At 57.9% G+C, this 57157-nt stretch carries 52 protein-coding genes and 1 pseudogene (2 of these 53 cut by a window edge); 11 read left to right on the top strand and 42 right to left on the bottom strand.

Going from position 1 to position 57157, the window contains the following annotated elements; all coding sequences use genetic code 11:
• The 3 genes from AC6I6H_RS03545 to yicI all read right to left on the bottom strand — a co-directional run.
• On the bottom strand, window positions 1–109 hold the 5' portion of the coding sequence (locus AC6I6H_RS03545) for a MerR family transcriptional regulator (RefSeq protein ID WP_497951476.1). 791 nt of this gene lie to the left of the window's left edge; 109 of the gene's 900 nt are visible here — the first part of the coding sequence; the start codon lies at window positions 107–109; its stop codon lies off the left edge, out of view.
• Between the two features lie 39 nt (window positions 110–148).
• On the bottom strand, window positions 149–877 hold the full coding sequence (locus AC6I6H_RS03540) for a hypothetical protein (protein ID WP_497951369.1): 729 nt from the start codon (window positions 875–877) through the stop codon (window positions 149–151).
• Between the two features lie 793 nt (window positions 878–1670).
• The gene (gene yicI / locus AC6I6H_RS03535) at window positions 1671–3995 is read right to left on the bottom strand and encodes an alpha-xylosidase (RefSeq protein WP_497951366.1); all 2325 of its coding nucleotides are present in this window, start codon (window positions 3993–3995) and stop codon (window positions 1671–1673) included.
• A gap of 143 nt (window positions 3996–4138) precedes the next feature.
• Here yicI and AC6I6H_RS03530 point away from each other — a divergent pair, with 143 nt between their 5' ends.
• Window positions 4139–5035 carry a helix-turn-helix transcriptional regulator gene (locus tag AC6I6H_RS03530; protein ID WP_497951362.1) on the top strand — a complete coding sequence of 299 codons (897 nt, stop codon included), beginning with the start codon at window positions 4139–4141 and terminating at the stop codon, window positions 5033–5035.
• Between the two features lie 297 nt (window positions 5036–5332).
• Here AC6I6H_RS03530 and AC6I6H_RS03525 read toward each other — a convergent pair whose 3' ends face one another.
• From AC6I6H_RS03525 to AC6I6H_RS03480, 10 genes are all read right to left on the bottom strand, one after another.
• Window positions 5333–6190, bottom strand: coding sequence for an acetoacetate decarboxylase family protein (locus AC6I6H_RS03525; protein ID WP_497951360.1), 858 nt, complete (start codon window positions 6188–6190; stop codon window positions 5333–5335).
• A 28-nt stretch (window positions 6191–6218) separates the two neighbouring features.
• Complete coding sequence (locus AC6I6H_RS03520) at window positions 6219–6425, bottom strand: hypothetical protein (RefSeq protein ID WP_497951356.1); 207 nt, start codon at window positions 6423–6425, stop codon at window positions 6219–6221.
• Window positions 6426–7117: 692 nt separating this feature from the next.
• A complete protein-coding gene (locus tag AC6I6H_RS03515; RefSeq protein ID WP_497951352.1) occupies window positions 7118–8155 on the bottom strand; it encodes a CapA family protein in 1038 nt (345 codons plus the stop codon).
• Window positions 8156–8158: 3 nt separating this feature from the next.
• Entirely contained in the window at window positions 8159–9553 is a 1395-nt protein-coding gene (locus tag AC6I6H_RS03510) for a YheC/YheD family protein (RefSeq protein WP_497951350.1), read from the bottom strand.
• 631 nt (window positions 9554–10184) lie between these two features.
• Entirely contained in the window at window positions 10185–10856 is a 672-nt protein-coding gene (locus AC6I6H_RS03505; RefSeq protein ID WP_497951348.1) for a PDDEXK family nuclease, read from the bottom strand.
• A gap of 253 nt (window positions 10857–11109) precedes the next feature.
• Window positions 11110–11568, bottom strand: coding sequence for a GNAT family N-acetyltransferase (locus AC6I6H_RS03500; protein WP_497951346.1), 459 nt, complete (start codon window positions 11566–11568; stop codon window positions 11110–11112).
• 57 nt (window positions 11569–11625) lie between these two features.
• Entirely contained in the window at window positions 11626–12084 is a 459-nt protein-coding gene (locus AC6I6H_RS03495) for a macro domain-containing protein (protein ID WP_497951344.1), read from the bottom strand.
• 38 nt (window positions 12085–12122) lie between these two features.
• Complete coding sequence (locus AC6I6H_RS03490; RefSeq protein WP_497951342.1) at window positions 12123–12803, bottom strand: HAD family hydrolase; 681 nt, start codon at window positions 12801–12803, stop codon at window positions 12123–12125.
• 183 nt (window positions 12804–12986) lie between these two features.
• Window positions 12987–13361: a hypothetical protein gene (locus AC6I6H_RS03485; RefSeq protein ID WP_497951340.1), complete on the bottom strand. Its 375-nt coding sequence runs from the start codon at window positions 13359–13361 to the stop codon at window positions 12987–12989.
• Complete coding sequence (locus tag AC6I6H_RS03480) at window positions 13358–13807, bottom strand: hypothetical protein (RefSeq protein ID WP_497951338.1); 450 nt, start codon at window positions 13805–13807, stop codon at window positions 13358–13360. Before AC6I6H_RS03480 ends, AC6I6H_RS03485 begins: the two co-directional genes overlap by 4 nt.
• A 407-nt stretch (window positions 13808–14214) precedes the next feature.
• Here AC6I6H_RS03480 and AC6I6H_RS03475 point away from each other — a divergent pair, with 407 nt between their 5' ends.
• From AC6I6H_RS03475 to AC6I6H_RS03465, 3 genes are read left to right on the top strand one after another with little or no spacing between them, the layout of a single operon-like run.
• The gene (locus tag AC6I6H_RS03475; RefSeq protein ID WP_497951336.1) at window positions 14215–15033 is read left to right on the top strand and encodes a sugar phosphate isomerase/epimerase family protein; all 819 of its coding nucleotides are present in this window, start codon (window positions 14215–14217) and stop codon (window positions 15031–15033) included.
• A gap of 21 nt (window positions 15034–15054) precedes the next feature.
• A complete protein-coding gene (locus tag AC6I6H_RS03470; protein ID WP_497951334.1) occupies window positions 15055–16629 on the top strand; it encodes an FAD-dependent oxidoreductase in 1575 nt (524 codons plus the stop codon).
• A gap of 57 nt (window positions 16630–16686) precedes the next feature.
• Window positions 16687–17751: a Gfo/Idh/MocA family protein gene (locus AC6I6H_RS03465; RefSeq protein WP_497951332.1), complete on the top strand. Its 1065-nt coding sequence runs from the start codon at window positions 16687–16689 to the stop codon at window positions 17749–17751.
• Here AC6I6H_RS03465 and AC6I6H_RS03460 read toward each other — a convergent pair.
• Window positions 17739–18296 (bottom strand): hypothetical protein, encoded by a 558-nt coding sequence (locus AC6I6H_RS03460; RefSeq protein ID WP_497951330.1) that lies wholly within the window; start codon window positions 18294–18296, stop codon window positions 17739–17741. The genes AC6I6H_RS03465 and AC6I6H_RS03460 overlap by 13 nt on opposite strands.
• 318 nt (window positions 18297–18614) lie before the next feature.
• Between AC6I6H_RS03460 and AC6I6H_RS03455 the strand changes: the two genes are divergently transcribed.
• A complete protein-coding gene (locus AC6I6H_RS03455; RefSeq protein WP_497951328.1) occupies window positions 18615–18866 on the top strand; it encodes a hypothetical protein in 252 nt (83 codons plus the stop codon).
• A gap of 60 nt (window positions 18867–18926) precedes the next feature.
• Here the strand turns inward: AC6I6H_RS03455 and AC6I6H_RS03450 are convergent, their stop codons facing one another.
• The 9 genes from AC6I6H_RS03450 to AC6I6H_RS03410 form a co-directional block, all read right to left on the bottom strand.
• Complete coding sequence (locus AC6I6H_RS03450) at window positions 18927–20855, bottom strand: family 10 glycosylhydrolase (protein WP_497951326.1); 1929 nt, start codon at window positions 20853–20855, stop codon at window positions 18927–18929.
• Window positions 20856–21012: 157 nt separating this feature from the next.
• The gene (locus tag AC6I6H_RS03445; RefSeq protein WP_497951323.1) at window positions 21013–22524 is read right to left on the bottom strand and encodes an extracellular solute-binding protein; all 1512 of its coding nucleotides are present in this window, start codon (window positions 22522–22524) and stop codon (window positions 21013–21015) included.
• A gap of 109 nt (window positions 22525–22633) precedes the next feature.
• On the bottom strand, window positions 22634–23506 hold the full coding sequence (locus AC6I6H_RS03440; RefSeq protein ID WP_497951316.1) for a carbohydrate ABC transporter permease: 873 nt from the start codon (window positions 23504–23506) through the stop codon (window positions 22634–22636).
• A gap of 17 nt (window positions 23507–23523) precedes the next feature.
• Complete coding sequence (locus tag AC6I6H_RS03435; protein ID WP_497951473.1) at window positions 23524–24429, bottom strand: ABC transporter permease; 906 nt, start codon at window positions 24427–24429, stop codon at window positions 23524–23526.
• A 246-nt stretch (window positions 24430–24675) separates the two neighbouring features.
• Window positions 24676–26283: a response regulator gene (locus tag AC6I6H_RS03430; protein ID WP_497951314.1), complete on the bottom strand. Its 1608-nt coding sequence runs from the start codon at window positions 26281–26283 to the stop codon at window positions 24676–24678.
• Entirely contained in the window at window positions 26258–28135 is a 1878-nt protein-coding gene (locus tag AC6I6H_RS03425) for a histidine kinase (protein ID WP_497951312.1), read from the bottom strand. The genes AC6I6H_RS03430 and AC6I6H_RS03425 overlap by 26 nt, the downstream gene beginning before the upstream one ends.
• Window positions 28132–29637, bottom strand: a complete 1506-nt coding sequence (locus tag AC6I6H_RS03420) for an extracellular solute-binding protein (protein WP_497951310.1) — start codon at window positions 29635–29637, stop codon at window positions 28132–28134. The genes AC6I6H_RS03425 and AC6I6H_RS03420 overlap by 4 nt, the downstream gene beginning before the upstream one ends.
• Before the next feature lie 44 nt (window positions 29638–29681).
• On the bottom strand, window positions 29682–30785 hold the full coding sequence (locus tag AC6I6H_RS03415) for an SGNH/GDSL hydrolase family protein (protein ID WP_497951308.1): 1104 nt from the start codon (window positions 30783–30785) through the stop codon (window positions 29682–29684).
• 339 nt (window positions 30786–31124) lie between these two features.
• Complete coding sequence (locus AC6I6H_RS03410) at window positions 31125–32006, bottom strand: YitT family protein (RefSeq protein WP_497951471.1); 882 nt, start codon at window positions 32004–32006, stop codon at window positions 31125–31127.
• 272 nt (window positions 32007–32278) lie between these two features.
• Between AC6I6H_RS03410 and AC6I6H_RS03405 the strand changes: the two genes are divergently transcribed.
• From AC6I6H_RS03405 to nagA, 3 genes are read left to right on the top strand one after another with little or no spacing between them, the layout of a single operon-like run.
• Window positions 32279–33139, top strand: a complete 861-nt coding sequence (locus tag AC6I6H_RS03405) for a MurR/RpiR family transcriptional regulator (protein WP_497951306.1) — start codon at window positions 32279–32281, stop codon at window positions 33137–33139.
• Window positions 33140–33142: 3 nt separating this feature from the next.
• On the top strand, window positions 33143–33874 hold the full coding sequence (gene nagB / locus AC6I6H_RS03400) for a glucosamine-6-phosphate deaminase (RefSeq protein WP_497951304.1): 732 nt from the start codon (window positions 33143–33145) through the stop codon (window positions 33872–33874).
• Window positions 33871–35079: an N-acetylglucosamine-6-phosphate deacetylase gene (gene nagA / locus AC6I6H_RS03395; protein WP_497951302.1), complete on the top strand. Its 1209-nt coding sequence runs from the start codon at window positions 33871–33873 to the stop codon at window positions 35077–35079. The genes nagB and nagA overlap by 4 nt, the downstream gene beginning before the upstream one ends.
• A gap of 623 nt (window positions 35080–35702) precedes the next feature.
• On the opposite strand, the gene AC6I6H_RS03390 is transcribed toward nagA, so the two are convergent.
• The 4 genes and pseudogenes from AC6I6H_RS03390 to AC6I6H_RS03375 form a co-directional block, all read right to left on the bottom strand.
• Complete coding sequence (locus AC6I6H_RS03390; protein WP_497951299.1) at window positions 35703–35945, bottom strand: hypothetical protein; 243 nt, start codon at window positions 35943–35945, stop codon at window positions 35703–35705.
• A gap of 55 nt (window positions 35946–36000) precedes the next feature.
• Window positions 36001–36186: pseudogene (locus AC6I6H_RS03385) on the bottom strand (YwbE family protein); the annotation flags it as partial.
• A 19-nt stretch (window positions 36187–36205) separates the two neighbouring features.
• A complete protein-coding gene (locus AC6I6H_RS03380) occupies window positions 36206–37585 on the bottom strand; it encodes a DEAD/DEAH box helicase (protein WP_497951297.1) in 1380 nt (459 codons plus the stop codon).
• A gap of 66 nt (window positions 37586–37651) precedes the next feature.
• Window positions 37652–38050 (bottom strand): TIGR02328 family protein, encoded by a 399-nt coding sequence (locus tag AC6I6H_RS03375; protein WP_497951295.1) that lies wholly within the window; start codon window positions 38048–38050, stop codon window positions 37652–37654.
• 354 nt (window positions 38051–38404) lie between these two features.
• Between AC6I6H_RS03375 and AC6I6H_RS03370 the strand changes: the two genes are divergently transcribed.
• The 3 genes from AC6I6H_RS03370 (at window position 38405) to AC6I6H_RS03360 (ending at window position 40169) form a co-directional block, all read left to right on the top strand.
• Complete coding sequence (locus tag AC6I6H_RS03370; RefSeq protein WP_497951293.1) at window positions 38405–39070, top strand: 3'-5' exonuclease; 666 nt, start codon at window positions 38405–38407, stop codon at window positions 39068–39070.
• A gap of 96 nt (window positions 39071–39166) precedes the next feature.
• On the top strand, window positions 39167–39808 hold the full coding sequence (locus AC6I6H_RS03365) for a phosphatase PAP2 family protein (RefSeq protein WP_497951291.1): 642 nt from the start codon (window positions 39167–39169) through the stop codon (window positions 39806–39808).
• A 163-nt stretch (window positions 39809–39971) separates the two neighbouring features.
• Window positions 39972–40169, top strand: a complete 198-nt coding sequence (locus tag AC6I6H_RS03360) for a hypothetical protein (protein WP_497951287.1) — start codon at window positions 39972–39974, stop codon at window positions 40167–40169.
• A gap of 970 nt (window positions 40170–41139) precedes the next feature.
• Here the strand turns inward: AC6I6H_RS03360 and AC6I6H_RS03355 are convergent.
• From AC6I6H_RS03355 to AC6I6H_RS03285, 15 genes are all read right to left on the bottom strand, one after another.
• On the bottom strand, window positions 41140–41637 hold the full coding sequence (locus AC6I6H_RS03355; protein WP_497951282.1) for a PaaI family thioesterase: 498 nt from the start codon (window positions 41635–41637) through the stop codon (window positions 41140–41142).
• 13 nt (window positions 41638–41650) lie between these two features.
• The gene (gene lplA / locus AC6I6H_RS03350) at window positions 41651–42640 is read right to left on the bottom strand and encodes a lipoate--protein ligase (RefSeq protein ID WP_497951278.1); all 990 of its coding nucleotides are present in this window, start codon (window positions 42638–42640) and stop codon (window positions 41651–41653) included.
• Window positions 42641–42987: 347 nt separating this feature from the next.
• Window positions 42988–43113: an RCKP-type rubredoxin-like domain-containing protein gene (locus tag AC6I6H_RS03345; RefSeq protein WP_497951275.1), complete on the bottom strand. Its 126-nt coding sequence runs from the start codon at window positions 43111–43113 to the stop codon at window positions 42988–42990.
• Between the two features lie 107 nt (window positions 43114–43220).
• On the bottom strand, window positions 43221–43640 hold the full coding sequence (locus AC6I6H_RS03340; RefSeq protein ID WP_497951270.1) for a DUF2500 domain-containing protein: 420 nt from the start codon (window positions 43638–43640) through the stop codon (window positions 43221–43223).
• 16 nt (window positions 43641–43656) lie between these two features.
• Complete coding sequence (locus AC6I6H_RS03335) at window positions 43657–44151, bottom strand: cysteine hydrolase family protein (protein WP_497951266.1); 495 nt, start codon at window positions 44149–44151, stop codon at window positions 43657–43659.
• A gap of 305 nt (window positions 44152–44456) precedes the next feature.
• A complete protein-coding gene (locus AC6I6H_RS03330) occupies window positions 44457–47093 on the bottom strand; it encodes a discoidin domain-containing protein (protein ID WP_497951260.1) in 2637 nt (878 codons plus the stop codon).
• 164 nt (window positions 47094–47257) lie between these two features.
• Window positions 47258–48634 (bottom strand): sugar phosphate nucleotidyltransferase, encoded by a 1377-nt coding sequence (locus AC6I6H_RS03325; protein ID WP_497951256.1) that lies wholly within the window; start codon window positions 48632–48634, stop codon window positions 47258–47260.
• A gap of 115 nt (window positions 48635–48749) precedes the next feature.
• Window positions 48750–48968, bottom strand: coding sequence for a hypothetical protein (locus AC6I6H_RS03320; protein WP_497951253.1), 219 nt, complete (start codon window positions 48966–48968; stop codon window positions 48750–48752).
• An 85-nt stretch (window positions 48969–49053) separates the two neighbouring features.
• Window positions 49054–50394: a UDP-glucose dehydrogenase family protein gene (locus tag AC6I6H_RS03315; protein WP_497951250.1), complete on the bottom strand. Its 1341-nt coding sequence runs from the start codon at window positions 50392–50394 to the stop codon at window positions 49054–49056.
• Window positions 50395–50399: 5 nt separating this feature from the next.
• Complete coding sequence (locus tag AC6I6H_RS03310) at window positions 50400–51500, bottom strand: glycosyltransferase (protein ID WP_497951245.1); 1101 nt, start codon at window positions 51498–51500, stop codon at window positions 50400–50402.
• A gap of 46 nt (window positions 51501–51546) precedes the next feature.
• Window positions 51547–52689 carry a glycosyltransferase family 4 protein gene (locus tag AC6I6H_RS03305; RefSeq protein WP_497951241.1) on the bottom strand — a complete coding sequence of 381 codons (1143 nt, stop codon included), beginning with the start codon at window positions 52687–52689 and terminating at the stop codon, window positions 51547–51549.
• Window positions 52683–53873, bottom strand: coding sequence for a glycosyltransferase family 4 protein (locus tag AC6I6H_RS03300; RefSeq protein WP_497951236.1), 1191 nt, complete (start codon window positions 53871–53873; stop codon window positions 52683–52685). The genes AC6I6H_RS03305 and AC6I6H_RS03300 overlap by 7 nt, the downstream gene beginning before the upstream one ends.
• On the bottom strand, window positions 53860–54705 hold the full coding sequence (locus tag AC6I6H_RS03295) for a glycosyltransferase family 2 protein (RefSeq protein ID WP_497951231.1): 846 nt from the start codon (window positions 54703–54705) through the stop codon (window positions 53860–53862). The genes AC6I6H_RS03300 and AC6I6H_RS03295 overlap by 14 nt, the downstream gene beginning before the upstream one ends.
• Before the next feature lie 47 nt (window positions 54706–54752).
• A complete protein-coding gene (locus AC6I6H_RS03290) occupies window positions 54753–56132 on the bottom strand; it encodes a lipopolysaccharide biosynthesis protein (RefSeq protein ID WP_497951229.1) in 1380 nt (459 codons plus the stop codon).
• Window positions 56098–57157, bottom strand: the 3' portion of a protein-coding gene (locus AC6I6H_RS03285) for an O-antigen ligase family protein (RefSeq protein WP_497951226.1). It continues 437 nt past the right edge of the window; only the last 1060 of its 1497 coding nucleotides appear in the window; the start codon falls outside the window, past its right edge — the gene reads right to left on this strand; the stop codon is at window positions 56098–56100. Before AC6I6H_RS03285 ends, AC6I6H_RS03290 begins: the two co-directional genes overlap by 35 nt.

Raw genomic sequence — 57157 nt, 5'->3', positions numbered from 1 at the left:
CGGTCATCGGGTCGGTCTGCGCGGGCTTCAGCAAGCCCGACTCATCGTAGTACCGCAGCATGCGGATCGACACCTGCGTCAGCCGGGAAAACTCTCCGATTCTAAACATGGGCAAGCTTGGAACAAACCATGGCTCCATCCTCCAACGCTAGTCATAAATCCTTTGAAAAACCGTTTTTTCCTCCGCACGCGCGGAGAGTTCCTTGACGCCTATCTCTTCCAATCCCTGCCCGATCGCAACGCTGGCGAAAAACGTCTGCCCGTCCATGACCGGGGTCTCAACGGCCGTACCTTCAGCGTACGCAAGCTGAATCCAGGAAACCGCGGGGGCGTTCACCACGCCCAACACGACGCGGACCGGTTTCATCTGGCCGTGCACCTCCAGCTCATTGATCACGTTGAGCACGTTGACCGGTTCTCCGTTGTCAACTCCGTCCCATTTGTAAAACACGCCGGTTTCCACATCCCGAAGCGTTTCCCGCAAGGAGATGATGCCGTAATGCTTGCGGTCATTTTGCACATACGCATAGGGCAGAAACGTCCAGCCCCCCAGCTCCTGGGCATCCAGAATCTGAATGTCGGGGGCCGGCACCGCCAGCTGCTCTCGCAGCGCCTCCTCAAAAAGCGGCTTGACCGCCGGCCCCGGCGCTTCGCTGTTCGGGTAGGCGTAGGCGGCGGACCAGCGGATTAGTGCCGGGTCGGGGTGGTTGGCGGACCCAAGGCCTGGAGCCCGGGCGGGTTCACCGGCTGACCAGAGGTCCGAAGCTTGGGCGAATGGGCCGGCAGACCACAGGCCTGGGGGCGGATCCGTTTGGCGGGCGGTGAGCAGCAGGAAGGGGAGCAAGAAGGACAGCAAAAAGCCAAACAATCGTTTCATGAGCATCCTCTCTTTCAAGCCAACACGCTTTCTTATGAGGGTGCGGCTCTGTGGATCATTCTCGGGAGGCGCATTCTATGAAGGAGGACATCATACCATATTGTTCCATTCCCCGCTATGAAAAAAGGCGCAAAAAAGACAGCCTTCGGTAAAATCCGAAAAGGCCTTGTGAATGGCGCAAACCGTTCGACTAGCTGCTTCACGATCAAAGGAATAACGTATTCTTTAGGCAAACTTTGAACAAAACAAGTAAGAAAGGAGAGAAAAAGTTTGCGAGTGGCAGGTGGCGGGTGGCGGGTGGCGGGTGGCGGGTGGCGGGTGGCAGGTGGCGGGTGGCGGGTGGCGAGTGGCGGGTTGCGAGTGGCAGGTAGCGGGTGGCAGGTGAAGTAAAATGACAGGGGGTAAAATGAAACGCCGCTCTTTATGAGAAAACGTCCCGCCGCAGCTAAGAAAAATATAATTGCAAAAGCGAACTTATTTTGAGCCAAAAAGCGGGAGGGAACCCAAATAAGTGCATTCGTACACTTAATAAATCGTTTTTGGCTGGTTTTCGTCAAATCGGCCGAAAATAGTTGCGCGTATGCAATTATTTTCTTTTTTGGGGCGGCGGGGAGGAAAATAAGTGCGCTTTTGCAATTATACTACCAATCCACCCTTCACCCGAACAAAAATAAACAAGAAAAACCGGAGCAGGCAAGGACAACCTCCAAGCCCGGTCCGGTTTTCATCTTTTTGCATTCCGTTTTCGCAACCCTGTATTCAAACAAACTCTTCTGGTCGCCTATCCGCTCGCTTATCCCAGCGTAATCGTAACGGTGGTGTTATTCTCGCCGGCCGGAACTTCGACGGTTTGGCCGTTCAGCTTGGCGCCTGCGCCTTCGACCGAAACCGCTTCGCCGATGCCGTGCAGCGACACCTTAAACGGCTTGCCGCTTCCTTCGACGCTGACGGTCACTTTGCCGCCTTCGCGGACCGCTTTGGCGGTCAGCTCAACCGCGCCTTTGCTGTCGCGGACCGTAGCCGCCGCCGTTGCGCCGTCCGCCAGCGCGTAAACGCCAAGCTCTACGCCGTCGGCGAAGTCGTAATCCGGACGGGCTTCCACCGCGCCTGTCGGCAGGATGGAGTTTTCGCGAACGAACAGCGGCAGGCTGAAGAAGTCGTATTTTTCCTTGCGCCAGCTTCCGCCTTGTACTGTTTCGCCGGACAGCAGATGCGTCCAGGTTCCTTGCGGGAGGTAATACGTCACGTTGCCCGCTTCCTCAAAGACCGGCGCGACCAGCAAGCGGTCGCCGTACATGTACTGGCGGTCGAGGAAGTCGGCCGTCGGGTCTTCCGGGAATTCCAGGAACATGGCGCGCATGGACGGAATGCCTTTCTCATGGGCTTCACCGGCCACGTCGAACAAGTACGGCATCAGGCGGGCTTTCAGCTTCGTGAAGAAGCGCGTTACATCCACCGCTTCCTCATCAAAGTTCCACGGCACCCGGTACGAGGAGCTGCCGTGCAGGCGGCTGTGGCTTGACAGCAGACCGAACGCCAGCCAGCGCTTGAACACATGCGCCGGAGCCGTGTTCTCGAAGCCGCCGATGTCGTGGCTCCAGAAGCCGAAGCCGGTGAGGCCGAGCGACAGGCCGCCGCGCAGGCTTTCCGCCATCGACTCGTAGTTGGCGTAGCAGTCGCCGCCCCAGTGAACGGGGAACTTCTGGCCGCCGACGGTCGCGGAACGCGCGAATACCGCCGCTTCGCCTTCGCCCAGCTTTTCCTTCAGAACGTTGAACACCACTTCGTTGTAGAGGTAGGTGTAGTAGTTGTGCATTTTATACGGGTCGGAGCCGTCATGGTAAACGACTTCCGTCGGGATGCGCTCGCCGAAGTCCGTTTTGAAGCTGTCGACGCCCATGTCCACCAGATCGCGCAGATAGCCCGCAAACCATTCGCAAGCATCCGGGTTCGTGAAGTCCACGAGGCCCATGCCCGCCTGCCACAAATCCCACTGCCACACGTCGCCGTTCGGGCGTTTGACGAGATAGCCTTTTTCCTTGCCTTCGTTGAAAAGACGGGACCGCTGGGCGATGTACGGGTTGATCCAGACGCACACCTTGAGCCCTTTTTGCTTGATGCGGGTCAGCATTCCTTTCGGGTCCGGGAACACCTCGGAATCCCACTCAAAGTCCGTCCAGTGGTAGCCCTTCATCCAGAAGCAGTCAAAATGGAACGTATGCAGCGGCAGGTCCCGTTCCGCCATTCCGTCGATAAACGACATGACCGTCGCTTCGTCGTAGTTGGTGGTGAACGAGGTGGTCAGCCACAGCCCGAAGGTCCACGAAGGCGGCAGCGCCGGTTTGCCGGTCAGGTCGGTGTACTTGACCAGCACGTCCTTGACGGTCGGTCCGTCGAAGATGAAATATTCCAGAGATTCGCCGGTGACGCTGAACTGCACCTTTTTGACCTTTTCGGTGGCGACTTCAAACGATACCAGCTCCGGGTGATTTACCAGCACGCCGTAGCCTTTGTTGGAAACGTAAAACGGAATGTTTTTGTATGCCTGCTCGGAGCTTGTGCCTCCGTCTTCGTTCCAGATGTCGACCGTCTGGCCATTTTTCACAAAAGGACCGAAGCGTTCGCCGAGGCCGTAAACCCATTCGCCTACGCCGAGATCCAGTTCTTCGCGGACATACGTTTCTTTTTTCTCTTCTTGAATGTAGGCCATCGCCTTGAAGCCGCTGCCCGTGATCCGTTCGCCGTCGCGGTAAAAGCCGACGGACCATTCCGGTCCTTTGCGGATGCGCACGCTGAGGGAGCCGGTGGCCAGCACCGCTTCTTCCTCCGTTTCGGTAATGACGGCGTGATCGCCGGAGGCCGGGGTCAGCTGGAACACCGGACCGCGTTCCACGACGCCCGTGTGGTGGGCGATTTTGACGCCGATAACGCCGGGGGCCGGGGAATGGAACTGCACGGTCAAAAGCGCCGAGTTCAGCGTGTCGCCGCGGCTGGTGATCGCACGCGGGGAAGCGTAGGCCGTCAAAACGCCGTTCTTTTGCGCAAAGTCGACCGCTTGTACCGCCCCTTGCACGGTAAAGCCTTCGCGAATCATCCAAAAGCCATTGTTAAATCGCATGTATGGGCCGCCTCTCTCACTTGTTTAAAAGTAGATGAAAACGTCTTCACTTTGCATTATACTGATTGATATAAGGGAAAACTAACAGTTTACTGCCGATTTGTAGCACGATTTTGATCTTTTGTCCCCAAGGAGGGTTCGAGATGGACTTGACCGCAAAACGATCGCTCAAGGAGGACCGGCTGCACGGCACCGACAGCTTTCCAGTGGCCGTTTATTCGATCGAGGTGCCGCCGGGGCAAACCGTTCTGGAATGCCATTGGCACGACGAAGCCGAGTTCTTTTATGTATTGGAAGGCGAGATGCTGTATCAGGCGGACACGGATTATTTTCCGGTGCGGGCGGGCGAAGCGGTGTTCACGGACGGCGGCGACATCCATGCGGGCCATCCGCTCGGGGACGCCGGCTGCACGTTTATCGCCATCGTGCTGGATCTGCGGCTGCTCGCCAGCGCCGGCTACGACCGCGTGCAGGAGCAGTACGTCGCGCCGCTCCTGGACAAAACGCGCACCTTTCCCCGCTTGATCCGCCCGGACACGGACTGGGAGCGCGAACTGCTCGGGTACCTGCGTGCCATGCACGACGCGGTGTGGAACGAACGGCCCGGCCATGAAGCGCTGCTGAAGGGGTACTTGTATCTAGCGCTGAACACGATCGCCGCCGAAGGCCGGGCATGCGACCGGAGCGCCGCGGGCACGGGCGATTCGGCGGTCAAGATCGAGCGGCTGAAGATTATTCTGGAGTACATCCAGAACCATTTTCGCCGGCCGATCCGCCTTGGCGAGCTGGCGGAGCTGCTGCCGATGAGCGAAGGCCAGTTCTGCCGCTTCTTCAAGGCGATGACCCGGCAGACGCCGGTGGAGTACATCAACGCCTACCGCATCCGCCACGCCGCCGAGCTGCTTCGGCAGACCGACCGCAAGGTCTCGGACATCGCGCTGGACGCGGGTTTTGACAACCTGAGCTACTTCATCAAGCAGTTCCGCCGCACGATGGGCCACTCGCCGTCGGGCTACCGCAAGGGCGTCCGGGCGGGGTGAGAGGCGGCGCGTGGGCGGGCACGGTGGTGAGCGAGGGTGCACACGACGACAAGCGCGGGCAGGCACGACGACAAGCGCGGGCAGGCACGACGACAAGCGCGAACAGGCACGACGGCAAGCGCGAACAGGCACGACGGCAAGCGCGAACAGGCACGACGGCAAGCGCGGGCAGGCACGACGACAAGCGCGAACAGGCACGACGGCAAGCGCGGGCAGGCTGTTGCACCATGCGCGGGCGCGGAGCGCTGGCTGCCTGGATCGGCCCGGAGGTCGGGCGTCTGGCGGCGCGGCGACGACTTACCGGAGCACCTTCGCCACCGGAAACGTCAGACGAAAGCCGCTTACCTTTACGGCGGCGAGCAATCGTTCCCCGCTACTATCCGGGAAAAACGCCGGGTCTACACGCAGCCGCTCCACTTTCACAAACCGGGCTTTTCCTTTGCCGGACAAAGCGGTCTCTAGCAAATCGCCGTCCCGCTCTTGAAGCAGCTTGGGCCGGAGCAATGCCGAGTTGAGGGGAAACACGGGGCCCACCTCACGGAAGGCCGCTTCGAGAATTGGCGTGCTCCCCATCTCGCTCTCCCGGGCCGCTCCGTTCTCATTGGGCCGCTCGTTCGTCCTGTAATCGCCGGACTGCCATATCGAAGACTCGGCCCCTGCCCGCTCGGGCTCCGCCGATGCGGACTTCCCCGCCATTCCCGCCGCCGTTCGCCGCTCTTCTTCCGCCGGTGCAGACTTCGCCGCCATTCCCGGCACCGCTTGCCGTCCTTCTCCTGCCATCACCCGCACGGTTTCACGCCCCTGGCCGTCCGGGACAAACGAGAACGCCGCCCGCCGTTTCGGAATCCCCCAGTTCTCCCAGCCGTTCGCCACGCTGATTTCCGTCGACACGTAAATGCTCGGGATCGTGTAGCCGCTTCGCCCCGCGTCCCTGACTTTGCCCGGGATAAACAGCAGCTCGCCGTACGGCCCCGCGTCCGAGGAGGTATAGTTGACCAGCATCACGGCGCCGAAGCCGCCCGCAAACCGGTCTTGTCCATATGCTCCGTACGGAAACCCCGCTTTTTGAATAAACGCCCGGCTGAACCGGTAAAGCAAAATATACCCGTCCCCGGTCAACTGCCAGGGAGCCGGAACGCGGCGGATGACGTCCATTTGACTCATCCCCTCCTTCCTCGCAAAATTAGCTGGTCTCCGGTACCCAGGCAATCTCGTGATACCACTCGTTAAAAGCGCTCGCGATTTCATACTCGTGCGTCCGGCGCGCCGTTTCCATGATGGCTTCCATCAACCCTTTGAATGACTGTGTTGTTGATGAAAGGTGCATTATTAAGGAAAACGGAAGCGCCTCCAAATGGCCAGCCGGCTGCCTGTCCAGCTCGATTTTCACGATGGGAAGCATTCCTTGCAGCATCTCTATTCACTCAAGTTGACTTTACTATACCAAAAACAGGATTGAACCGCATGCAGGTCCGCAAGGCAGCCCTCAATGCTCTCTGATCACTTCCCTGGAAGGAATCACGCCAACATCCCGCATTCGCTGCGGAAAACCTGACGGGACCACCTTGTTTGCTTGCCGGAACAAACGTGAAAACCAGCATGTGAATCCAAGGGATTCGCGTGCTGGTTTCGTTTTTGCTTCTTTCCCAAAAACAAACCCGCAAAGCCGCGCCTTACAGCCACTTCCCGAGCATCCGGCCGATAGGCCTGCCGATCCGCCGCATCAGCTCACGGTCCTTTTTCGATTGCTCCTGCACTCCCTTCACAAAGCATTTCGGAAACGAGAATTGGTTTTTTTCTTAAAAGTGGCATAATTTAACTTACGCTCCATCAAAACTGTGAGGTGACCATAATGCAGTTTTTCATAATACTCGTACTAACATTGATCAACTTAGGACTTTTGGTAAATATTAATTTTCATCTTCCAAAACGAAACCTCTTAAAAGAAGCATTGGAGAGAGACGAAAAGAGAAGAAAAGATTTGGCGGAATAATGCCGGTATAAAAGCCGTCACGATTCTTTTATGGTTCCGGAATTCACTCCTTTTTATGCTTGAATTGAATTTATCCGCAAAGCTGCGCCTTACAGCCCTTTCCCGAACATCCGGCCGGCATGTCTGCCGATCCTCCGCATCAGCTCGCGGTCCATCTCCGACTGCCCCGGCACCCGCTTCGCGAGGCTCTCCCGGAGCGGCAGGATCGTGTAACCGGCGCGGCCCGACGGCCGGCGAATTCGGGTCGTCCAGGTCGGGGTAAACCCGATATGCGGAAAAGTGATCCGTCCCTCGCTGTCCTGGCGCACGGTCATCCGCAGAATGCCGCCCAGGTTGGTGTACGGGTTGTGATGCAGCCGGGTGGAGATGAAATTGCCCAAGGAATGAATCACAAACCGGTCCTTACGCGGAAGCTCCATCTGTTGAAGCACATGCGGATGCGAACCCAGGACAATGTTGGCCCCGCTGTTCAGTACCTCGCGCACGAGCTGGCGCTGCGCGGCGGGCGGCGTCAGCCGGTATTCGACGCCGGTATGCAGCGCGACGATGAGTACATCGACCTGGTGGCGGATTCGGCGGATGTGCGCCAGCAGCTTGGCATGGGAGTCCGGAGCGGCGAGATTCACCATCCACGGTTTGCCTGCGGGAAGCGGGACTTTGTTGGTGCTTTTGGAATAACTGAGCAGTCCGACGCGGATGCCGTTGATCTCCCGAATCCAGTGATTGGCCGCTCCCGGATTGGCTGTAAAAGCGCCAGTGTGCTCCAGGCCGTTTTCGTCCAGCAGCCGCAGCGTGCGCGCAAGCCCCGCCTCTCCCCGGTCCAGGCAATGGTTGTTGGCCGTGGTCAGTACGTCGAACCCGGCTTTTTTGAGCGCGGGCGCCAGTTCATCCGGGCAGTTGAAACGGGTGAACCCGGTCCGCTTGTCTTTTTGCGTGTAATGGGCTTCTTTCCCGGCAAGCGGCGTTTCCAGGTTTCCAATCAGCAGGTCGCTGCCCTGCAGGTACGGAAGGATGGGCTCAAAAACGGGATCAAAGTCGTACCGGTCCCCCTGCGGCAAACGCGCAAGACGAAGCAACGGACCGATCATCAGGATGTCGCCGACAGCGGCGAGCTTGAACTCGGCCATCGGTTACCCTTCCTGGCCCGCTCGACGGCGGGCGGTGCAGCTTCGGCTCTTTCCGGCGAGCCGGTTAGAAATGGCTGCGGCCTGCTGCGCAGCGGCGCGGGATAGAGCGCCTTTTCGGGCAGCGCCGACAGAAAGGCGGCTCGATAAATGCACGGTACGGGCGGAGGTTAAAGGCTTGGAAACCTGCACCGTGCGGTCAGCGGTTGAACGCTTGGAAACCTGCACCGTGCGGTCAGCGGTTGAACGCTTGAAAACGTGAACAGTACGACGGGCGGGGCTACGGTTTGAAATGTACGCGGTACGCCTAACAGGAGCATAGCTGGAGATATGTGTGCCGGTGCTGTCGGACGGGCGCTTGGAGAGGCGTGCTGCACGGCCTGCGGAAACCGGTTTGCTCTGCTTTTTCTTCGTAGGCACTGGGGGGGAGGCTGTATGCCGGAGATGCGCTTGGGCGCTCTTTTGTTCATTCAGGCGAACCGGTTTGACGCTGGCTTGCTTGATGCGCGCCGTTTTGCCGCTCACCTGCTTGGTGCGGGCGGATTGGCCGCTCGTTTGCTTCACTCGCACCGTTTTCGTTACCGGCTGCCCGGAGCGAACCGGCTTGCCTTTGGCTTTTCGGGCGGCTGCGGAGCGGGGGGCCGTCTTTTTGTGAAGCAGCAGGTAGCGTTTCATTTTACGGATTTTGTAGTAGTTGGATTTGTCAGGGAGCCGTTTAAAGGAGTTGCCGGAGTGGTCGGGCAGGTCAAAGTTAACCTCGATGATCCACGTTTTGCCGTCCCGGTCGAGGCCGTAGTCGATGCCAATTTGTGTTGTGGTGGCTTTGTATTCGTTGAATTTTTGCGCGATGTGATGGCTCAGCTCCAGCAGTTCCTTTTTCTTTGCTTCGATTTGCTCGCTTTGCCAGCCGAGCGACTCGCGTATGGCTTTTTCGATGGGGATGACATATCCCTTGGAGCGGCAGACGTTGGTGATCACGCTCGACGGCCCGCCCACCTTGGCGAAAAAGCCGTAAAACCGCCATTTGCCGCCCGGCTTCCGCATCATCATGGAACGGATGTCGCAAGCGCGGTCTTTGACGGGGGCGAGCGGAATCGCCTGCTGGACAATGTAGCGCTTCACCAGTGCGCCGGCCTGAATGTCCCGGTAGAGCTCGGCGGAATTCGCGGCCGTCCGTTCCTTCCCTTTTTCCCGAATGTACGCGTATCCCCGTTCCGAGCGGCGGATGCGGATGACGTCTTTTCCCCCATGCAGGGTGTCCGGTTTGACAATGACCTCCGGGTAACGGTCCAAAAACAAAGCGAGCGACTCTTCGCTAAGCAAGGCGGTATCCGGCAAAAAAGGTCGGACCCGTGCATCCTTGACGTAAAATTTGTGCAAGTACCATTTTGAGCTGGCCAACTTCCCATCACGCTCCAAGGCTTTTGGTCTATCTTATTAGGCGAAAGCGTTCGAGGTGCGCGGGATCGGCGGCGGTATGAAAAAGGCGTGCGGGTTACCGTCATCATGAGATGCGAAACCGCGTGGCGGAGGCTGCGTCTCATACAAAAAGTGTGTTAAAAGGCGGCAGAGGGACGTTTGGTAAGGTAGGGCGCGGTCCGGCGAAGGCCCTCTTACGGCAAATGCGATAGGGTAAATGCGCTGCGGCTCTCCCACACCCTTCCTCCCCCTTCCCTCCCCGGTTCATCAGTATGGCAAGTCTCTTTTCAAAATAGTTCCGATAATGCACCTAATGGGCGTCCCGCACGCATTGAAAAAGCAAATAGCTCCGTATGAGCAACTAATTCTTCCTTCCCTTATCCAAAACAGTCATTTTCCGTCATTTAGTTGCGCCTCTGCAACTATTCGCAGAATTCGCCCCTTTTCCTCACAAATTAAGTGCTCTTACGCACTTATTACACTTTTTGCTGCTCAGGAACACCTTCGGCACTCCTTACTTCTACGCTCGTCCTCGCCTTCGGCGTACCTCAAACGCTCGTCCGTGCTCAACGCGCCGCGCACAAAAAGCTTCATCCCCGCCCGCCCCGGTCGCTCACAACTGGACCGAAGCCTGCGGGTTTAACCGGTACCGGACGGTGCGCTTTCCGGCGGTCCCGGTTTCGGGAAGCAGAATCTTTTTCTCGCAAAGCGACTGTAAGGCCCGAAAAGCAGCGCGATAGTTGAGGCCCAAGTGGGCTTTGACATCCTTCATCCGCAACGGGTCCGCGCTCGAATAGGCCAGCTTCAGCACTTCCCTCTCCTCCACTCCTCGTAACGCGACCGGCCCATGCTCGGTAAGAAAACGGCTCAGCACCATCCGCAGCAGCGTCCGGCAAAGCTCGGGACGGAACGCCACATCATCATAGGAAAACGAAATGACCTGGTACCCCATCGCCGTCAGAAACGTTTCCCGATTGAGCTCGCTGCAGTATTTTTGCCGGTCCATTTCCCGGACATGAGGGCCAAAGCCCTTGATTTCAATAACCAATTGAACGGCGGCGGACCGCCACACAAAATCGCAAAAAAACGACCGTCCCCTCCAGTCCACCACCTCGTATTCCGGGTGAAGGCCGGCGAACGTTTTTCGAAGCGGCCACCAAACCAGTTCGCAAAAAAGCCGTTCCGCTTCGCCATGCCCCCGTTCCAGTCTTCCTTTTCGTTCCCCGGTTCTTTTGCCCAGATGGTGCCGGATAAACGCCTCGTGTGCCTTTTGAAAATCCGCCATAGATCTTTCATTCCTCCGCTATTAAGAAAATAAAAGCCATAAAAAAAGAACGCCCGGCATTCGGAACCGAATGCTCGGACGTTCTTCGTCTCAAAGGTAAGAATACATGAAAACCGGCCGGAAAGCGATACGCCATCAAACTTTTCTGCCTGGAAATAAAGCGAGCCTCCAAGTTCCACTCCCGGTGATGTCCGCGATGAAATGGACGGTTAGCGGGAGGAAACGTCATCCCTCACGCACCGCCCCGCTCCGCTTACACAGTTTGCGAATAATGCAAAAATCCTTCGTCCCGGATATAGCCGTTCGCTTCGTAAACCCGCTGCGCCTTGAAATTGTCGGGCCTTGTGACGAGCTCCAGGGCTTTCGCGCGTGTGGCGCGGGCGAAGCGTTTGGCTTCCTCCAGCATCTGCCGTCCGATGTTCCGGTTCCGGCTGCCTTCGGATACGTACAGATCATTTAATACCCACACCCGCTGCATCGACAAGGAGGAAAAGGTCGGGTACAGCTGCATGAACGCCAGCGCTTCGCCCGTTTCCGCCGAACGGCCGAGAAAGATCACCGACTCCCGGTGCTCCAACCGGTCAAACAAAAAGTCCCTCGCCCCCGCGATGTCCGATGGCAGTTCATTAAACATCCGGTACTTGTCGAACAGCCCGGCGGCATCCTCCAGGTCGTCCAGCGTTGCCTGCCGGATGACAATAGATTCACTCATGTGTCTGCTCCACCTTTCGAGTCCTCTGCGGGATCGTTTTGACGGGCATGCCCTTTTTTACAGCTTATACAGGGTTATCGGATAATCGGAAAATGCGTCCTCGATGATTTGTTCCACTATGGCCCAATCTCCATTTGCCAGCCCGCATCCGATCTGGTACGGAAGCGCGACGGAGGCGCCTTTTGCCCTCGCATAGGCCTTTAGCTGCCCGAACGCGCGGCGCAGCGCTTCATAGTCCGTATACACCACCGACTTGTCCCGCCCGTAGCGAAGCTGTCCGAACAGATTGGCTACGGTTTTGCCTCTGGGCGTTTCGACGATTTGGCATTCGCCCAGCAGGGCTCGTTTATCGGACGCTTCCTTGGCCTTCTGGATGTAGGCGTCGTATGCTTCGGGATAACGCTCGCGGATCGCCTTGGCGATGCCGGACCCCATGACGCCCTGGCAGTTCACTTGGTGCCCAACAATGGTTTCGGCGGCCTCCAGCAGATCGCCGTTCACAACGTGAATGCTCATGGTTGTGCCCCTTTCTTTATGACAGTGTCGTTTTTCGCTTACGCCGGTTCCTCCGCCGCCTTTAGCGCAGGCGCCTCAACCAACAGCTCCGCCAGCTCCTCCACCGTCCGGCAGTAGAAGGCCGCACCGGCGCTGCGCAGCTCTTCTTCGCTTCCGTAGCCATAGCCGACGCCGATCGAAGCAAGTCCGTTGTTGAGCGCCCCGATGATGTCGTGCTTGCGGTCGCCGATCATGACCGTTTCGGCCGGATCAAACGAATGCTCCGCCAGAATGTGAGCGATCAGCTCCGACTTGTCGGAACGGGTTCCGTCGAGTTCGCTGCCGTGCACCCGGTCAAAATAACCGGCGATGCCGAAGTGATTCGCGATCCGCAACGCAAACTCCGTCGGCTTCGAGGTGGCGATCATGACGGTTCGGCCCTCCGCCCGCAATCGCTCCAGCAGCGGGGGAATGCCCTCGAACAGCACGTTTTCAAACAACCCCTGCACACGGAACCGTTCCCGGTAATATTCAACCGCTTGCCAGGCTTCCTCTTCGCCAAAGCGGTAATACTCCATAAACGACCACTTGAGCGGCGGCCCGATGAAGGGAAGCAGCTTGTCCAGCTCCGGCTCCTCCACTCCGAGCTTGGCGAGCGCGTACTGGACCGATTTTGTGATCCCTTCTTTGGGATCGGTCAGCGTGCCGTCCAGGTCAAACAGTATGGTTTTGAATTGCATCCTTCCATCCTCCGCCCATTGTCTCTATATTGATCCTACACTATAAATAGTAATACAAGAAGCACTAAACGGGAATCTTGAAAGAAGCGGAAGGTTGAAAACGCGAATAAACAAAAAAGCTTCCACATAGTAAATCGAAGTGTGGGAGCTTTTATTTCTTGCATCGAGCAAAAAGAGAAGAAATTATTTATCGGGGGAATAAAGCTTATAAAACCCTTCAAACATTATTCCTCTCACATACAATAAGTGATCGTACTCTTCGTTGTAGTATGCCTTGGACACCCTGGGGTTCATCAAGATGCTGCTCCCTTCCATCTTTCCGATTGTCCTTCCGACTTTTATTTTGCCATTGTAAAAATGCCGTTCCAGGCCAACGACAGGTTCATACAAATCGCCATTGGGGGCGACAATGAAATGATCGTTTCCCCATTCGTAAGTCGGCAAGCTTACCTCCCAGATAATCGGAGTGCTTACAACCAGCAGAATCACCGAAAGAAAAACCCATCGTTTTCTTTTGCGGTTTTTCACTTTCTCCCCCAAAGAGTGCTTTTTCTTCATTTTATGGGACTATCCTTCGCATCATCCGTGTCGCCATCCCCTCCGTTTTCCGCGCTGAGCCCCGCCCGGTCCTCTTGCCAGCCCAATTCCCTTTCCAGCTCCTGCTCGATGTCGCGGTTGGTTTCCTCCAACCGGCGCTTTTCCTCGGGCGTCAGCTTCGCTTCTTCGGCCAGGCGCTCGACATGCTCCTGCTCCATTTCCTTTTCGATGGCTTCGTTGCTCATTTGAAATTCATTCGGACCGTCGTCGATCTGAAGCCGTTCCTTGATATTTTGCAAATCGTCGAGTATTTCTTTGTTTTGATAGTGGTTTGCGATCCCCAAGCCGAGAAGGATGCAAAGCAGCAGTAAAACCGCCAGTACAGGACCCAGAAGTACAGCGGCCGCATAACCGGCGGCAACCGCCAGCAGGATAAACCAGAAGGGACTGACTTTCTTTTTGCTCATTTATTTGCCTCCCCTAACTTTACGAGTACCTGCTCCAATTCTGCCAGGTACTCGGTTAATCTCCCTGTCGGACACTGCCCCTCCTTTTCCCGCTTTTCCATGCTTGACATGCCATGTTTCTTTTCCAGTCTTTTGTATGGTTTTCCCCCTCCTCCATATGGGTTTTTTATGTAATCCAGTTTACTGTTTCCTTCCGTATTCTGAAAGACTTTTTATGTAAAAGCGCCTGTTTTCGCCAATGAAAACCCATTCAGATACCTTACATGCACCTTCCACGGAACAAACACATCAAGTTACCACAAAAGGTCATCGGTTTACCCTATGAATAGCAGGATGCCTTTTTTACAATGGGGGAAGATCAACCCTGCTTTAAAGCAAATCCACTTTACCGGGAGGAATCGCAAGAGATGGAGCTTTCTTTAAGCATGTGGAGCGTTCACCGTACCGTAAAAGAAAAAGGATGGACGGTCTTTGATTTTCTGGACTTTTGCCATCGGGAAGGAATCGGGCAGGTGGAGCTGCTGAACGTGTTCTGGAAAGACCTCGAGCAGGAACTGCCCCGCGTGGTGGAAAAAGCCCGTGAATACGGCATTCGCATCAGCAGCTACGCGATCTCCAACGATTTTATCAAAGCGACGCCGGAGGAGCGGGCGCAGGTTACGGCCTTCATCATCTCCGCCATCCCCGTGGCCAAGGCCCTCGGCACATCGATCATTCGCGTGTTTGCGGGCAATTTGAGCGAGCTGGCGACCTATGAGACCGCCCTCGACTGGATCGTGGACGGACTCGCTGCGGCGGCCAAAGAAGCCGAAGCCGAAGGCGTCGTCCTCTGCCTGGAAAACCACGGCAAGCTCGCCGGAAGCGGCGAACAGGTGAAAACGATCATCGAGCGCGTCGGTTCTCCTTCGCTTCGTTCGACCTTCGATACGGGCAACTTCCTGCTTGTCGACGAGAACCCGTCGCGGGCGCTGGACCAGCTGCTTCCCTACGTGGCACACGTGCATTTCAAAGATTTCAAGCCGGTCGAAAAAGCAATCTACACCTCGCTCTCCGGCCAGGCGTACGAAGGCGCTGCTCTCGGAAAAGGCGTGGTGGAGCTGGCCGACATCGTCAAACGGCTGACCGACCACGGGTATCAAGGCGCTTACGTTCTCGAATACGAAGGCGTCGGCGACGAGGCCGAAGGCGTCCGCAACAGCTATGCGTACTTTGCAACCCTTGCTTGACCATATAAAGGAGGCCCAGACATGGACCGCGAGTTGAAAGCCGACATTATCATTATAGGGGGCGGAACCGGAGGGACGGCGGCGGCGCTTGCTGCCGCCCGCGCCGGAAAATCCGTCATCCTCACCGAAGAAACGCTGTGGATCGGCGGCCAATTGACGAGCCAGGCCGTCCCTCCCGACGAACATCCCTGGATCGAATCCTTCGGCTGCACCCGCAGCTACCGCAAGTTCCGCGAGGACATCCGCCAGTATTACCGCGACGCGTTCCCGCTTACGCCGGAAGCGCGGAATAACCCGCGCCTGAACCCGGGCGGCGGCAGCGTCAGCCGTCTCTGCCACGACCCCCGCGCCGCTGTGGCCGTGCTGGAAAAACAGCTTGCGCCGTACGTACACAGCGGCCAGGTAACCGTCCTTCTGCGGCACGTGCCGGAAAGCGCGGAAACGGCCGGGAACGAGCTCACGGCTGTTACGGTGCGCAGCCTGGAAACCGGAAACAAAGTGCGCCTGACAGGGCCGTATATTCTGGACGCCACCGAATGCGGCGACCTGCTGCCGATGGGCGGCATCGAATACGTCACCGGGGCGGAATCGCGCTCCGAAACCGGCGAGCCGCACGCCGTAGAAGGCGAAGCCCGGCCGCAGGACATGCAGGGCTTCACCCACTGCTTCGCCATCGACTATCTCGAGGGCGAAGACCATACCATTGAAAAGCCGGAGATGTACGACTTCTGGCGCGGCTACCAGGCCGACTTCTGGCCGGGACCGCTGCTCAGCCTGACCAGTCTGAAGCCGGACACGAACCAGCCGATTACCTACAATCTTTTGCCCAAAAAAGGACAGTTTTCGCTCTTCAATTACCGGCAGATCGCCGAACCGAAGCATTTTGAGCCCGGCACGTTCCCCGGTCCGGTCTCCCTGATCAACTGGCCGCAGAACGACTATTGGCTCGGCTCCGTCATTGACGTGACGCCGGAGGAACGCGAACGGCATCTGTACGAAGCGAAGCAGCTCAGCCTGTCGCTGCTCTACTGGCTGCAAACCGAAGCGCCGCGCGAAGACGGCGGCAAAGGCTACCCGGGCTTCCGGCTGCGCGCCGACGTGATGGGCACCGAGGACGGACTTGCAATGGCCCCCTACATCCGGGAATCCCGGCGGATCAAAGCCGAGTTTACCGTGCTGGAGCAGCATGTCGCCACGGACTGCCGCCCGGACGGCAAGGCGGAGACGTTCACGGACTCCGTCGGCATCGGCTGCTACCGCATCGACCTGCACCCGAGCACCGAAAACCAGCCGTTCATCGACATTTCATCGCTGCCTTTCCAAATTCCGCTGGGCAGTCTGATCCCGATTCGAGTGGACAATGTGCTGGCGGCGTGTAAAAATATTGGGGTAACGCACATCACGAACGGCTGTTACCGGCTCCACCCGGTGGAATGGAACATCGGGGAAGCGGCCGGCTACTGCGCCAGCTACTGCCTGGACCGCGGCATCCGCCCGCGCGACCTCCGCAACAACCCGGAGGAGCTGCGCAAGTTCCAGGAGCTGCTTGCCGCCGAAGGCATCGAGCTTTCGTGGCCGGCCCTCCGTCCCGTGTGATGGCGCGCATCAAGAGGCATCTGGCAGTTCATTAAACTTACGAGGTGAAACCGTATCATGAGCAAACCGGTACGTATTGGCGTAATTGGCGCCGGCTCCATTTCGGAAATGCATTTCAGCTCCTACAGCAAAAACCCCGACGTCGTCTTGACGGCGGTCTGCGACCTGGTGGAAGAGCGGGCCAAAGCGAAAGCCGAGAAGTACAACATTCCGAACGTGTATACGGATTACAAAGAGCTTCTGGCCAACCCGGACATCGACGCGATCAGCATCTGCACCTGGAACAACTCGCATGCCGAGATCAGCATCGCGGGCCTGCGCGCGGGCAAGAACGTCCTTTGCGAAAAACCGCTGTGCAAAACGGTCGCCGAAGCGCTGGAAGTGGAAAAAGCAGTCAAGGAAACCGGTAAAACGCTGCATGTCGGCTTCGTTCGCCGCTATGCGTCCAATTCCCGGATCGTCAAAACCTTCATCGACAACGGCGACCTGGGCGAAATCTATTACGCCAAAGCGTCCTGTATCCGCAAGCTGGGCAACCCCGGCGGCTGGTTCTCCGACGTTGAGCGCTCCGGCGGCGGCCCGCTGATCGACGTGGGCGTCCACGTCATCGACCTGTGCTGGTACATGATGGGCAAGCCGAAGGTCAAATCGATCAGCGGCAACACCTACAAACGCCTCGGCAACCGTTCCAACGTTCAAAACCTGGCGTTCTACAAAGCGGCCGATTACAACGCCGAGCTGAACACGGTTGAGGACATGGCGAACGCCCTGATCCGTTTTGAAAACGGCGCTTCCCTGCTCGTCGACGTCAGCTTCACGCTGCACGCCAAGAAGAACGAGCTGGCGGTCAAGCTGTACGGCGACAAAGGCGGCGTCGAGCTGGAGCCGGAATTGACCCTGATCACCGAGAAGTACAACACCATCCTGAACACCACCCCGCAGATCGACAGCCTGACGTTCGATTTCGTGGCCGGGTTCCAGGACGAAATGAACTACTTCGTCGAAGTCTGCCAGGGCAAGAAGGAAACCCTCAGCCCGGTGGAAGACGGCGTGGAAATGATGAAAATCCTTTGCGGCGTCTACGAATCGGCCGAGCTCGGCAAAGAGATTCACTTCTCTTGATCCGCGCTTAACGAAAAGACAGAAAGCCAGCCCCGGCGTTTCTTCGGAAACGCCGGGGCTGGCTTTTTTTGTGCGGGGCGATGGTTTTTACGAAAGCGTTCATCGTCAAGGAGTGCCTTGAACCTGGAACTCCTCGCGGTAAAATCGATTCCTTGCGTATGGTCATAATAATTTTGATGAATGGCGATCATTTCTTTATAAACGGCCAGTTTTCGTTTTAGCTCCTCTTCTACATTGACCGGATTTACTTCCTTCTCCAGCTTTCCCACTTCGGCTCCAAGGTTCTTAACCTGCTGCTCCTCTTTTTGCCGGGAGACGGAATAAGCCGAGGCCTTTTGATTGGATTCGAGCTCCGCTTTCCGTTTTTCGAACTCGCTTTTTTTCTGGTTCAGCAGCTCCTGCTTCGTTAAATTAGATGCGTAAACGGTATAGCCGGCTATGCTGCCGCCCAATAAAATCGTTATGCAGGCCAGCGTAATCAGCAGGTTTTTTTTTGCCATGTTTATCTTCCTCCATCGGCTCAACAAGTGATTCTGACCTGTCATTTATGAGTCACTTCCAGCTTTACCAGGTCAAGTGCTTTAAATTATTTTACGTTAATCACCGTATTCAGCGTATAATGATATACATAATTGGAAGGTTTGGGAAAGGGGTGCAAATGCAAACGAAATCTAAAAAAATGTTTCTGCTCTTTGCGGTTGTTGGTATTGTGGTAATATCAATTACACATTGAAGGAACCCTACATAAACCAATGTTTCGGCGGGATAGATTTATCGGAAAGATTACAGTTGAAGGGTTTGATCTTACGAGTAAATACCCGAATAGTGATATTTTCATACATGAGAAACATAACGGAGTTAATATGGGCCAATTTTGGTATACCCCTAAGCTGGGAAGTATGGCGTATGGTTCTTTCCTGTGGTTTGATGATCAGTTCGAAAAAGTTCTCCTGTGGACTTTTGATGATTGGAATGAGGATGGCGAGAAACAGGGCAACTTCTACATTGTCACAGCTAATGATTATGAAGAGGCACGTTCTCTGGAAGAATGGATGAAAAAGGAGTTTGTGAATCCTTGGCTCATGAATAATGCCCTTGAAATAGAAAACCCGTAAACCGGAAGCGTGATCGCTTAACGCCGGTTTGCGGGTTTCTTTTCTTTTTGCAGCTCTTCTTTATTTCGCCGCGCCCGTTCCCTCTTCACTGCGGAGCGAGTTTTCGAGCGTGTTCCAGTCTTCGATGTGGCAGGCGTCGAACAGCATGAGGCCGTCCGAGTGGGCGAGGCCGCGCTGCAGGAATTCGCGCTGCCGGCCCGGCTCGCGCATCAGGTTCATGGCGATGCCCGCGTAAAGCGGCAGCTCGCCGCAGGTGACGATGCTGGCGCGGGTGATGTATTTCTCGACCTCCGGCGCGGTCTTCTGATAGGCCCCGATCATCAGAAAATCGAGTTGATCGGTGTAGCCGTTCTGCCGGTAGCGGTCCGTGTAAACCTGTCCGTCCGGCAGGCCGAGGCGCTCGTCGAAGCGGAAGCTCGGGCTGCCCCAGTTTACGCCGTTCAGGAAATACGATTCGTACCAGGAGCCGACATACGCGGCCACTTCAACGGTGCGGCCGGTAGCCTGTTCGTGAGCTTCGGTCATTTCCTTGACCTCCGTAAAGAAGCTCTTGATCGTCGCCGTGCGGAACTCCCACCAGTAGCCGATCAGCGGGCCGTCGATCCGGGTCGAGCCTTCGTAGCGGAACACATCCTCGGGCCAATTTTTCAGCGTCGCGCCCTGCTCCACCAAATAGGCCTCAAAGCGCTCGCGCGTCAGGTCGCTGAAATCGGCCGTTTCGTTGTCGTACCGGCTGCGGTCGTGAATGATGCCGTCCACTTCGTAGTTCGTGATGATCTCCTTGAACGTGTTCAGCTGGAAAGCGCGAACCTCCGGGTTGGACGGATTGACGAACGCCACCAGGCCCGGCACGGCGCTCTCCCGCTGCCGTTTGATCACGCCGCCGTCCTGGTACTTGTAAACCCGCTCCTCCCAGTCGAGGTGATCGTCCAGAAGCGCCGTGTCGTTGTAGAAAATCGATCCTTCGCCAAATACGTTAATCGAAGCGTGAATCCGAAGCCCCAGCGCGTGGCCGCTTTTTACAAACTCCTCCAGCAGGTCAAGGTCCGGGTTTGCGCCGATGCGCGGCTCCGCTTTGACGGTGCTGATGTACGGGCGGCCGGTCAGCGTGGCTTTCTTGTAAGTCGCGTAGCCCTCCACGCCTTTGGCGTCAAACGCGATATCGGTTACGCCGCTTTTCCGGGCGGTCTCCAGAAAGCGGTAGACATCGTCCGCGCTCCGGAAGGTTTTCGCGTTGGTCGCCTGGTCCACCCACAGAATTACCCGTTTGTTCTCCTGAACGACAGGACGGCGGTAAGCAACCAGCAAACGCCGGTCTTCCTCCGCGCCTTCCGCTTCAGCCGTAACCTCCACATACTGAACACCCTTCTCTAGCGGAAGCTCATAACGGAACGCGCCCGACTCCGTCAGCGCAACCGGCGTTCCGGCCACCTTCACCTGGACATCCTTGCGGTCCTTTGCATTCCGGACAAGCCCGGAAATGACCGCCGTTTCGCCCGTCTCCGTAAAGAACGGGAAGTTGTCCAGCGACAGCCGCAGAGCATGCGCGGAGCCGGCCAGCGCCGCCGCTTCGACGACCTCGCCCTCCGACAGGTATTTGATCGCGTCGCCTACTTTGAACGCCGCGCTCAAGTAACCCGCGGCCGTTTCCCGGCTGTAGGAGGACGCCCAGGCGTACAGCAGGCTTCCTCCCTGCGGAACGGCCGTCATCTGCTCGGCCCAGACCGGCTCTTTCCCGTCAACGGACGGATGGATCACCTGCAGCACGCGGTTGTCGGCGTCAACAAGCACGGCGACGCCGCCTTTGGGCACATTCAGGCTTTCCGTAAATTCATCGGTGTACAGGCCGACGGCGTCTTCCGGCAGATGCGCCGGCGCCCCGTTGACCGCTTGAATCTGTCGGCGTTCCCCGTCCAGCGTAATCGTAATATCTTCAGGCGCCGCTTCAACTTCCAGCCTTGCGCCGTTTTGTTCGAGATCGCGATTCACAGAAATGCACTCCTTCCAAGCCTCTTCATGAATCAAGCAGCTGCGTCAGACGCAACTGCTTGATTTTGTGTTATGCCCCGCTCCCCGCCCCGCCGGGCAGGGAGACGGCTGTTTCCGATCAACCGGTTAAACCTTGATGAGAGGATACCGGTCCGTATTACTTCGTGGTCGCAAACCAATCGTTGGCAGCTTTGGTTGCAGAATCGCCGCCTTCGGCTCTCCACTGATCCAGGAACTTGTCGTAACCGGAAATGTCGTCGGAGCTGGCGATGAAGCGCAGCACAGCGTCGTCAAGCAGCTTCGTCAGCTTTTGCTTGTTCGCGGTCACTTCTTCGATCGGAGGAGCCAGGGACATCGGGTCGTTGACGAACAGGCCTTCTGCATTCTTTTGGAACTCTTCATAGTACTGCTGCAGAACCGGATCTTTGCGGACGCGGGCTTGCCAGTAGTCCGGATAAACGTTCTCGTCTACGCCGGTCATCAGCGAGCTTGCGTTGGCCAGATCATCGTTGAACTTCGGCAGAATCGGGTAGTACTTGCCGTCTTTCACTTCGTGATGCACGCCTTCTTCACCGATAGCCAGGTTGATGAAGGTTTCTTTGGCAAGCTTCTTGTCCATGTGCTTCATAGCCGCTTCTTTGTTCTTGGACGACTTCGGAATAGCGATAAACCAGGTCGTCGCGGTGTTCGTGCCGACGTAGGCTTTGCCGTCATTGCTCTTCAAGAAAGGAATGATGGAAATTTTGGCGTTCGGGTCGACTTCTTTCAGCGCTTTTTCCGTTTGCGAAGCGTTCCACCAGGCCAGCAGCATTACGCCTGCTTTGCCGCTGGTGAACTTCTCAATCGCTTTGGCGCCGGTGTTGATCGGCATTTCCGTATCGAGCAATCCTTCAGAGTAAAGCTTTTTCATGTACGCGAGGAAATCCTTCATGCCGGGCTGCTCGGCCTTTGCCACGAGCTTGCCGTCGATTTCCTGCCAGTCGTTGTAGACGCCGAATGCAGCGGCGATGTCGCCGTAAATGGACGTGGATTCTTTCGCGGCTACCAGCGGGACGACTCCCTTGGCTTCCTTGATCTTCTTCAGAACCTCATACAGTTCGTCCGGGGTAGTCGGCGTTTGCAGACCAAGCTCGTCCATCCAGTCCTGACGGACTACCAGGCCTTGTCCAACACTCAGACCGGCGCCGGTTTCCGGGATGGCATAGATTTTGCCGTCAATCGTTGCGCTGCCCCAGGATTCTTCCTTGATGGCGTTTTTGACGTTCGGGCTTTGCTCGATCAGTTCATCCAGGGGCTCCAGCGCGCCTTGCGTCGCCAGCTTGTAGAATTGCGGCGCGCTCAGCTTCATGATGTCGATCGGTTCCTGGTTGGCCATCATCAGGTTCAGCTTCTCGTCGGCGTTTTCGGCCGGGAGCATTTCGAACGTAACTTTATCGCCCGTTTTCTCCTGGATAAACTTAGCAGAGGGATCCGTGTTCGGATCGAAGTTAACGAATTGGGTTAACATCCGAAGAGATGCTCCGCCTTCGGCCCCGGCGCTTGCCGCGGGAGAAGCGCTCGATCCCGGGTTCGTACTGGCTGCGTTATCCGTTTTGGACCCTCCGCCACATGCGGCGAGCGTCAATACAGATGCGAGAACTGCTGCAATCACTGGTGTTTTTTTCAACATACATGAGCCTCCTCTAATGATCGTTCGGATTGAAAATGCCCTCTCTACATCAACAGCAACCGTGTCAGACCGTTCGCCTCACCGCCTTTCAAGGGTTTCAATCGCCGGATCAGCCTTTGACCGATCCGACCAGCACGCCTTTCACGAAATATTTTTGCAGGAACGGATAAACCAGCAAAATCGGAATGGTGGCGAGCAGTATGGAAGCGGCTTGAATCGATTGTGGAGTCGCGTTGAGCGCCGCATCAATATTGTCTTTCAGGAATTCGGAGCTGGACGCCACCATAAGCTCTTTCAAATAAAGCTGCAGGGGCTTTAAGCTCGGGTTGGTGATGTAAATCAGGGATGTCGTGTAATCGTTCCAGAACTGGACTGCGAAAAAGAGTCCGATGGTCGCCATAACGGGCAGCGAAAGCGGAAGCACGATCGACCACAACACCCGGAAATTCGATGCGCCGTCGATTTTGGCGGATTCCTCCAGGCCGTCCGGCAAGCCTTCAAAGTAGTTTTTGATGATCAGCATATTGAAGACGTTTACCATTGCCGGAAGGAACAGAACCGGCAGCTTGTTCACCAAGTGCAGCTCCTGCATCAGCAGATAGGAAGGAATCATCCCGCCGCTGAACAGCATGGTAAAGATAAACATCAGCAGCAGCCAGCTCCGTCCCCGAAGATGCGGCTTGGAGAGCGGATAGGCGGTCAGCGTCGTCAGCAGCAAACCGAGAAGCGTGCCCACGACCGTGACGATGATCGAGATTTTGAACGAGTTCATGAAATGCCCGTTCTCCAGCACGTACTTGTAAGTGCCGAACTGGATGTCAATGGGCAGCAGATTGACGCGGCCCGAGATAACCGCCGATTCGCTGGAAAGCGATTTGGCGATCAGGTTGACAAACGGAATCAATGTGGTTAAACCGATGAGAATAAAGAACAGGTAGTTGAAGACGTTGAATGCCTTTTCGGAAAAGGTTTGACGGATCATACGGCTTGCTCCCCTTTCTACCAGATGCTCCGGTGCAGGAATTTGCGGCTCAGGGCGTTTCCGCCGACAACCAGGACGAAGGAAATGACGGATTCAAACAGCCCGACCGCAGTTGAGAAGCTGTAATCCTGGTTCCCGATCCCCATTCGGTAGACATAGGTGCCGATGACGTCCGCGACCTCGTAAACCGTCGAGTTGTACATAACAAGAATTTGCTCGGTGCCCGCTTCCAGGATGTTCCCGAGGCGGAGAATAAACATCAGCAGGATGATCGGCACGATGCCCGGCAGGGTGATGTGCCAGAGCTGCCGCAGCCGGCCGGCGCCGTCCATCCGGGCGGCTTCGTAGAGGCCGGGGTCGATGGTGGCAAAGGCGGCGAGGTATACAATGGTGCTCCAGCCGGTTTCTTTCCAGCCAGCCGATCCGATCAGCACGCCCCTGAAAACGCTCTTATCGAGGAAGAAGCCGATTTGCTCAAAGCCCAGCGAAACCAGAAGTTTGTTGACCAGACCGCCGTTCGTGGACAGCAGGTCGATGAACAGGCCGCTGACGATAACCCAGGACAGGAAGTGCGGAAGATAGATGATTGTCTGGACGACCCGCTTGAACATCATCCGCCGCAGCTCGTTCAGCATCAAAGCGATGATGATCGGAAGCGGGAACAGGATGACCAGCTTGTACAAGCTGATGATCAAGGTGTTTCGGAACACCTGGAGGAAGTCGCTGTAGGTAAACAGCTTCTCGAAGTGCTTCCATCCAACCCATGGGCTGCTCGCATACCCGTCAAAAATGTTGAAATCCTTGAAGGCGATGGTAATGCCGTACATGGGGGTGTATTTGAACAAAAGAATGAACAAAATGCCGGGCAGCAGCATGAGATATAAATCCCAGTCCCTTTTGAAGTCCAGCCGCAGCCGCTTCATGGATTTGCCGAAGCGCCTTTCTTTGGGAATGGTTTGCATTGAAGCCGCGTTGTCTTTCATGGTTATCCCCCTCGTCTCTCGTTACTCAAATTGTAGTGGGGATTTCGGCGGCTGAGTAGGCGATTCTCATTACTGTTTATGGTACTTTGATGTTTGATTTCGGGGAAAAAGCAAAAAAAGTGCGAATCGCGTCCAATTGGAAGCGTTTCACACTTTCAACCCATGTTAGGTTTCCTATCTAATTTTTTAGATTTTCACTTCTCCAGGGTTCACTCCCCAGTATTTTCGGAACACTTTGGTAAAATAGCTGACATCCCGATACCCGACCAGACGGGCGGCGTCGTACACCTTTCCGCCTTCCTGAAGAATCGCCTTGGCCCGCTCCATTTTCTTTTCCAGCACATAAGTGGAGAACGGAACGCCCGTCTCCTGCTTGAACAGGCGGCTGAGGTAAGAGGAGTTGACGTACAGCCGGTCCGCCACCGTATGCAGGGTGATGTCCTGGTCGATTTCTTCATTGACGATGTTCAGAATGGACAGCACGACCTTGTTGCTCGTCGTCTTGCGTTCCTGCCGCAAATAGCCGCAAATGGCCCGTACGGTGCGGGTCAGCCAGGCCCGGGTCTGCTCCCTCGTATTCAGCAGCGTCACGTTCTGAAAATACGCAATGTCCTCTCCGACCACATGCTTCACCATCCACCCCTGCTTCTGGATGATCCGGACAAACATCCCGCTCAAATAAAAGACGACCTCACGGATGTCATCAACCGTTTCCGCGTGCAGCAGACAGTTTTCCCACAACTTCTCCACTTCCGCGAGCGCTTTTTCCTCGTCTCCGGTGTCGAGGGCGATTTCCAGCGCTTTTTCCAGATTGGGCTGGGCTTGTATGCCTTCGCGTCTGCGGTCCTCTTCCCGGTACGGAATGGCGATATCCTGCCCGTATACCATCCGGTCGTTCAGCGCGCGGCAGGCCTGGGCATACAGCTCGGGCATGTCCTCCAGCCGACCCGTGCTGGCGCAAATGCCGGCGCTCGCCGTCGCCTTCAGCGCCTCTTTCGTCCGGGACAGCAGCCGGATCACCGACGAATGCACGCTGAGCGCGCTTTCCTTCGGATCGTCGTCCGCCGGCAGGGTGAAAACGAGCAGGGTGCAGCCCTGCGCATCGCCGGATACCCAGCAGTGCGGCGGCGCAAACAGCTCCTTTGCCAGACACTGGAGCGAGAATTGCAGCAGCGGCAAGTCGGGGTTGGCGTGCGGCGCTTCCCCGTCGGCCGCCGGGTCGATGTCCAGCACCGCAACCGCGATCCGGGCGTCCGGGTCAAGGTCGATGTAATAATCGGCGCTTTTCTCCAGCACTTCGGCCGCGGAAAATTTGCCGCTCGCCCACTGCTGGAAAAACCCGCTCTGCAAATACGGCAGATGCTCCTTCCATTTGCTTTGCAGCTCCGACTGCACCCGCCACTGCTCCAGCTCCTTGCCGAGCTGGCGGCTTGCCTCCAGGACGGTGTCGAGAATTTCCTGCTCTCCGGCGGGCTTCAGCAGGTACTGAAACACCCCCGCCTTCAGCGCTTCCTGGGCAAAGGAAAAATTATCGTGGCCGCTCAAAATAATCAGCTTGAGAAACGACCCGGTTCCGTCCCTTTCCCGAAGCTTTTGGATCAGGGTCAGACCGTCCATCTCGGGCATCTGCACGTCCAGCAGCATGATGTCCGGTTTTTTGCGTTCGGCCAGCTGCAGCGCTTCCCGGCCGTTGGCCGCCACGCCTACCACCTGTATGCCATGGTCCTCCCACGGAATATGATAAGCCAACGCGTGTCTGAGCCGCGGTTCATCCTCCACCACCATCAAATTCATCGGCTCGTTGCTCCTCCTTTCGGACAGCCTCTCCCGCGGCGGGAACAAAGGTATCCTTGCAGCGGTCGAGCGGCAGGCTCATGATCGCCGTGGTGCCCTCCCCGGGCTTGCTGTCGATAACCAAATCCGCTTCGTTTCCGTAATACAGCTTCATCCGGGCGCGGACATTGCGCAGCCCGAACAAATCTTTGATGTCCTCCTCCAGCGAGAACGGTTCGTCGTTGTGCTTGCCGAGCCGCCCCAGCTCGCTTTGAATGTAGCGCAGCCGGTCCTCCGCCATGCCCGGCCCGTTGTCCTGGATTTTGATGACCAGGTTTTTGTCAGCCTCAATCCAGCTTTCGATTATCAAAAGGCCGCCCTCGGGCTTTCCTTCCATGCCGTGAATAATCGCGTTCTCCACCAGCGGCTGCAGCAAAAGCTTCAGAATCGGCACTTTCCGGGTGTCATCCCCGATCCGGTACTCGACCGTGAAATTCTCCAGAAACCGGATCTGCTGAATGCGGATATACGTATGCAGATGCGAGATGTTTTCCTCCAGCGAAAAAACGTCGCGGCCCTTGTTCAGGCTCAGCCGGAAGAAGCGCGACAGGTTCAGCACCATCTCACTGATTTCCTCCGCGTCATAGTTTTTAGCCGTCCAATAAATCGAATCAAGGGTATTGTACAAAAAGTGCGGGTTGATCTGCGTTTGCAAAAATTTCAGTTCCGTTCGGGCCAGGCGCAGCTGCTGCTCGTACTGGCCTTCAATCAGCTGTCTTTGGTAGGCGACCATCTGGTTGAAGGAGTCGGTCAGGTAGCCGAACTCGTCCTTGCGCTCGTTCTCCAGCCGGACGCTCAGGTCGCCGCCGCCCAGCCGTCTCATGCCCCGGGACAGCTTGTATACGGGAGATGCAATGCCGGTATAAACCAGCCACGAAATCCCGAGCGCAAGGAGAACGCTGAGCAGGATGAGCAGGTACGTGTAGGTTCGTATCCGGTCGGTTTCCCGGTAAAGCTCGGACTCCGGCTGGACCAGGGTGAGCGTCCAGCTGGAATAGGACGAGTCAAAGGAAACCGTCATTTCTCCGTCCTGCGGAGCCGGCAGCTGCCCGGCTTCCTCCACCGCCGCCGGGCTTGCCCGCCCGGTGCCGACCACCAGCTTGCCGCTGCGGTCGTGCAAATAAATATACGCGTTCGGCGAAGGAAGCTGCCGCTGGATGAGCCCGAGCAGCTTGCTTTTGTCGAGCGTGATGATCACCGCATTCGGCGAACGGTTTACGTTGTACAAGTCCATTGTCCGGATCAGCGACACGCTTTCCGCCCCCACCATTTCGCCGAACGTGATCCGATCCGTCACCCGCTCGCCCGCCAGCATGTAGGCAATGCCGGTTCCGGTGTCCCGGACGACGTTTTCCAGCCATTCCTGCTGCTGCGGCGAGGCAATCCGCCGTCCGCCGTGTTCGGTGGAAATCAGCATATGCGACGGCTGGTGGTACAGCGAAATATGCGACACGATATGGTTGACGGAATTGACGTTCGACAACTGGCGCAGGAGCAGGGAAAAATCGACGATCGATTGCGCCGACAGCTCCGGCCCGGTGTTTTCCAGCCTGCCGAGGAAAGTGGGGTCCGTTGAAATTAGCGTGGAGATCTCCTCAACATTCTGAAGCGTAAGATCGATGTATTCCATCGCCGAGTGGAGCGATACTTCCGTCCGCTCGACTGTCTGCTCGTATAAGATCGTCCGCGATCGTTCCACCGCAAACAGGCTTACCACAACCAGCGGCAAAAGAATGAGCAGAAAATAGCAGGTCAGCCGGAACTGGATGTGACCGGAAAAGCGCTCGCGAAACCAGCGGAACGGTTTTTTCATGGGTTTTCCGCCCCTGCGTCCGAACCGTCCCGGCTTTTCCACCATTCGTTTACTTCCAGCGTGACCTCGGCTCCGCCTTCTTTGTACCACAGCTGAACAAAATCATCGAAGGTGTCGAGCGGCGCAACGCCGGCGACGATCTGGGTAAACACATCCTGCATGTTCTCCAGCTGCTCGGAGTATTTGGCCATGCCCGGCGTCGGCACGCCGTAATAGTGATTCGGGATCAGGTGCTGCTCGATCAGCTGAAGATTCTCGTACAGGTGATAATCTCCAAGCGAATCAAGCCGCTGCTTGGCCATCTCGGGGTCCATGACGTCCACGAGCGATTGGTAAATGCCCCGGTACAGATGTTTGTCGTGCTCGGCGAAGTTGGTCACCATCTTTCCGTTTTCCATCGTCCAGATTTCGTTCTCAAAACCGAACTTCAGCGTCTTGTAGCCGTCTCCGGCGATAAAGTTCAGCAGCTTCACGACCTCCGCCGCATGCTCCGTGCCGGCGGGGATCACATTGTAGCTGCGGATGATGTCCTTGTCGTACACGCCGCTTTCCCCGCGCGGACCGACGGGGAAGCCAAGCGCGATCCAGTTGGCGTGAGGGTCCTTCTTCTTGTTTGCCGCAATTGCGTAGCGCGTATCGTACCAGGTGGCCGAATACAGGCCGACGCGGCCGTTTTCAATCTTCTCGAACAGATTGCTGTTGCGGTTCAGAGGGAACTCCGGATCGAGCAGCTTTTCCCGGTACAGCTTCGCCAAAAACCCGAGCGCTTCCTTTGTTTCCGGCAGTACGCTGCCGTTCACCAGCTGCCCGTCCCGCTCCAGCCAGCTGTTCAGCTGCGTGCCGAACGCGCCGAAAAAGGGCGCGGACCGCCCCAGGTCTTCGGTCAGGATAAGCCCGATGGTGTCGTCGAGCCCGTTCCGGTCGGGGTCGTCCTGCGCAAACGCCCGGATGACTTCATAGTATTCGTTCAGTGTGGTCGGCGGCTTCAGACCCAGCCGGTCCAGCCAGTCCTTGCGGACATACATCAGCTCGATGCCCTTCACTTCATTCAAACTGGGAATGGCATAGATTCGGCCGTTGTAGCGGACGCGTTCCCACGCCTCCTCAGGTATTTTCTCTTTCAGTACCGGACCGTACTGGTCGATCAGCTCGTCAAGCGGCTGCAATTCACCGCGTTTGGCGTAGTAATCCAGCCATACGGGGCTGGTCGTATTGATCAAATCGGGCAGCTTGCCCGACGACATGATCAAATTCAGCCGTTCCTCGTATACATCCTGGGGCGGCACCGTGACACTGAGGTCGAGACCGGTTTCCTTCTCGATGTAAGCCAAATAAGGATTATTGTTCTCGTCCATTCCGTCCGGAAAGGTCATGCCCAGGTCGTCAATGACCATGGAAACCGGAATATTCCGCTCCGGAGAAGGATCGGAACGACTGCATCCGACAGCAATCGACACCATCAAGGCGCACGTAAACGCCCTCATCACCGTTTTATGTTTCATCGCAGCTGTTCTCCTCCCCACTGGCGCTCGCGGCATTGGCTTGTCTACAGCTTAAGACAGGCCGCCAGAGCGGGAAGAATCCCCTCGGCCATCAGCATAAAACCCAGGTCGGTCGGATGAACGCCGTCCACCGTGCTTTCGCCAAAGTGTGCGCCAAGCAGCAGACTGCCGTCCAGGAAATGAAGGTTGGCGTCCCCTTCCGCCCGCAGCCGTTCGACCAGCGCGCGCTGATAGGCCCGCCGGCCGTCCAGCGCCTCCCGCAGCGCGGAATCGAAGTGCGCGCCCGGCGGCTGGATACGCGTCAGGAGCAATATTGGAACGGACGGATGGCGCTCGCGAAGGATGGAAATGAACCCGGGCAGCGTGGCCTGCAGGCTGTCCAGATTTCCGCAGTTGGCCTCGTAGTCGAGCACGAAGCAGCCCGGATGTTCGATCTCTGCGATCACCCTGGCGACCTCCGGCTCGCCTTTGCCGCTGCCCGAAAAGCCAAGGTTGATCATCTCCCGGTTGATCCGACGGCCGAGTATCGACGGGTAAGCCATGCCCGGCCGGGAAGCGCAGGCCCCCTGCGTGATGGAGGTCCCGTAAAAAATCACCGGTCCGCCGGGTTCATAAGCGGGGGGCGGCAGGACCTCCGCTTCCGGCTCCAGTCCGACCTCGACCGCCTCCACGCCCTGATAGAGCGGAAAGTAAAGCGTAACCGTCCGGATTTCGGGGCTGTCTTTGGCCGCAAAGAGACGGGCGCTGTATTCCGTTTGATCCGGCTTGAAGGACGCGGTTCCCGCAAACATCGCCGAACCGGGCTCGCCGATGTAGCAGTCGAACCCGCATTGGCCGGTCGGCGCCATGTGGTACATATCCGCTTTGGCTTTTAACCGGACTTTCACATGTATCTCCTGCGAATCGGTCCGAAAGCGGATGGCCCCGCCCGCCGTACAGTCCGCCAGCCAATTGACGGCCTCGGGCAGGGGACTGGAAGGGACGGCGGGCATCCGGCGGTAAAGCCCGTCCGCTGCAAACCAAGGAAAACCGGACAAGCCGAAAGGCCCGGTCCGGGGGTCATGCCATCGCAAGCGTGAGGAGGCGCTATCCGAAACCACCATGTTGGTGTCATATTTTTCAAGCTGAGAAGACGGATTTTGCGGCATGGCTCTTCACTCCAACTGTTTTTTGTTAACTATCATACCATAGAGCGGGACATCATGACCTGACATGGCGATTTTTCTGGAAGAAAGCTTGACAAAGACCGCCGACACGCCACACTTAAAAGATAAACGAAGGGTGCAACCGCTTTCAAGTGATTGTACTGCATCCTTTGCGAAAAAGAAACCGTTTCGTCATGCGGATTCTCTCTCCCCCCACCTTTCATCCTACTGCAGCCGGCCGCCGATTTCCACCCCTTTTGCAAATAAGAACAACCCGCTGCCGCTCTCCTCCGAGAGTGCCAACGGGTTGTTCTCCATCCCTTCGTCCGACCGGAAGCCGGGTCAGTGGATGTCTCGTTTCTTGAAGCGGCCGCCTTTTACGTCGTGAATGTTGCCGATGGCCAGGAATGCTTTCGGGTCCTTTTCTTCCACGATGGATTTCAGCTTCGCTTCCTCCAGCCGGGTGATGACCACAAAAATGACTTTCTTGTCGTCGCCCGTAAAGGCGCCTTCGCCGTTCAAATACGTAACGCCCCGGCCTAGCCGGTAATTAAGCGCCTGCCCGATTTCCTCGTACTGGTCGCTGATGATCCAGACCGATTTGGACTGGTCCAGCCCTTCGATGGTAACGTCAAGCACCTTATAGGCGATAAAGTAAGCGATCAGGGAGTACATGGCCTGATCCCAGCCGTACACGAATCCCGCGCTCGCCAGGATGAAGATGTTGAAGAACATGACGATTTCCCCGACCGAAAACGGACTCCGCTTGCTGACCAGAATCGCCACGATCTCCGTCCCGTCCAGCGATCCGCCCGCGCGGATGACCAATCCGACGCCGACGCCTAGAATGACGCCTCCGAAAACAGCGGCCAGCAGCGGCTCGATGGTGAGCGGCCGGACCGGATGCAGCAGCGTGGTCCCGATGGACATGATGATAACCGAGAACAGCGTGGACAAAGCAAACGTCTTCCCGATCTGCTTATAGCCGATAAATAAAAACGGAAGGCTTAGAACGATCATGAACACCGCAAGCGGCATGTGGAACAAGTGGGACAAAATAATCGAGATCCCGACGATTCCTCCGTCAATGATCTGGTTGGGAACCAAAAAGATTTCAAGGCCCACCGAGAACAAAGCCGAGCCGAGAAACATGACCAAAATTCGTTCCAGCAAGCGGTAGCCGGTCAACTTCTTATGCTGTGCCGGAGGCATATCCTGCTTCATGGCATGCGCCATACCAATCCCCCCTATCCGTGTGTTAGTTCTATTATAGCAAACGATTGCTTTCTTTGCAGAAAAAACCGCCGTTTCCGTTCGAATTTATTGGAAAACACCGCTAAACCTCAGCAAATCTTCACTTCCCTTCCTTTCTCTTCGGTTATATTCCTCCCGGTGCCCGGTTGCCCGCCTTTCAAAAATAAGGTATAGTGGGGATGTAAACATTTTTCTCGATTAAGCGATTTATTAAGAAAATATTTTTCAGAAGGTGAACGGGTTTGAATGTGCTGAATGCGATGCGCGAGATCCGGGATCAGCTGAAGCCGCGCGAGCGGGACATCGCCGATTTTATTCTGGAGCATCCGCACGAAACCGTCCAGATGGGCATTACGGAGCTGGCCGAGCGGTCGGGCGGCAGCACCGCCTCCGTCTCCCGCTTTTGCCGCTTGTTTCATGCTTCCGGCTACGCCGAGTTCAAGATGAGGCTGGCCGCCGATCTGGCTCAGGGGCAGGCTCCGGCGCCCCAATCCTATCAGGACATCGTCGCCGGAAACTCCCTGGAGCGGATCGCGGCCGCTGTGGAAGCGAACCATCTTCGCTGCATCGCGGAGACGACGCGGATTCTGGATCTCAAGGAAGTGGAAAAAGCGGTGGCCGCCCTGAACAACGCCCGGCAGATCGACCTGTACGGCGTGGCGACCTCCGGCGTGGTAGCGCAGGATTTCTACCAGAAGCTGATTCGCGTGGGCAAACGGGCCGTGATGTTCTCCGACTCCCACATGCAGCTGACCTCGGCCGCCGCGCTCACCGGGCAGGACGTCGCCATCGGCATCTCCTACTCGGGCGAAACGCCGGAAACGGTCAAGGCGCTGCGCTCGGCGGCGGAAAGCGGGGCGGTCGCCATCTCGCTCACCAAATACGGCCCCAATACGCTGGCCTCGCTTGCGTCGATCCGGCTTTTTTCCTCCAATCTGGAGGCGGGCCTGCGGCGCGGCGACATGGCGTCCCGGCTGGCGCAGCTTCATGTGCTTGATATTGTTTTTACCGCGATGGTCAGCTCCCGTTTCGAGGATTACGTCCCGCGGCTCGAGAAATCGTTCCAGGTTGTGAAAGCCTATACCGGCAAGGAGGATCGTTAACGAATGAACATTCATATTTTTGATTCGCAGGAAAAGCTGAACGAGGCGGGGGCCGGCATCATCATCGGCACCGTGCAGACCAAACCCAGGGCCGTGCTCGGCCTCGCCACCGGCAGCACGCCGGTCGGCATTTACGAGGAAGTGGTCCGGGAATACGAACGTGGGCTGGTGAGCTTCAAAAAAGCGGCTTCGTTCAACCTGGATGAATACGCCGGGCTGCCGGAAGGGCACCCGGAAAGCTATTTGGTCTACATGAAAAAGCACTTGTTCGACTTCATTGATTTGCCTCTCGCGCAAGCCCACATCCCGAACGGCAATGCGGCGAACCTGGAGGAAGAATGCAAACGGTACGACGCCCTGCTGGCCGACGCGGGCCAGATCGACCTGCAGCTGCTCGGGCTCGGCCACAACGGCCATATCGGATTTAACGAGCCCGATCACGCGCTGACCAGCGCCACTCACGTGGTGACGCTGCGCGAGCAAACCCGCAAAGCGAACGCGCGGTTCTTCGATTCGATGGACCAGGTGCCCAAGCAGGCGCTTACAATGGGCGTCGGCGCGATCCTGAAAGCCAAGACGATCCTGCTTGTGGTGCGCGGAGCCGACAAGGCGGAAGTGGTGCATCGCGCTCTGACAGGACCGATCACGACGGAGCTGCCGGCGTCGCTCCTGCAGACGCACCCTTCCCTCGTCGTTCTGCTGGATGCCGAAGCGGGGAGGCTGTTCCGCTCATGACGCAGGCAGACAAGAAGGCTCAAAGCGATGTCCGTATTGTCGGCGCCCGGATCGTCACCCCGGCCGGCGTCCTGGAGAACGGTACGATTTTGCTGCGTGACGGGGTGATCGCCGAAATCGGCGCACCGGAGCATGGCGAGGCTGCTGCGGCCCAAACGGGGAAGAACACGGTCGTGATCGACGCGGGCGGCGGTTGGGTCGTCCCCGGCTTTATCGACGTGCATGTTCACGGCGGGGCCGGTTACGAGTTCATGGCCCCTTCCATGGAAGCTTTTGAAGCGATCGCCCGCTTCCATGCGCAAAACGGCACGACCGCCCTGCTGGCGACCACCGTCACGGCCTCCAAAGAGGCGACGGATCAGGTGCTGGCCGCCGTCGGCGAATTCGCCAAGGTCCGCCCCCCGGAAGCCGCCCGCGTGGTAGGCGCGCATCTGGAAGGTCCGTTCATTAACGTAAAAATGAAAGGCGCGCAAAACCCGGACTACATCGTTCCGCCCCAGCCGGATTGGCTGGAGGACTGGACGCGGACGTATCCGGGCGTGGTCCGGCTGCAAACGCTGGCGCCGGAAGGCGAAGGCGCGCTTGCCTACATCCGCGAGCTGGTGAAGAACGGAATCGTCGCCGCGGCCGGTCATACCGACGCCACGTTCGACCAGATCACGGCCGCGGCGGATGCCGGACTCAGCCACTCCGTCCACTGCTTCAACGCCATGCGCGGGCTGCACCACCGCGAGCCCGGCACGGTCGGCGCGGTGCTGACGGACGACCGGATCAGCACGGAAGTAATCGCGGACGGGCACCATGTGCATGTGGCGGGCGTCCGTCTGGCCGCGAAGCAAAAAGGCCCGGATAAGCTGCTGCTGGTCACCGACGCCATCGCCGCAGCCGGCCTTGACGACGGCCACTACCACCTCGGCGAGCTGCCGGTCACCGTGCAGGAAGGCGTCGCCCGGCTGACGGACGACGGGGCGCTCGCCGGCAGCACGCTGACGATGATCGCCGCCTTCCGCTTCGCCGTGACGCAGGCGGGCATTCCGATCGAGGACGCCTGCAAAATGGCGAGCGCCAACCCGGCGCGGCTGCTCGGCCTGGAGGCGTCCAGCGGAACGCTGGAGGTCGGCAAGCAGGCCGACGTGCTGCTGATGGACGCGGACCTGAACCTGCGCGCCGTCTGGATCGAAGGCCGCCCGGTCAAAGGCGCGTAAGCCGTTCGGGCAGGCGGCGCGCAAGCCGGCCGGGCTACGGCGCGTAAGCCGTTCGGGCAGGCGACGCGCAGGCCGGCCGGGTACGGCGCGTAAGCCGTTCGAGCAGGCCAACCGGGCAATGGCGCGGTATTGCCTTCGTCCCGCCCGTAGCAACTAGTGCCGGAGTCGCTCGGAGACACGAAGCTTCTATTAGAAGGCGTAATAGAATGCGAGAGATAAAGCGGCAATGAATGCGGCACCTAACGATTGATTGTGCAGCAAAAAACAGCGCTCACCCGGAGCGCTGTTTTTTATTTGCCTTTTGCTTGGCGGACTCTGCGGCAAAACCGCCGTTCTGACGGCGCCCACTTAGGGAAACATCCTCCGTCTCGGCTAACGGTTGCCATGGAGCTTATTTGCCGAAAAAGAGGCAATTTTGAATTCTAACGGTTCTATAGGAGCTTATTTGTTCCAACAGCGGGGAAAATCCGTATTTTAGCCTCAAATAAGCTCTGTGGCAACCGTTACATTTTAAAAACCGGTCATTACGCTTAAATAGCCTCGCTCACAACCGTTAGAGTTTTTGCCGTCTTGCCGTGAGACGTTCGTTTAACCGCAAGAGCTGTCATGCGGTCGTCAGATGTTTATTCCCGGAGTGCGTCGCGCAGCCGGCTGGATGCGTAGTCGGCCGATTTGGCCTGCTTGCGTCGGCGCAGGTCGGCCAGCTCGCGTCGCAGCCGCGCGTTCTCTGTCTCCAGCTCGGCAATACGCCTTCTTGCTGCTTCCAGCTCGGCAATACGCATTTTTGCCGCTTCCAGCTCGGCGGGCATTGTCATCGCCGTATCCTGTTCCGTTCGGTGCATGGAATCGTGGTCAGCTTCCGGCATGTTTTCCATCCTTCCCGTCGTTTCCAACCGACGATCCGTCGGAGACAGCGGTCCGGATCGCTTTCACCCGGCCTACGCTTCCATCGGTCAGCCGCACCTTAATACCGTGTGGATGAGTGGGAGAGTTGGTCAGGATGTCTTTTACCACGCCGTTCGTCAGCTTGCCCGTCCGCTGGTCGGCCTTGAGCACGATGTCGACCTCAAGACCGGGGCGGATGTCGCTCCGTTTCTGTCCGTTCACCTACATCTCCTCCGTCCGCTTAGCGTTTCCGCCCGCCGCGTCCGCGACCGGCTCCGCCTACGGCGCCTTCGCCCGCGCCGCTGCGCCCGCCGCGTCCGCGACCGGCTCCGCCTACGGCGCCTTCGCCCGCGCCGCTGCGGCCGCCGCGTCCGCGACCGGCTCCGCCTACGGCGCCTTCGCCCGCGCCGCTGCGCCCGCCGCGTCCGCGACCGGCTCCGCCGGCGCCCGCCGCCCGCGTTGCCGCACGTCCGCTTCCGCGCGGGGACTCCGCGCGCGCCGCGCCGCTTGCGTCCAGCCGACGTTTTTCAAACGTCTGCTTCACTTCGCGCTCGATGCGCTCCAGCTTGGCGCGGTCGCGCGCCGTTATCAGCGTGATCGCCGTGCCCTGCTGCCCGGCCCGTCCGGTCCGGCCGACCCGGTGCAGGTAATCTTCGCCGTCCTGCGGCACGTCGTAGTTGAAAACATGGGTGACCCCTTCCACGTCGAGTCCGCGCGCGGCGACATCCGTCGCCACCAGAATTTGCAGCTCCGCATTCCGGAACCGCTTCATGACGTTCTCGCGTTTGGCCTGCGTCAGGTCGCCGTGCAGTTCATCCGAATTCAGTCCCGCCAGCTGCAGCGCTTCATTCAGGCGTTTGGCGCGGATTTTTGTGCGGCAAAAAACAACAGCCAAATACGGCCGCTGCTGCGCGATGAGCTGAATCAACGCCTGCTGCTTGCCGCGGTCCGTCGTTTCGATAACCGTTTGCCGGATGTTGTCGAGCGTGATTTTACGCCCCTTCACCTGCACGTCTTCCGGCGACTTCATGTACCGCGAAGCCAGCCTGCGCACCTCGTCCGGCATCGTTGCCGAGAACAGCATCGTCTGCCGGGAAGGCGACAGCTGCCGGATAATGCCCTCGACATCGGGCAGGAAGCCCATGTCCAGCATCCGGTCGGCTTCATCCAGAACCAGCATGCCGGTACGTGAAAGGTCCACTGTGCCCCGGCCCAAATGGTCCAGCAAACGCCCCGGCGTCGCTACAATAATTTGCGGCGCGTTTTTCAGCTTGCGGATTTGCGCCTCCACATCCTGCCCGCCGTAAGCCGCGAGCACCGACAGCCCGACCGCCGGGACAAGCTTGCGGATTTCGGCCGTGATTTGAATCGCCAGCTCGCGCGTCGGCGTCAAGATGAGCGCCTGGACCTCATGCTTGTTCGGATCGGCATTTTCCAGAATGGGCAGCACAAAAGCCAGTGTTTTTCCCGTACCGGTCTGCGCCTGCGCAATGACATCGCGTCCGCCAATCAACAGCGGTATCGTCCGTTCCTGTACCGGCGTCGGCACCGCCACCCCGTTTTGCTGCAAGCGCCGGACCAAAGAGTCCCGCACGCCAAGTTCCATAAAATGATTCGCCATTCGCTGTTTTCCTCGTTCCTGAAGGGATATCGCCAAGCTTCCAAAAGCTGGCGGATCAAACGTCTATTATACCATGCCATCAAGCGGAAGAGCGAGAAGGATGCCTTTTTCCCGTAAATTGTCCAAGCATTCCCGCAAATATTCGTCGTCGTGTTCCACATATCGCAGCTCCGCCGCTTCCCCGGGCAAAATCCGCTCCGGAAAACCGGACCACGGTTCCGCCTCTTTTCCCCGGTAGGACGGCTCTTTCCATTTGGGATCGGGCCGGTAGCCGCGGCGTTCCATTTCCTCCATCACTTCCCTGTGATAGGCGATCAGCTTCAGCGGACTGTGCGCAAACACATAATCCACCGTGCGGTGCTTTTTCCCCCATCCGTTTCCGCGCAGCGCCGCACATTCGCGGTGCTGGCCGAGCAGCTGGGCCCTCGGCAAGTGCCCGATCAGACGGTAGTGCCACAATCTCATGCTGTCTTCCCCTCCTGCCAAGCCGCCGGTTTGTGGAGCCCGGTTTCCATGCAGCCGCTTCAATCGCGAAAATACCGTCTTTTTCTTTCCTTCTAAGCATACCGAATCGCACCCTGGTGAAGCAAGCCGCCGCTTTCCGTCCATCGGTTGCTTCGTCAACGGATGTTTTTTCCGTCGTCCTCTTGGCTGAACGTCCCGTTCAAAATCGTGCAATCGGCCATTTCCCCCTTTTGGCTCAGCGGCCAGCCTTTGAAAAAAAAGTGCGGAACCGTCCTTTTTCGGCACTTTTTTCCCACCCTTTTTGCTGAAAAGTTTTGTATAATAGAAGATAGTTTTTTCAAAAGAGGTGTTGGTATGGTTTATATTATCTACGACCTGGAAATGACGGTATGCCGCAAAAAGACCCACATCTCGGAAATTATCGAACTGGGTGCGGCCAAAGCCGCCCTGCAAAACGGTAAGATCGAGATTGTCGATACATTTCAAGCGTTTGTCCAGCCGCTCAAGACGCCTGTGCTTTCGAAAGCGACGGTGGACTTTACCGGCATCGTTCAGGCCGATGTCAACTCGGCCGACAAGTTCCCCGCTGTCCTTCAGCGGTTTCTGGACTGGATCGGCGGGGAAGAGTACTACTTGTGCTCCTGGGGACCGGACGACAAGCTGCAGCTGGTGCGCGAATGCCGCAGCCACGGCCTTTCGATGGACTGGATCCGGAACCACAACAACCTGCAAAGGCTGCTCACTTCGATTCGCCAGCAGGAGAAGCATCAGCAAATGGGACTCAAGGCGGCGCTGGAATGGCTGGAGATTCCGTTCTCGGGCTCGCATCACCGGGCGCTGGACGACGCGGTCAATACGGCCAAAATTTTTGTCCGTCTCGCCGACCGGATGAAGCTGGAGAAAAACGAATTCACTCCCGAAAAACGGGAGGACGAGGTGGTCTACAAAACCGGCCATTTCGCCAACAACCCGTTTGGCCAGCTCGCCGGCATGCTCGACGAAGAACCTTACGCCGGATAAGGTTCTTTTTTCTCGGGCTTCGCATATGGTACTGCGACAATGCTTTTTAGACAGAGAGAGAGAGAAAGTAAACAAAAAGGGAAGGTCGATTGCTCCATGCTTGATCGTCTGAAACGGTTTCGTCCGCTGCTTTACATGCTTGTTTTTCCCGTTATGGGCGCGCTGTACGCCCTGGTGAACAAGCCCAGGCCCCCGGTGCACACCCTGATTACATCGTTTGACACCGCTACGCCGTTTGTTCCGGTTTTCGCCCTGCCGTATTCCATCTGGATTTTCTTTATTTACGTTTGTCTGGTCTACTTTTTCTTTAAAGACCCGCTTGTGTACAAGCAGGCGCTTCTGACCTATGTCATCGCGGTTCTGGCCTGCTACGGCATTTATATGGTATTCCAGACGACCGTTCCGCGTCCCGCGGTTGTCGGCGAAGGCCCGATTTACGATCTGATGCGCTTCCTTTATAACAGAGACCGCCCGTTTAACTGCTTTCCCAGCATTCACGCCTTTACCTGTTACTTGATGATCCGCTCGCTCGCCGCAAGCTCGTTCAAAAACTGGCGCAACCGCGTGCTCATCTATGGCATGTCTTGGCTGATCATCGCCTCTACGCTGCTGGTCAAGCAGCATGTGGTCCTTGACTTGCTGAGCGCTTTTGTGCTGGTGGAGATTGTCCGCTGGATCGTGCTGCGTCTTCCTCTTCGGGGGCGCACGCTGGAGCCGAGCCTGTCGGTCCGGCAGTAACGGGCGGACAAGAGCCGAAAGAAATGAGGGCCTGAAGGCGTTCCGGCGGCTGAAGCCCCTGGCTCCGCGTACCGGCAAACTTAAAGTTTCCGCTAACCAATGGTTTGATTTCTTCGATTCGGGTTAATAACAGGAGGGAACTTAATGCCTGGAGGAATCGAAGATGAAGCAAGCCGTAAAATCCGATGAATATGTCATGATCATCCGAACCGAAAACGACGTGATTGTGGAAAGCGTCAAAAACGCGCTCGTGCCGATCGGAAAGCTGCTCCAAAACAAAAAGGCCGCTTCCGGCCAGTTCGAAATGATCACGAAAAGCGAATTCAACCGGCGCCTGGACGAAATGATGCTCCACTACTGAGCCCGGTTCGCCGAAACCAAAAGACCGCTCCGCGTACGGAATTGCGCCGTATGCCGGGCGGTTTTCTATTTTTCCCCGGATTGCGCGATATCATTCCCTGCAGGAGAGCTGGATAGGAACATCTTTTCCTAAAATACGGATTTGTGGTGCACGGCAAAGCATGGGCGGCGGGCTAACGGTTGCCACAGAGCTTATTTGTCCAAAAAAGAGGGGTTGAAATTTGTAACGGTTGCCACAGGGCTTATTTGCGTTTTTTTGCTAGGTTTAAGCCGTTTTTTCCCGAATAGGCGCTGTGGCAACCGTTAGAATTTTAAAAGGGCGTTTTTGGCGTGAATAGCCGCTGTGGCAACCGTTAGAAATCCATGCCGAACGAGCGCCACCGAAAATGCATCTTGGGGTTTCCTAAATTTCGGGGCAGAGCAGCCGTGGACGAAAAAAGAAGACGTTTGAGGGTCTCCCCGCAAGAGGCGTTTGAGCATACGGCGCGTAATCACAAATGGTGCGGAATAAGGATGACGAAATGTAAGCACTCCGGCTCGACCTCTGCGTCCGCCCCGCGAACAATCGGCTCACGCCAACCCACCGAGTCGAGGACCGCATCGAGTTGGTTTTCTTTCACTCGCATAAAATGGGACCGTCTGTTGATGAAAGGTGCATAAACGGCGGCGGCAAAAAGACTGCTCCGAAAAAAAAGCCGTCCCGGAAAATTCCCGGGACAGCTCCCTTACCTTTCACTTGCCATTGGCCAGATGCACCTGGCTTCACTCGGCATTCACTTGCCATTGATCTTCCGTTCGCCTGGCTTCACTCGGCATTCACTTGCATTGGCCTTGGCATTCTCCCGCCTTCACCCGCCATTGCCATTGGCCTGACGTTCGCTCGCTTCGATCCGCCATTGCCATTAGCCTGGCGTTCACCTGCTAGCGGCGCCATTCTCCAGCCTTCACCGGCCTTCACTGCCGTTCGCTACTCACTCGCCGGTGCCCGGCCGGGTCCGGACAAGCTGAAAAAACGTGCCGGTGGAGGTGGACACCAGCGCGCCGCGATCGCTGCGGATTTCGCACGACAGCTGCCATACCTCCCGCGCCCGGTTGATGACCCGGGCCGTTGCCGTAAGCCGTTTGCCTACGCCGGGATTGTGATACTGCACGTTCATATCGAGCGTCACGAATTTATCCCGTTCGTCGATCCGCTTCTCCAGCATCCAGGCCATGGCCATATCCGCAAGCGTCGCCGTAATTCCCCCGTACACGATCCGGTACGGGTTCAGCATTTCCGGCCGGATCGGCATCCCGCAGACAAATGCCTCCGGGTCGCTGCTTTCCTCCATCTCCACCTGCAAAAAGTTGCCGAGGAACGGATACCGGTTTTCTTTCATGGCATCGAGCGCGCGCAGAACGTTGTCCACCACGCGGGCGTCCCGATCCGATAGCCGCCCGATCCGCTCCATCAGGTCTTCCTTCTCCATCCCATGCCTCCGTTCAATCAAAAAACAGCTCGACGACCTCTTCCCGCTCCACCGGACCGAAATAATGCTTCAGGTCGATGTCCGCCAGCGCCTCCGCCACCGAAGCCCGGTCGTACTTGACCCCGGCGAGCTTTTCCTCAACGTCGTGCACTTCCCCTACGCCAAAAAAGTCTCCGTAAAGCGAAGCCCGCTTGATCCGCCCGTCTTCCACATCGAGCCGGAAATCGTAGGTGCCCGCGCTCAGCCGCTTCACCTGACGGAAGTTGAAGTCGGGCGACCGGCCAAAATTCCAGTCCCAGTTGCCGTAACGCTCGGCGGAAATTTGCCGGACGGCTTCCCAATCCTTCTCCGTCAGGGGATAGGTTTCGACCGGACGGCCTTCGAAAATCGAATCGAGAATGGACTGGCGGAACGCTTCAATCGTCATCGGCTTGTCCAAAAATTCGGAAATATTCGCCACCCGGCTGCTGACCGATTTGACGGCCTTCGATTTGAATTTTTCCGCGTTCACCTTGAGCGCTCCGGAAACCGCGCCGAGCTCGGTATCGAATAAAAGCGTGCCGTGGCTGAACATCCGGCCCTTTTGAGTAAACTGCGCGTTCCCGGAAATTTTGCGTTCGCCGACCTGGATGTCATTGCGTCCGCTCAGCTCCGCTTCGACGCCCAGCTTGCGCAGCGCTCCGATCACAGGTTCGGTGAATTTGCGGTAGTTATGAAACGAATTCCCGTCGTCCGTCGTGATGAAGCTGTAGTTCAGATTGCCGAGGTCGTGGTAAACCGCTCCTCCGCCCGACAGCCGCCGGACGACGTGGATGCCGTTCTGCTCGACGTATTCGAGGTTGATTTCCTCGCTAGTATTTTGGTTTTTCCCGATAATAATCGAAGGCTCGTTAATGTAGAACAAGAGATAATCCGTATCCGTAGGCAAATTTTTCAGCGCGTACTCTTCCAGCGCCAGGTTGATCCGCGGGTCCGTAATGCCGCGATTGTCGATAAACAGCATGGGTGTCCCTCCATCGCCAAAGTCGTTTGCTCCGTTTTCAACCTTATCACTTCGGGACAGGAGCCGCAAGTTCGCCGGAGGTTCAGTAATGTCCGGCCTCGCCGTTTGCCGGCACGTTATGCCCGTCACTTGCAGCTTCCCAGCCGGCACGTTGCACCCTGCGCCTTTACGCCCCCCCGGAGTCCGGCCATGCCGATTGCCGGCACGTTGCACCCGTCACCTTGCGCCGCCGCAGCGTCCGTTCCAAGCGGGTTCAGCCGCAAGCGAACCGGCGCTTTACGCGCAAACACAAAAAAGAGTCCATTCCGGCACACGCCCGAAAAGACTCCTTTTTCTCATTGACTCGTTTATTTGGCTGCTTCCGGCTCCGCTTTGACAAAGCTGTCCTTGGGCGCGCCGCATTTCGGACATTTGCCCGGGCGGCAGCGGCCTTCGCTCGTATCCCCGCATTCCTTGCATTTCCAAACGGCCATTCGTTCCACCTCCGAAAGTTGTGTCGAATCAAGTCTCTACCTCCAATTCGATGCCGTCAAAAGCTTTCCTCCCGGGCAGGTATGACCGTTTTGTGTCGGCGGGAAGGTCAGATTGAATAAAGCTCGTTGTCCCGCCGGAATCCTTTGTACCGGGTGCCTTGGTAGCTCAGCGTGCCGTGGTCGTCTTCGGCGATCATGCCGTACTCATCGCCGCGCAGCTGCAGCTCAACGCGTTCCCCGCTGTGCATTTCAAACGTGACGTAGTAATACGTGCGCGCTCTGGAATCGCCGGCCCCGCCTCGCACCTCCGTTCGCCTCGACACCACGCGGGCCGGGACGGAAAGCAGCGGCGAGGCGTTGTTTTTGCTCCAGGTGCTTGCCCCTTTTGCAACGGAATACAAAATCGTTCCGCCAATAATGAATGCGATTAGCAAAAAGGGAATCAGGAAGCCCGCCGGCATCCCCGAAAAAAAGCCGCCGCCCGCTCCGATTCCATGCCCGAAAGGATCGTTCATTCCATTGTTCATGCCAAGCATCCCCCTCTTACGACCCGGAAATCATGTATTCGATTGCCGGGTACGAAATCACAAACCGTTCCCGGTAGGTCATGTCCATCGCATCGTCATACCGGCTGATGATGCCGCCGTGCAGAATAGCCGCCTTGAAGCCCCGTTCCACCGCCCCGTTAAACGTAAACAGGACGCAGTGCTCCGCCGCAAATCCGGCCACGATGACAAAATGGACGTCCCGGTCCCGGAGGATGCGCTCCAGATCGGTTTTCCAGAAGGCGTTGGACCATTCCTTGGTCAGAAACAGGTCGGTGTCGGCGGCCTCGATCCCGGGGATCAGCTCAAACTCCTCCGAGCCCTCGCCGCCTTCCACTTCAACATCCTGGATATGCATCACCGTATGACCGGCCCCGCGCAGCAAACCCGCCACATAATTGATGTGCTCGCAAGCTTTTTCTACTTGGTACCGGAGCTTTTCATCTCTCACAAACCCCACCTGCATGTCGACGATCAATAAGGCAATTTTCATGGTTGGCTCCTTCCTCCGGACCGCGAGTAGGCTGATGGCCCGCTTGGACGATAATCATATTTTACCGCAAAAAAGAAGCCAGTGCTGCAATTCTCCGCACATACCCGGGACTCTTGGCACTCCTGGCACTCTCGGCACTCCCGGCATTTCCGGAACGCCCGGCAAGACCGGCACGTCCGGACAACCGGCCCGTTCCGGCTGAAAAAAGCAAAAAACCGTTTTTCGGCGGTCCGAAAAACGGCGGGTGTGAAGCGATTTTCATAGATGCGGTTGAATGCAAAGGAGGATAACTGCGAGCGGCCGGTTCAATCCCGCGAGTAGATCTCCAGGTTGTGAATCGACCAGTAGTTGCCGATGGTTCCGTTGCTGACGATTTTGACAAACCGCGCGCTCTGCGGCTTGAAGCTGATTTCCGTCGTTCCTTTTGTTCCATGTCCCGAAGCCACCGGGCCGTTCCAGGTTCGGCCGTCTTCGGACAGGTAAACTTCATAGGACCGGGGATAATCGTACAAAGACCCTTCGGAATCCAAAACGATGCGTTCAACGGTTTCCTTCCCGCCCAGGTTTACCTGAAACCACATGCCGGGCTGCTGCCAGACGCCCGTATCCCAGCGCGTCCGTTTGCTGCTGTCGATGGCCCGGCCCGGAGGCGAACGCTTGGCGCTCATAGAGGCGCTGACCTCCCACTTGCTCCGATCGAGGGGAAACAGACCGGAAGAGATGTCCGTCGGGCGGGACATCTCTTCCGAACCGGTTACCCGGATGGCATAAGAATATCGGACGCCTGCTTCCACTGTTTTGTCCGTATAGGAGGTTTTGGTTACCTTCCGGGCGATTTCGTTAAAGATCCCTCCTTCGCCGTCGGCACGCCAGATATCATAGGACAATGCACCCGCGGATTCCAGCCAGTTGAGCCGGACCTCCGGGCCCGATGCCGCTTCGGCCGTCACCCAATCGGGGGCGCCGGCCGAAACGTCGCCGGCTTTGGACAAAATGTACTGCACAGCCTCGCCCGGCTCCAACGTTTCGGTAATCTCCACCTCGGGCGCTGCTTTCATGCCGCTTACAACGGATCTGGCTTCCTCGTAGGTTTCTCCCCTGCCAAACCGTTCGCCTTGGTACACCGCTTTATCCGGTAAATTGACCTTGACGGTGATCGTCTGGCGGGTGGACTCAAAGTTTACGAAGTTCAGCAGCACTTTATCGGAGGTGCCGCCCGTTACCGGAAGCGGGTCAAGCGTCGAGGTATCCACCGCGCGGAAATAGACGAGCTTGTCGGCGGTTTCCTTCTTGTTCTGTACTTCGTAGGCCAACGGTTTGCCGTGCGTCGCGTACGCCAGGCTCAACCGGCGCATGACATCAACGCGGGAATCCCGTTCCTCGGACGCCGGACGGTGAATTTTGGTCTCCGCCGGGTTGTGGTCCTGCAAATTGAAGCCGGTCTCGAACAGCGAATACCCTTCGAAGAACGCGGCATGCTGCAAGAACATATCCGCATAGCCGATGTGGGCCCGCATGATCCGGTCAAAAGCCGCCGCCTTGGGCTGGTTCGCCCCATACTTCGGATCGTCGGTATGGTCGTCGGATGTGCCGAACTCGGTGCTCAGCATCTTTTTGGGCAGTCCGTCCTCGGAGCCTCCGAACGTCTTCAGGTTTTCGACGAAGCTGCCGCCTTCCTTATCGGCGTAAGAAGCTCCGTATGCGTGGCCGTTCGTCAAGTCGGTGATGTTCTCCAGCTCCAGCCGCTGCTCCGGATCACGCTCCCAGCCGTCCGGATCGCCGCACTGATTCGGGGCGCCTTCGGTTTGGAAGCTGCATTCGTTCACCTCGTAAGCCGGCCAGTACGCCCAGCCGGGAGCGACCGTTTTGATGCCCGGGGCCAGCTGATCCCGGTTTTCGTTCAGCCACTCGGCGATGGCAATGTTGACCGCCTTCGAGCGGTTAAACAACCCCGGCTCATTGTCCACCTCGTAATACTGGAACATGGAGCCGTACTCGCGAAGGTACTCCTCCAGGATGTCCTCGGCTTGATCGGGCAGGGTGCCGTCCTCCTCCACCTTGAGTCCGCCCGTGTGAAGTCGGTATGTGACCGCTTGGGTGTTAAAGTCCTTGAGTACGCCGTAATACTCTTCCAGGTGCGAATCCGAGCCCGCCACATCGCTGCCCGTTCCGACCCGCATGATATTGCCGGAATAGGCGATGCCCAGCCACTTCAACACATAAGGCAAGTGCCGGACTGCGCCTTCGTCATAATAAAACTGCTCGTTGTTGACGGTTGTTCCGGTCTGCACATAATTGCCGTGGATCGGCTCGTCCGCCGGCTTATCCAGTTCTTCCAGCTTTAGCGAATCCCAGGTCCAGGCGACAAAAGGATCTTCCCCGCCGGATGCGTAAAGGCTGCCGACCGCCTCCAGGCGAAGCTTGTTTTCCCCTTTCTGCATCAGTTCCTTGGGGATATATAGCGAATAGGTTTTGCGGAAGGCGAGCTCCGCTCCGGTGTCGCCCGTTCCGGCGATCTGAATGATGCCGGCCAGCTGGCTGTTCGAGAAGACCGCCATCTGCGGCGTCGCCTTGTTGGCGTCCAGAATGGATACCTTCAACAGGGCCCCGTTCTTGGGCACCGAGCCCAGCGTGTACGTGACGGTAAACTCCGGCTTTTCCAGCCGGCTTAGTCCTGCAGGCACCGCGCCTGCGGTTTGGATCGAGCCCGCTCCTTTCGGAATCACGGCTGATTTTTTAGCCTTCGTCAGCGGGGCGAATTCATCGGCGGATTGGTCGGTTTTGCCCAGACTCCAAATCACATCCCCTTCGCCGGCCTCGCCGGCCTGCTCCTCCACTTTGTTGGCAGCGTATGGAACAAGCGCCACGATAAAGACGATTGCGACCAGCCCCAAAATGATCATCCAGGGCCTGAACGCCAGAAGGCCGCGTTTTTTTCGCATTCCCTTGTTCCCTACCTTCCTGTCAGGTGCCGTCCGCCAAAGCCGGACCGCATAAAACAGGGCGCTTTCGAGCAAGAGTGAAACCGGCCGAACGGATACGGAACTTCGTCATCCGCCCGGCCGTGCGCCAACCTGACCTTCTAGTTTGACTGAAAGTTCCGCTATTACGAAATAAATTGCTGAAGGGCGATTTCTTCCCAATCGAGGCAAATCCGGATGTTGTCCTCTTCGACCAGCTCCGGTCCGGTTTGCACTTCGATGAATTCGACGTCCGTCAGCGCCAGAATGCTGTGTTTGGTTCCTTCCGGAATCCGGACCACGTCCCCCGGCTTCACTTTATGCTGACGCTCGTTCAGAATAACCATCGCTTCCCCGCTCACAAACGTCCAGATCTCGCTGCGTTTGCGGTGCAGCTGGTAGCTGATGTTGCGGTCGGCTTTGACGCAGATCCGTTTGGTCAGCACTTCCCGGCCGTCGTCGTACTTGACGTAGTCGATGACCCGGTAGGTGCCCCAGCGGCGCTCCTCGTACATGGGACGCTGTTCGTACGATTTCAGCACTTCCTTGATCCGCGGGCTTTCGTCCTTCGACGTGACCAGAATGCCGTCCGGGCTCGCGGCGATAATCAGGTTCTCCGCCCCGATGACGGTAACCGGAATGTCGAGCTCGTTGACCAGACTCGTGTTTTCGCAGTCGGAGGTCATGAAGCCTTTGCCGATCTTGTTTTCGCTCATTTCCTCGGTCAGCGTGTTCCAGGTGCCAAGGTCCTTCCAGAAGCCGTCGTACGGAAGAACCGCGACGTTTGTTTCTTTTTCCACCACTTCGTAGTCGAAGCTGATTTTCGGAAGCAGTTTATACTGCTTGAGCATCTCGTCATACTGGAGCGGGAGCCCTTTGTCCTGCATGATGTCCAGCAGGTAGCCGAGCTTGAAGGCGAACACGCCGCAGTTCCAGAGCGCGCCCCGGCGGATAAGTTCTTCGGCCAGCTGCTCGGACGGCTTCTCGCGGAACCGCTCGACCCGGCGGTATGCTCCGCTATCCGCAGTTTTTCCTTCAAACGGAACGATATACCCGTATTTTTCCGAAGGGTGGTTCGGCACAACGCCGATCAGGGCCAGGTTCGCGCCGCTGCTTTGCAGCGTTTCGTCCAGACGCAGCACCGCGTTAAAAAAGCTTTCCTCCACATAAGGATCGACGGGCAGAATCGCTACTGTTTCGTCCGGCGAGACTCCTTCGCGGGAGTACAGGTACGCGGCGGTCAGGGCGATGGCCGGGAATGTGTCGCGGCGCTCCGGTTCAATGATGATCGGGACGCCGGGGTCGATCTGGCTCTGAATCATTTCGACCTGGCCGCGGCCGGTCGCAAGATACGACGATTCGGCCAGGCCCGCTTCGCCGAGCTGCCGCCATACCCGCTGCACCATGGATTCGGGCTCGCCTGTCGGGGCGCGCAGCACCTTCAGGAATTGCTTGGAACGCGAGTCGTTCGAAAGCGGCCAGAGCCGTTTTCCCGACCCGCCGGACAAAAGCACCAGTTTCATCTTTTCGCTCCTCCTTATCGTGTGGATCTTATCGCGGGAACTCCGCTGTTATCGCGGGATTCCGCCGCTGCGGAAGGCTTGGGCCTCCGGCCGCTGTTGATTTCGGATTTCCTAATTAAAGCCGCTGTCTGCGGTTGAAATCCGAAACCAAAGGCGGACGCTTGCGCTCCTTCGGCTCCAATCCTTCCTCCACGGCGGTCCCGCCGATTGCGTTATCTGCTATCGCGGCGGTCATGCCGCTGCGGCTTCCGGTTGCGCCGACGGTCCGCTGCGGGTCTCCGTGCATTCCTTCGATCGCTGTTGTTTCCAGGCGGCTTGATCGAGATGCTGCCAATGAGGCCGCCCGGAAACAAAGGCGAACGCTGACGCTTCTGCGGTATGCCCGGTCCCCTTCGCTATTGCCAGCGCAACGGCTCCCCTTAACGGGCGGTGGCCATGCCGCTGTATTCCTTGTCGCCGCCGCTGATGCGCGGGCGGCCGACCGAATGATACTCGAGTCCGGTGCCCATGATGTCCTCGCGATCGAAGACGTTGCGCCCGTCGATCAGGATTGGCTTGCGCATCGTGAGCGCCATGCGGCGCAGGTCGACGTCTTTGAACTCGCTCCAGTCGGTCAGCAGGCAAACCGCGTCGGTGCCGCGGGCCGCTTCCAGGGACGACTCGCACCAGATGAGCTGCGGGTGGTCGAACTTCTCCCGGAAGTTGTCCGCCGCCACCGGATCGTAAAGAGAGACAAACGCGCCCTCCCGGACCAGCGTCTCTACGATTTCAAGCGACGGCGCTTCCCGGATGTCGTCCGTGTTGGGCTTGAACGCCAAGCCCCAGATGCCGATCCGCGTGCCGCGCAGGCTGCCGAGCGATTCCCGCAGCTTGCTGATGATCATGAAGCGCTGGCCCTTGTTCACTTCGACCACCGACTCCAACAGCTTGAATTCGTAATTGACGTTGCCCGCGATCTGGATCAGCGCGTTGGTGTCCTTCGGAAAGCAGGAGCCGCCGTAGCCGATTCCGGCTTGCAGGAAGGACGATCCGATCCGGCGGTCCATTCCCATGCCGACCGCCACCTGGGAAACATCGGCTTCCACCTTTTCGCAAATGTTCGCGATCTCGTTGATGAACGAGATTTTGGTAGCCAAAAAGGCGTTGGACGCGTATTTGATCATTTCCGCGCTGCGGATGTCGGTCACAAATACGTTGTCCGTAAAGCCGCGGTGCAGCTCGCGCATGACCGGCTCCAATTCGCCGTTCTCCAGGCCGATGATCACCCGGTCGGGGTACAGCGTATCCTGAATGGCGGAACCTTCCCGCAAAAATTCCGGGGCGGACACGATGTCGAACGGAATACGGGTTTCGCGTTCGATCAGCGTGGCGATCAGCTCGTTGGTGCCGACGGGAACCGTGCTTTTGGTCATGACGATCTTGCGGCTGTTCATAGCGCGGCCGATATCGACCGCGACCTGGCGGATGAAGCGAAGATCCGCTTCCCCGCCCGGGAGAGAAGGAGTTCCAACGGCGATGAGGATCACATCGGATTTCTTTACGGCCTCAGCCAGATCCGCCGAAAATTCGAGCCTGCCCTGCTGCATGTTCTTCTCGATCATCTCTTCGATGCCAGGCTCGTAGATGGGGGATTTTTTATTGCGCAGCAAGTCGATTTTGGTTTCATCCCGGTCAATGCAGATGACCGTGTGCCCTTTCTGCGCAAAGCAAACGCCGGATACCAACCCGACATAGCCGGTTCCAATCACCGCCAGCTTCATATCCTTCAACCTCCTTTGAGAAAATTCACATAGCTGCGCTCCACGTAGTGTTTAAACCTCTCCTTGAAGGTTGCTTCGTCGAATTTGCGCGCATGTCCGATGATTTGCCCGACGTTCCAGGCGTGGTTTTCCACTTCCTTGACGGCCTGGAGCAGATCGTCCACCTCCGGACGGTCAAAAAAGACTCCGTTGACATGCGGAACGATCGTATCAAGCGCTCCCCCGGCCCGGTAGGCGATTACCGGCCGTCCGGCCGAATTCACTTCCAGCGGCGTAATTCCGAAATCCTCTTCGCCGGGGAATATCAGCGCCCGGCATTCCGCCATCATCCGGCTGACGTCCTCGTCCGGCAGCCGCCCGAGCAGCTTGACGTTGCTTTTGGCCATGCCGGAAAGCCGCTTGCGGTCGGGCCCGTCTCCGACGATGTAGAGCGGGAGGCCGTTCCGGTTGAAAGCTTCCACCACAAGATCGATCCGTTTGTACGGAATGAGCCGGGATACGATCAGGTAGTAGTCCGCAATCCGCTCCGCCGCCTGAAAGCGGGACGTGTTCACCGGCGGGAAGATGACATCCGCCGTCCGGTTGTAGTAATTTTCAATCCGCTTCTTCACGACCGAGGAGTTGGCGACAAACTGGTGCACGTGGCTGGCGGTGTCTCGGTCCCATTTTTTCAGCTGCTGCATGTAAACCCTCAGCATCCGTTTGACCACGCCCGGCTTGGCATCGCTTTTCATGTAATTGTCATAGTCCCAAGCGAACCGCATCGGGGTGTGGCAGTAACAGAGGTGGAAGGTGTGCTTCGGCACCCGGATGCTTTTGATAAACGCGCTGCTGGAGCTGAGGACGATGTCGAATTCACGAAAATCGAAATCGCGGATCGCCAGAGGGTACAGCGGGAGCATCCGTTTGAAGTTGCCCTGGACCCCCGGCATCTTGTTCAGCCAGGTGGACCGGATGTCCACTTCCTTGAGCTTGGGGGTCAGCTTTTTTTCGTCCCACACCGTCGTGAAGATGGGGGCTTCCGGATACATATCGTGAAAGACCTCCACCACCCGCTCCGCTCCGCCCATCTGGATCAAATAATCGTGCGCAATCGCAATTTTCATCGGTATCATCCTTTGACATGGTTTCGATAACCTAACCGCCGGCCCGTCAGGCGCCGCTCAACAAACCTTTGTAGTACTGGGTGATTTCCTTCACGGTATCGCCGATCACAAAATGGTCCTTGACGCGTTTGCGGCCTTTCTCTCCCATCTCCCTCCTCTCCTCGGGATGTTCGAGCATCCAGCGGATCGCATTTGCCAGCGTCGCCGGGTCGTCCGGTTTGATCAAAAGGCCCGTTTCGCCGGGAATGACGATTTCCGTCGGCCCGCCTTCGTTCGAGGCGATAACCGGCAGCCCTTCGGCCATTCCCTCGATGATCACCTGACCGAACGGCTCGGGAGTAATCGAGGTGTGCAGCAGCAGATCCGCTTGGCGCATAATGCCTTGTATGTCATCGACATGACCGAGCAGCTTGACGTTGACGAGGCCGTCCGCTTCGATTGTGCGGAGCAGGCTTTGTTTGTACTCGTCTTCGCCGAACAGGGCGTCGCCGGCCAGCCAGAAATTCACGCGTTTGTCGTCCAGAAAGCTTTTTGCCGCCTCCAGCAGCACATGCTGCCCTTTCCAGTGGGCGAAGCGCCCGGCCAGGATGACGTTGAATTCGCTTTTCTCCAGCGGGCGCGGCACCGGCTCTCCGATGCTCTGCGCGAAGGAGGAATAAACCACAAGCGTCTTCTTCGACTCCGGCAGCTGCAGGGAATGCAGCGTCGACTTGGAGGTGGCGATAACGCCGTTCGGAAGCATCCGGGTCAGCATGCGGATCGTCTTGGCGACGATCGGCTTCAGGTATGGCGGCCCGATGTGGTCGCGCATGTGCCAGATCAGCGGCAGCCGCGCCGTCTTGGCGGCGACCGCTCCGAAGAAGGCCGATTTCAGCGAGTTGGTATGGACGCAGACGGCCTGCTCCTCTTTCAGGAGCGGCGCAAGCTTGCGGCCGTATTGGAACAGCTTGTAAGCGTCGCTGACGGCTCCGAGGTTAACCGCGTTGCGCTCGCGGGTTTTCGCGCCTTCGTCCATCGGCACGACCCGGACGTCGATCCCCTTTTCCCGGAGCCGGTCCGCCAGCGGGCCTTCTTCTCCGAGAATGACAAACGGATCGATTTGTTTGTCCAGGTTGATCAAAATGTTGTACAGGGCGACTTCCCCGCCGCTCCAGCGCGCGGTGTGATCCAGATAGGCAACTCTCAGCATCCGGCCGCCACCTCCTCTTTCTTGATTAACTGCTGAAACACGCTTTCGACCTGCGCGCTGACCGAATCCCAGGTGTAGTGAGCCAGCACATGCTCCCGGCATTCCTCGCGGCTCGGCAGCTTGTCGCGGTTGCTCAGGCTCCGCAGCAGCCCTTCGGTCATGTCTTCGCTCGTTACGCCTCCAAACAGCAGGTCGGGCCGGAATTTGGACAGGATCTCCCGGTTTCCGCCGACCGGCGTCGCCATAACCGGAAGTCCGGTCGCCATCGCCTCGACGGTGATCAGGCCAAAGCCCTCCAGCACCTGCGTCGGAACGACAAACATGTCGGCAGCCTGGTAGTAAAGCGGAAGCTCGGCGTCTGGCACGTAGCCGAGCAGGATCACCTTGTTGATCAGCCCGTAGTCGGCGATCCGGCGCTGCAGTTCCTCGCGGAGCGGCCCCTTGCCGCCGATGAGAAGCACCGAGTTGGGGAATTTCGCGGTGACGTTGCGCCAGGCCTCCAGCAGCTGCAGGAGCCCCATGCGGTTCACAAGGCGGCGGACCGTCAGCACGGTGGTGGCGCCTTCCGGCAGGTTCAGCTTGCGGCGCACCGCAAGCCGGTTCGGCGCAGGGCGGAACCGGTCAACATTGGCCGCGCCCGGAATGATCTGAATCTTGTGCAGCGGCACCTGGTAGTGGTCGTGGAGGATGTCGCGGAAGGTTTCGCTGAGGACGATAAACCGGTCGGCCAGCCGGTACGCTTTCTTTTCGATCGATTTGGCGATGGTGGTTTTGAGCATATGCTTGATGCCCTGGCCTTCCACCTTCATCTCTTCGTTCCAGGGACCGTGGAAGCCGAACACGACGGGAATGCCGCGCTTTTTCGCTTCCGCCGCCGGTCCGACCGCATACGGCGCGAAGTGGGTGTACAAGACGTCAATGCTCCCACGGTCCATCAGCTCCGCCGCCTTCGCCTGGAAAGCGTCCTTGCGCTTCATCAGGGACATGGCGGGGCTGGCGCCGCTGATCAGCGTCAGACCTTCGGGAGCGGCCGGAATCTCGTCGCTGCAGATCAGCGCCTGGACCCGGTTCCGCTCGGCAAGCTTCTCGGAAACGGCCTGGAAGTAGGTGTTCAGCCCGCCCGGCTGCAGGGACGGCCAGCTCAGGCCGGTGGTCAGAATGTTCAACCCGCTATTGGACCGCATAGCTCGCCTCCCCTTTCTTCTCCGTTTTTTCCTCGAGGTGTTTGGCCATGTGCCGCACCGCTTCGGTTTTCTCAAAATGCTTGAAGCTGGTCAGAAAATCGTAGTACGCCCAGAACACGGCGACCGCAAAGCCGGCGACGCCCTTTTTGTACATCCCGCGGATGAAGTACTGCAGGAAGAACCGGGCCGGCGGCCGGAACAGCATGCGCATGACGCTGAAGGATTTGCCCGCCGCGGCGGCCGTTTCGGCCTCCAGGTCGGTGTATTTGTTGAACCGGTTGGCGTGATCGTGGATGCTGCGGAAGCCGTAATGCCAAAGCACGCCTTTCAGCTTCGCTTCCTTCTCCTCCGGAATGTCCGGCGCTTCGTGCACCAGGCTGTCACGGATGCCGTACTGCCGCCTGTTGTACAAGCGGACCAGGTATTCGCCGCGGTCGAGCCAGCGGCCGAGGAAATCGCCGATCCGGTAAAGGGAATAGCCGATGGACCCGTCTGCGAGTGCGCCGCCGTTTTTCTTAGCCAGAATGTCCGCGGCCAGCTCCTCGCTCACCACCTCGTCGGTGTCGATCAGGAAAATCCAGTCGTGCGCCGCCCGGTCGGTGCCGAACATCCGCTGCTTGGCGTAGCCCGGCCAGGGATTCTCATATACCGTGCAGCCGAGGGCCTCGGCTTCCCGGACCGTGCCGTCCCGGCTTCCGCCGTCGACGACGATGATTTCGTCGGCGAAGGGTCTGCAGGAATTCACGGCGTGGCGAATGCGCTCCTCGTCGTCCTGCGCGATGATGACGACCGAGATCGGGTAGGCCGGCAGTCCGCCGTTCCCTTGCTTCATGGTCGATTCCTCCATTCGTTTGAATAATGCCGCCAGATGCGGGACCGTTAGCCCGCCGATTTTTTGCCCAGGTAAGACTTGAGTTTATCGATTAAGAGAGCCAGATCTTCGCGGGTCAGGAACATGCGCGGAATCGGCACCTTCAGGTTGAAGCGGACGTTGATCAGGATGAAGACGAACCGGATCAGCACCGAACCGATCATTGCGATACCGGCGCCCGTCAAGCCGTAAGCCGGCACCAGCCAGAGCAGCAGCGGCACGACCAGCGCGAGGCCGGAGCCTTGCAGCAGCGTGACCAGCTTCGGTTTGCCGAGGGCCATAAAGGCCTGCGCCAGCACCAGCGTTCCTCCTCCGATGACACCCTCCAGAAGGAGAATCCGGAAGACGGTGAGCGCCTCCTTGAACTCGGGCCCGTAGAGCAGGTTCAGAATGAACGGCGCGAGCAGCATCAGCACCGACGAGCAGAGCAGCGTGACCGTCGTCGTAATCCGGAACGCCTTGAAGGTCATGGCGATGACCTGCTCCTTGCTTTCCAGCCCCGACGCTTTCGGGAACAGCACCACCGTGATCGAGGTGGAGAATACGTGCACCACGCGGGCCAGGCTGACGGCGACGACGTATAAGCCAAGGTCGGCCGGATTCAGCAGGCCGGCGATCAGAATCTGGTCGATGTAGGCGGCGACCTGACCGAGCAGGTCGATGCCGTACGAACCGATGCCGTAAGCCAGCAGCCGTTTGACGTGCATCCGCCCGTTTCGCAGGGAAGGCCGGTAAATCCGCCAAAGCCGCCAGGTCATGGCGAGAAACATCGGCACCGAAGGCAGCAGGTAGGCGAGTGCCGTCGTGTACGGCGTCATCCAGCCCCCGGCAATCAAAATGCCGAGCAGGGCGAGCGTCGTGAGCGGAATCACGTACCGGAGCCGGTTGTAGCGGTTGAATTCGCCCCGGACCTGCAATATCGCGTTGTTGATCTGGGAGATGACGATAACCGGAACGAGCACCATCGACCACTGGGAGAAAAGCACGACCGACGGGCTGAAATTGGAGAGCCAGAGCGGCATCAGCACGATGCCGACGCCCATGGCGCCCAGACCGGCCAGGATGCCCATCACAATGGCGAGCCCGTATAGCTTCGCCGTGTCTTCCACGTACTTTTTGGCGTTGTAGATCAGTGCCGAAGGGATGCCGAAGCTTACGCAGAAGGCCAGGAACTGGGACCAGTTCACCATGGCCGTCTGCTCGCCCCGGCCTTCCGCCCCGAGATAGCGTGCGGTCAGCACGCCCGTCAGCACGTTTACGCCGAGGATGCCGATGCTGATCGCCATCGTTTTGACCGCCGCCGACCCGCTGTCCGAGCTTTTGGCAAAGCCCTTCAGGAAGGAGAAGGCTGCTTTAAACGGCAGCGGCTTCGCGTTTGTCTGCTGCATCGGTATGTCCCTTCTTTCTTTCGTCCGTGGCTGCTTTTACAGCGGCCAGCCCCATTCCGACGATCATCCAGATGAGGTAGCCCCTCATGCCCGGAAAGCCGTTTTCGGAAATCAGGCTGACCACGGCGCCCGCCCAGGTGGCGAACGCCAGTCGAGCGTATCTTTGTTCATGGCCCCGTTTGCGGATGCGAGCGATCAATTGTTTGGCTAGCGCCGCAAGCGCGGCGAAGAAAAAGATTCCGCCGGCCGCACCAAAGGTAATCAATAAGGCGAGAAAGCCGTTGTCGAGAATGCCCAGCTCGCCGAGCGAGCCGTCGTTGGCGAGCTTGGTGCCGCCGCCGACGCTGCCGAGCCCCTGCCCCACCGGGTTGCCGGTTACCGCCGGCACCATCGTTTGCAGCAGGTTGAGCCGGTCGTTGTACGAACGGTCCTCCGAAAGATCCGTCATCGTTTCCATCCGGGAAACGAGCGCGTCCGCGCCGGGAACCTTCGGGATGGTGTAGTACAAAACCGCGAATACGAAACCGAGTTGCAAAATGATTCTCCATTTGTTCTTTCCGGGAGAAGTGGCCAGGTAGACAAACAGCATCACCACCAGCACGATCCAGGCGGACCGGACAAGCGTCGTCAGCAGCCCGACGGTGACCAGCACCACGCCGATCCAGCCGAAAGGCCCTCTCCAGCGCCGTTCCATGATCATGGGCACGAGCGCCGTCGTGAGGAAAATGGCGGCCGGCCCCGGCGAGTTCAGCGTCGAGAACACCCGGATTTCCAGCGGGTACGGGGTGCCGATCGACATCATGCCGGCATGGTTCATCCAGAAGGCGTCCCAGGGCGGAACGACCAGGTATTGAATGATGCCGTAGACCGCGACAAACACGGCGATGGCGGAAAACGATTTGATCAGCCGGTCGAAGCCTTTGGTATCAAACGGCGTGACCGCAAAATACGGCAGCATCAGGAGCGGAATCAGGTAGTTGGCCAGGTCGTAGGCGAAGCCCATTCCGTTGCGCGCCAGCCCGATC

The organism is Gorillibacterium sp. sgz306347 (genome assembly GCF_059735245.1).
This window is presented reverse-complemented; position numbering and strand designations above follow the sequence as displayed.

Bases quoted from the DNA above. Each gene is read 5' to 3' on its own strand.
- AC6I6H_RS03540 (WP_497951369.1), bottom strand. From the start codon at position 877: ATGAAACGATTGTTTGGCTTTTTGCTGTCCTTCTTGCTCCCCTTCCTG.
- yicI (WP_497951366.1), bottom strand. From the start codon at position 3,995: ATGCGATTTAACAATGGCTTTTGGATGATTCGCGAAGGCTTTACCGTG.
- AC6I6H_RS03530 (WP_497951362.1), top strand. From the start codon at position 4,139: ATGGACTTGACCGCAAAACGATCGCTCAAGGAGGACCGGCTGCACGGC.
- AC6I6H_RS03525 (WP_497951360.1), bottom strand. From the start codon at position 6,190: ATGGACGTCATCCGCCGCGTTCCGGCTCCCTGGCAGTTGACCGGGGAC.
- AC6I6H_RS03515 (WP_497951352.1), bottom strand. From the start codon at position 8,155: ATGGCCGAGTTCAAGCTCGCCGCTGTCGGCGACATCCTGATGATCGGT.
- AC6I6H_RS03505 (WP_497951348.1), bottom strand. From the start codon at position 10,856: ATGGCGGATTTTCAAAAGGCACACGAGGCGTTTATCCGGCACCATCTG.
- AC6I6H_RS03500 (WP_497951346.1), bottom strand. From the start codon at position 11,568: ATGAGTGAATCTATTGTCATCCGGCAGGCAACGCTGGACGACCTGGAG.
- AC6I6H_RS03495 (WP_497951344.1), bottom strand. From the start codon at position 12,084: ATGAGCATTCACGTTGTGAACGGCGATCTGCTGGAGGCCGCCGAAACC.
- AC6I6H_RS03490 (WP_497951342.1), bottom strand. From the start codon at position 12,803: ATGCAATTCAAAACCATACTGTTTGACCTGGACGGCACGCTGACCGAT.
- AC6I6H_RS03485 (WP_497951340.1), bottom strand. From the start codon at position 13,361: ATGAAGAAAAAGCACTCTTTGGGGGAGAAAGTGAAAAACCGCAAAAGA.
- AC6I6H_RS03480 (WP_497951338.1), bottom strand. From the start codon at position 13,807: ATGAGCAAAAAGAAAGTCAGTCCCTTCTGGTTTATCCTGCTGGCGGTT.
- AC6I6H_RS03475 (WP_497951336.1), top strand. From the start codon at position 14,215: ATGGAGCTTTCTTTAAGCATGTGGAGCGTTCACCGTACCGTAAAAGAA.
- AC6I6H_RS03470 (WP_497951334.1), top strand. From the start codon at position 15,055: ATGGACCGCGAGTTGAAAGCCGACATTATCATTATAGGGGGCGGAACC.
- AC6I6H_RS03465 (WP_497951332.1), top strand. From the start codon at position 16,687: ATGAGCAAACCGGTACGTATTGGCGTAATTGGCGCCGGCTCCATTTCG.
- AC6I6H_RS03460 (WP_497951330.1), bottom strand. From the start codon at position 18,296: ATGACAGGTCAGAATCACTTGTTGAGCCGATGGAGGAAGATAAACATG.
- AC6I6H_RS03455 (WP_497951328.1), top strand. From the start codon at position 18,615: ATGGGCCAATTTTGGTATACCCCTAAGCTGGGAAGTATGGCGTATGGT.
- AC6I6H_RS03445 (WP_497951323.1), bottom strand. From the start codon at position 22,524: ATGTTGAAAAAAACACCAGTGATTGCAGCAGTTCTCGCATCTGTATTG.
- AC6I6H_RS03440 (WP_497951316.1), bottom strand. From the start codon at position 23,506: ATGATCCGTCAAACCTTTTCCGAAAAGGCATTCAACGTCTTCAACTAC.
- AC6I6H_RS03435 (WP_497951473.1), bottom strand. From the start codon at position 24,429: ATGAAGCGGCTGCGGCTGGACTTCAAAAGGGACTGGGATTTATATCTC.
- AC6I6H_RS03430 (WP_497951314.1), bottom strand. From the start codon at position 26,283: ATGAATTTGATGGTGGTGGAGGATGAACCGCGGCTCAGACACGCGTTG.
- AC6I6H_RS03425 (WP_497951312.1), bottom strand. From the start codon at position 28,135: ATGAAAAAACCGTTCCGCTGGTTTCGCGAGCGCTTTTCCGGTCACATC.
- AC6I6H_RS03420 (WP_497951310.1), bottom strand. From the start codon at position 29,637: ATGAAACATAAAACGGTGATGAGGGCGTTTACGTGCGCCTTGATGGTG.
- AC6I6H_RS03415 (WP_497951308.1), bottom strand. From the start codon at position 30,785: ATGCCGCAAAATCCGTCTTCTCAGCTTGAAAAATATGACACCAACATG.
- AC6I6H_RS03410 (WP_497951471.1), bottom strand. From the start codon at position 32,006: ATGAAGCAGGATATGCCTCCGGCACAGCATAAGAAGTTGACCGGCTAC.
- nagB (WP_497951304.1), top strand. From the start codon at position 33,143: ATGAACATTCATATTTTTGATTCGCAGGAAAAGCTGAACGAGGCGGGG.
- nagA (WP_497951302.1), top strand. From the start codon at position 33,871: ATGACGCAGGCAGACAAGAAGGCTCAAAGCGATGTCCGTATTGTCGGC.
- AC6I6H_RS03390 (WP_497951299.1), bottom strand. From the start codon at position 35,945: ATGCCGGAAGCTGACCACGATTCCATGCACCGAACGGAACAGGATACG.
- AC6I6H_RS03380 (WP_497951297.1), bottom strand. From the start codon at position 37,585: ATGGCGAATCATTTTATGGAACTTGGCGTGCGGGACTCTTTGGTCCGG.
- AC6I6H_RS03375 (WP_497951295.1), bottom strand. From the start codon at position 38,050: ATGAGATTGTGGCACTACCGTCTGATCGGGCACTTGCCGAGGGCCCAG.
- AC6I6H_RS03370 (WP_497951293.1), top strand. From the start codon at position 38,405: ATGGTTTATATTATCTACGACCTGGAAATGACGGTATGCCGCAAAAAG.
- AC6I6H_RS03365 (WP_497951291.1), top strand. From the start codon at position 39,167: ATGCTTGATCGTCTGAAACGGTTTCGTCCGCTGCTTTACATGCTTGTT.
- AC6I6H_RS03360 (WP_497951287.1), top strand. From the start codon at position 39,972: ATGAAGCAAGCCGTAAAATCCGATGAATATGTCATGATCATCCGAACC.
- AC6I6H_RS03355 (WP_497951282.1), bottom strand. From the start codon at position 41,637: ATGGAGAAGGAAGACCTGATGGAGCGGATCGGGCGGCTATCGGATCGG.
- lplA (WP_497951278.1), bottom strand. From the start codon at position 42,640: ATGCTGTTTATCGACAATCGCGGCATTACGGACCCGCGGATCAACCTG.
- AC6I6H_RS03345 (WP_497951275.1), bottom strand. From the start codon at position 43,113: ATGGCCGTTTGGAAATGCAAGGAATGCGGGGATACGAGCGAAGGCCGC.
- AC6I6H_RS03340 (WP_497951270.1), bottom strand. From the start codon at position 43,640: ATGAACAATGGAATGAACGATCCTTTCGGGCATGGAATCGGAGCGGGC.
- AC6I6H_RS03335 (WP_497951266.1), bottom strand. From the start codon at position 44,151: ATGAAAATTGCCTTATTGATCGTCGACATGCAGGTGGGGTTTGTGAGA.
- AC6I6H_RS03330 (WP_497951260.1), bottom strand. From the start codon at position 47,093: ATGCGAAAAAAACGCGGCCTTCTGGCGTTCAGGCCCTGGATGATCATT.
- AC6I6H_RS03325 (WP_497951256.1), bottom strand. From the start codon at position 48,634: ATGAAACTGGTGCTTTTGTCCGGCGGGTCGGGAAAACGGCTCTGGCCG.
- AC6I6H_RS03315 (WP_497951250.1), bottom strand. From the start codon at position 50,394: ATGAAGCTGGCGGTGATTGGAACCGGCTATGTCGGGTTGGTATCCGGC.
- AC6I6H_RS03310 (WP_497951245.1), bottom strand. From the start codon at position 51,500: ATGAAAATTGCGATTGCGCACGATTATTTGATCCAGATGGGCGGAGCG.
- AC6I6H_RS03305 (WP_497951241.1), bottom strand. From the start codon at position 52,689: ATGCTGAGAGTTGCCTATCTGGATCACACCGCGCGCTGGAGCGGCGGG.
- AC6I6H_RS03300 (WP_497951236.1), bottom strand. From the start codon at position 53,873: ATGCGGTCCAATAGCGGGTTGAACATTCTGACCACCGGCCTGAGCTGG.
- AC6I6H_RS03295 (WP_497951231.1), bottom strand. From the start codon at position 54,705: ATGAAGCAAGGGAACGGCGGACTGCCGGCCTACCCGATCTCGGTCGTC.
- AC6I6H_RS03290 (WP_497951229.1), bottom strand. From the start codon at position 56,132: ATGCAGCAGACAAACGCGAAGCCGCTGCCGTTTAAAGCAGCCTTCTCC.